Origin of the sequence: Providencia sp. PROV175, assembly GCF_032707045.1 — a bacterium.
Lineage (GTDB): Bacteria > Pseudomonadota > Gammaproteobacteria > Enterobacterales > Enterobacteriaceae > Providencia > Providencia hangzhouensis.
Window position 1 is genome coordinate 115,343 of record NZ_CP120533.1, and the last position, 57,671, is coordinate 173,013.

General features: G+C 37.2%; 47 protein-coding genes, 1 tRNA gene and 7 pseudogenes (2 of these 55 running past the window's edge). 31 read left to right on the plus strand and 24 right to left on the minus strand.

The genetic code is table 11. The annotated features are described in order from the left end of the window. Window positions 1-4: the beginning of an AAA family ATPase gene (locus P3L44_RS00485; protein WP_140171906.1), read on the minus strand. 1,358 nt of this gene lie to the left of the window's left edge; 4 of the gene's 1,362 nt are visible here — the first part of the coding sequence; its start codon is at window positions 2-4; its stop codon lies beyond the left edge, outside the window. A gap of 403 nt (window positions 5-407) precedes the next feature. Continuing rightward, window positions 408-1,610, minus strand: a complete 1,203-nt coding sequence (locus P3L44_RS00490; protein ID WP_140171907.1) for an NAD(P)/FAD-dependent oxidoreductase — start codon at window positions 1,608-1,610, stop codon at window positions 408-410. 375 nt (window positions 1,611-1,985) lie between these two features. Here P3L44_RS00490 and pitA point away from each other — a divergent pair. Further along, window positions 1,986-3,476: pseudogene (gene pitA, locus P3L44_RS00495) on the plus strand (inorganic phosphate transporter PitA). A 131-nt stretch (window positions 3,477-3,607) separates the two neighbouring features. Here pitA and uspB read toward each other — a convergent pair. Continuing rightward, window positions 3,608-3,943 carry a universal stress protein UspB gene (uspB, locus tag P3L44_RS00500; RefSeq protein ID WP_004906561.1) on the minus strand — a complete coding sequence of 112 codons (336 nt, stop codon included), beginning with the start codon at window positions 3,941-3,943 and terminating at the stop codon, window positions 3,608-3,610. A gap of 450 nt (window positions 3,944-4,393) precedes the next feature. Here uspB and uspA point away from each other — a divergent pair, with 450 nt between their 5' ends. Both uspA and gdhA read left to right on the plus strand, forming a co-directional pair. Then, entirely contained in the window at window positions 4,394-4,828 is a 435-nt protein-coding gene (uspA, locus tag P3L44_RS00505) for a universal stress protein UspA (RefSeq protein WP_004263149.1), read from the plus strand. Window positions 4,829-5,094: 266 nt separating this feature from the next. Beyond that, window positions 5,095-6,429, plus strand: a complete 1,335-nt coding sequence (gdhA, locus tag P3L44_RS00510) for an NADP-specific glutamate dehydrogenase (RefSeq protein ID WP_272662745.1) — start codon at window positions 5,095-5,097, stop codon at window positions 6,427-6,429. Between the two features lie 83 nt (window positions 6,430-6,512). Here the strand turns inward: gdhA and rsmJ are convergent, their stop codons facing one another. Together rsmJ and prlC are read right to left on the minus strand one after the other, a co-directional pair. After that, the gene (gene rsmJ, locus P3L44_RS00515) at window positions 6,513-7,283 is read right to left on the minus strand and encodes a 16S rRNA (guanine(1516)-N(2))-methyltransferase RsmJ (protein ID WP_272662743.1); all 771 of its coding nucleotides are present in this window, start codon (window positions 7,281-7,283) and stop codon (window positions 6,513-6,515) included. Then, window positions 7,276-9,318 (minus strand): oligopeptidase A, encoded by a 2,043-nt coding sequence (prlC, locus tag P3L44_RS00520; protein WP_215954337.1) that lies wholly within the window; start codon window positions 9,316-9,318, stop codon window positions 7,276-7,278. Before prlC ends, rsmJ begins: the two co-directional genes overlap by 8 nt. A 316-nt stretch (window positions 9,319-9,634) precedes the next feature. Between prlC and P3L44_RS00525 the strand changes: the two genes are divergently transcribed. The 3 genes and pseudogenes from P3L44_RS00525 to P3L44_RS00535 all read left to right on the plus strand — a co-directional run bounded on the left by P3L44_RS00525 (window position 9,635) and on the right by P3L44_RS00535 (window position 11,884). Next, window positions 9,635-9,729, plus strand: a tRNA-Sec gene (locus P3L44_RS00525). A 322-nt stretch (window positions 9,730-10,051) separates the two neighbouring features. After that, window positions 10,052-10,957: pseudogene (locus P3L44_RS00530) on the plus strand (tyrosine-type recombinase/integrase); the annotation flags it as partial. Between the two features lie 342 nt (window positions 10,958-11,299). Next, a complete protein-coding gene (locus P3L44_RS00535) occupies window positions 11,300-11,884 on the plus strand; it encodes an antirestriction protein ArdA (RefSeq protein WP_215954338.1) in 585 nt (194 codons plus the stop codon). Between the two features lie 682 nt (window positions 11,885-12,566). Here P3L44_RS00535 and P3L44_RS00540 read toward each other — a convergent pair. The 7 genes and pseudogenes from P3L44_RS00540 to P3L44_RS00570 all read right to left on the minus strand — a co-directional run. Then, complete coding sequence (locus P3L44_RS00540; protein WP_215954339.1) at window positions 12,567-13,478, minus strand: hypothetical protein; 912 nt, start codon at window positions 13,476-13,478, stop codon at window positions 12,567-12,569. Further along, entirely contained in the window at window positions 13,447-15,063 is a 1,617-nt protein-coding gene (locus P3L44_RS00545) for a hypothetical protein (RefSeq protein WP_272670042.1), read from the minus strand. The genes P3L44_RS00540 and P3L44_RS00545 overlap by 32 nt, the downstream gene beginning before the upstream one ends. A 238-nt stretch (window positions 15,064-15,301) precedes the next feature. Next, window positions 15,302-15,571, minus strand: a complete 270-nt coding sequence (locus P3L44_RS00550) for a type VI secretion system PAAR protein (RefSeq protein WP_215954341.1) — start codon at window positions 15,569-15,571, stop codon at window positions 15,302-15,304. 129 nt (window positions 15,572-15,700) lie between these two features. Beyond that, the gene (locus P3L44_RS00555; RefSeq protein WP_215954342.1) at window positions 15,701-16,648 is read right to left on the minus strand and encodes a DUF4123 domain-containing protein; all 948 of its coding nucleotides are present in this window, start codon (window positions 16,646-16,648) and stop codon (window positions 15,701-15,703) included. Then, window positions 16,641-18,748: pseudogene (locus P3L44_RS00560) on the minus strand (type VI secretion system Vgr family protein). The gene P3L44_RS00555 and the pseudogene P3L44_RS00560 overlap by 8 nt, the downstream one beginning before the upstream one ends. A gap of 69 nt (window positions 18,749-18,817) precedes the next feature. Further along, complete coding sequence (locus tag P3L44_RS00565) at window positions 18,818-19,336, minus strand: Hcp family type VI secretion system effector (RefSeq protein ID WP_004246976.1); 519 nt, start codon at window positions 19,334-19,336, stop codon at window positions 18,818-18,820. 1,058 nt (window positions 19,337-20,394) lie between these two features. Beyond that, window positions 20,395-22,722 (minus strand): annotated as a pseudogene (locus P3L44_RS00570) (type I restriction endonuclease subunit R, EcoR124 family); the annotation flags it as partial. Window positions 22,723-23,051: 329 nt separating this feature from the next. Here P3L44_RS00570 and P3L44_RS00575 point away from each other — a divergent pair. Then, window positions 23,052-23,720 (plus strand): annotated as a pseudogene (locus tag P3L44_RS00575) (tyrosine-type recombinase/integrase); the annotation flags it as partial. An 80-nt stretch (window positions 23,721-23,800) separates the two neighbouring features. Here P3L44_RS00575 and P3L44_RS22075 read toward each other — a convergent pair. Next, window positions 23,801-23,925, minus strand: a pseudogene (locus P3L44_RS22075) (IS110 family transposase); the annotation flags it as partial. Window positions 23,926-24,650: 725 nt separating this feature from the next. On the opposite strand from P3L44_RS22075, the pseudogene P3L44_RS22080 reads away from it, so the two are divergent. The 10 genes and pseudogenes from P3L44_RS22080 to P3L44_RS00625 form a co-directional block, all read left to right on the plus strand. After that, window positions 24,651-24,905, plus strand: a pseudogene (locus tag P3L44_RS22080) (IS1 family transposase); the annotation flags it as partial. A 459-nt stretch (window positions 24,906-25,364) separates the two neighbouring features. Then, window positions 25,365-25,628: a helix-turn-helix domain-containing protein gene (locus P3L44_RS00585; protein WP_042848586.1), complete on the plus strand. Its 264-nt coding sequence runs from the start codon at window positions 25,365-25,367 to the stop codon at window positions 25,626-25,628. Window positions 25,629-26,113: 485 nt separating this feature from the next. Continuing rightward, entirely contained in the window at window positions 26,114-26,665 is a 552-nt protein-coding gene (locus tag P3L44_RS00590) for a fimbrial protein (protein WP_042848585.1), read from the plus strand. A 58-nt stretch (window positions 26,666-26,723) separates the two neighbouring features. After that, window positions 26,724-27,302 carry a fimbrial protein gene (locus P3L44_RS00595; protein ID WP_410480042.1) on the plus strand — a complete coding sequence of 193 codons (579 nt, stop codon included), beginning with the start codon at window positions 26,724-26,726 and terminating at the stop codon, window positions 27,300-27,302. Between the two features lie 70 nt (window positions 27,303-27,372). Next, window positions 27,373-29,880, plus strand: coding sequence for a fimbria/pilus outer membrane usher protein (locus P3L44_RS00600; RefSeq protein WP_048605557.1), 2,508 nt, complete (start codon window positions 27,373-27,375; stop codon window positions 29,878-29,880). Between the two features lie 66 nt (window positions 29,881-29,946). Then, entirely contained in the window at window positions 29,947-30,684 is a 738-nt protein-coding gene (locus P3L44_RS00605) for a molecular chaperone (protein ID WP_048605555.1), read from the plus strand. Between the two features lie 39 nt (window positions 30,685-30,723). Next, entirely contained in the window at window positions 30,724-31,125 is a 402-nt protein-coding gene (locus P3L44_RS00610; RefSeq protein WP_048605554.1) for a hypothetical protein, read from the plus strand. Further along, window positions 31,118-31,651: a fimbrial protein gene (locus P3L44_RS00615; RefSeq protein ID WP_042848582.1), complete on the plus strand. Its 534-nt coding sequence runs from the start codon at window positions 31,118-31,120 to the stop codon at window positions 31,649-31,651. Before P3L44_RS00610 ends, P3L44_RS00615 begins: the two co-directional genes overlap by 8 nt. Beyond that, on the plus strand, window positions 31,651-32,193 hold the full coding sequence (locus tag P3L44_RS00620; protein ID WP_140171910.1) for a fimbrial protein: 543 nt from the start codon (window positions 31,651-31,653) through the stop codon (window positions 32,191-32,193). Before P3L44_RS00615 ends, P3L44_RS00620 begins: the two co-directional genes overlap by 1 nt. A gap of 18 nt (window positions 32,194-32,211) precedes the next feature. Then, window positions 32,212-33,225 (plus strand): hypothetical protein, encoded by a 1,014-nt coding sequence (locus P3L44_RS00625; RefSeq protein WP_272661803.1) that lies wholly within the window; start codon window positions 32,212-32,214, stop codon window positions 33,223-33,225. Between the two features lie 963 nt (window positions 33,226-34,188). Here the strand turns inward: P3L44_RS00625 and P3L44_RS00630 are convergent. The 10 genes from P3L44_RS00630 to P3L44_RS00675 form a co-directional block, all read right to left on the minus strand. Further along, window positions 34,189-35,214, minus strand: coding sequence for a hypothetical protein (locus P3L44_RS00630; RefSeq protein ID WP_048605551.1), 1,026 nt, complete (start codon window positions 35,212-35,214; stop codon window positions 34,189-34,191). Window positions 35,215-35,229: 15 nt separating this feature from the next. Then, complete coding sequence (locus P3L44_RS00635; protein WP_208292499.1) at window positions 35,230-35,760, minus strand: fimbrial protein; 531 nt, start codon at window positions 35,758-35,760, stop codon at window positions 35,230-35,232. Window positions 35,761-35,777: 17 nt separating this feature from the next. Next, the gene (locus P3L44_RS00640; protein WP_140171912.1) at window positions 35,778-36,278 is read right to left on the minus strand and encodes a fimbrial protein; all 501 of its coding nucleotides are present in this window, start codon (window positions 36,276-36,278) and stop codon (window positions 35,778-35,780) included. Further along, entirely contained in the window at window positions 36,271-36,681 is a 411-nt protein-coding gene (locus P3L44_RS00645; protein ID WP_042848574.1) for a hypothetical protein, read from the minus strand. The genes P3L44_RS00640 and P3L44_RS00645 overlap by 8 nt, the downstream gene beginning before the upstream one ends. Window positions 36,682-36,703: 22 nt before the next feature. Next, the gene (locus P3L44_RS00650) at window positions 36,704-37,414 is read right to left on the minus strand and encodes a molecular chaperone (RefSeq protein ID WP_042848572.1); all 711 of its coding nucleotides are present in this window, start codon (window positions 37,412-37,414) and stop codon (window positions 36,704-36,706) included. Window positions 37,415-37,422: 8 nt separating this feature from the next. Beyond that, the gene (locus P3L44_RS00655) at window positions 37,423-39,894 is read right to left on the minus strand and encodes a fimbria/pilus outer membrane usher protein (protein ID WP_227528868.1); all 2,472 of its coding nucleotides are present in this window, start codon (window positions 39,892-39,894) and stop codon (window positions 37,423-37,425) included. Window positions 39,895-39,911: 17 nt separating this feature from the next. Beyond that, window positions 39,912-40,454 (minus strand): fimbrial protein, encoded by a 543-nt coding sequence (locus tag P3L44_RS00660; protein ID WP_048605548.1) that lies wholly within the window; start codon window positions 40,452-40,454, stop codon window positions 39,912-39,914. A 60-nt stretch (window positions 40,455-40,514) separates the two neighbouring features. After that, window positions 40,515-41,057: a fimbrial protein gene (locus P3L44_RS00665; protein WP_042848569.1), complete on the minus strand. Its 543-nt coding sequence runs from the start codon at window positions 41,055-41,057 to the stop codon at window positions 40,515-40,517. A gap of 203 nt (window positions 41,058-41,260) precedes the next feature. After that, window positions 41,261-41,512: a helix-turn-helix domain-containing protein gene (locus P3L44_RS00670; RefSeq protein WP_042848568.1), complete on the minus strand. Its 252-nt coding sequence runs from the start codon at window positions 41,510-41,512 to the stop codon at window positions 41,261-41,263. A 935-nt stretch (window positions 41,513-42,447) separates the two neighbouring features. Further along, window positions 42,448-42,810, minus strand: coding sequence for a YibL family ribosome-associated protein (locus P3L44_RS00675; protein ID WP_140171913.1), 363 nt, complete (start codon window positions 42,808-42,810; stop codon window positions 42,448-42,450). A gap of 338 nt (window positions 42,811-43,148) precedes the next feature. On the opposite strand from P3L44_RS00675, the gene P3L44_RS00680 reads away from it, so the two are divergent. From P3L44_RS00680 to P3L44_RS00725, 10 genes are all read left to right on the plus strand, one after another. Beyond that, window positions 43,149-43,706 carry a tyrosine-type DNA invertase gene (locus tag P3L44_RS00680; RefSeq protein WP_004263124.1) on the plus strand — a complete coding sequence of 186 codons (558 nt, stop codon included), beginning with the start codon at window positions 43,149-43,151 and terminating at the stop codon, window positions 43,704-43,706. A 936-nt stretch (window positions 43,707-44,642) separates the two neighbouring features. Then, complete coding sequence (locus P3L44_RS00685; protein WP_004263121.1) at window positions 44,643-45,032, plus strand: helix-turn-helix domain-containing protein; 390 nt, start codon at window positions 44,643-44,645, stop codon at window positions 45,030-45,032. Window positions 45,033-45,114: 82 nt separating this feature from the next. Further along, window positions 45,115-45,678 (plus strand): fimbrial protein, encoded by a 564-nt coding sequence (locus tag P3L44_RS00690; protein WP_094960889.1) that lies wholly within the window; start codon window positions 45,115-45,117, stop codon window positions 45,676-45,678. Between the two features lie 66 nt (window positions 45,679-45,744). Then, the gene (locus P3L44_RS00695) at window positions 45,745-46,290 is read left to right on the plus strand and encodes a fimbrial protein (RefSeq protein ID WP_232062925.1); all 546 of its coding nucleotides are present in this window, start codon (window positions 45,745-45,747) and stop codon (window positions 46,288-46,290) included. A gap of 29 nt (window positions 46,291-46,319) precedes the next feature. Further along, the gene (locus P3L44_RS00700) at window positions 46,320-48,851 is read left to right on the plus strand and encodes an outer membrane usher protein (RefSeq protein ID WP_200129232.1); all 2,532 of its coding nucleotides are present in this window, start codon (window positions 46,320-46,322) and stop codon (window positions 48,849-48,851) included. A gap of 13 nt (window positions 48,852-48,864) precedes the next feature. After that, the gene (locus tag P3L44_RS00705; protein WP_215954347.1) at window positions 48,865-49,614 is read left to right on the plus strand and encodes a fimbria/pilus periplasmic chaperone; all 750 of its coding nucleotides are present in this window, start codon (window positions 48,865-48,867) and stop codon (window positions 49,612-49,614) included. Window positions 49,615-49,622: 8 nt separating this feature from the next. Continuing rightward, window positions 49,623-50,240, plus strand: a complete 618-nt coding sequence (locus P3L44_RS00710; protein ID WP_109912303.1) for a fimbrial protein — start codon at window positions 49,623-49,625, stop codon at window positions 50,238-50,240. Between the two features lie 39 nt (window positions 50,241-50,279). Next, complete coding sequence (locus P3L44_RS00715) at window positions 50,280-50,846, plus strand: fimbrial protein (RefSeq protein ID WP_140171916.1); 567 nt, start codon at window positions 50,280-50,282, stop codon at window positions 50,844-50,846. A 13-nt stretch (window positions 50,847-50,859) separates the two neighbouring features. Beyond that, complete coding sequence (locus P3L44_RS00720; RefSeq protein ID WP_004266213.1) at window positions 50,860-51,861, plus strand: fimbrial protein; 1,002 nt, start codon at window positions 50,860-50,862, stop codon at window positions 51,859-51,861. Window positions 51,862-52,155: 294 nt separating this feature from the next. Beyond that, the gene (locus P3L44_RS00725; protein ID WP_004266212.1) at window positions 52,156-52,695 is read left to right on the plus strand and encodes a DUF2058 domain-containing protein; all 540 of its coding nucleotides are present in this window, start codon (window positions 52,156-52,158) and stop codon (window positions 52,693-52,695) included. A 32-nt stretch (window positions 52,696-52,727) separates the two neighbouring features. Here the strand turns inward: P3L44_RS00725 and P3L44_RS00730 are convergent, their stop codons facing one another. Then, window positions 52,728-53,426 (minus strand): RluA family pseudouridine synthase, encoded by a 699-nt coding sequence (locus P3L44_RS00730; protein ID WP_140171918.1) that lies wholly within the window; start codon window positions 53,424-53,426, stop codon window positions 52,728-52,730. Between the two features lie 182 nt (window positions 53,427-53,608). Here P3L44_RS00730 and P3L44_RS00735 point away from each other — a divergent pair, with 182 nt between their 5' ends. The 4 genes from P3L44_RS00735 to P3L44_RS00750 form a co-directional block, all read left to right on the plus strand. Further along, window positions 53,609-54,091 carry a cold-shock protein gene (locus P3L44_RS00735; RefSeq protein WP_004263097.1) on the plus strand — a complete coding sequence of 161 codons (483 nt, stop codon included), beginning with the start codon at window positions 53,609-53,611 and terminating at the stop codon, window positions 54,089-54,091. 110 nt (window positions 54,092-54,201) lie between these two features. Continuing rightward, window positions 54,202-54,942 carry a MurR/RpiR family transcriptional regulator gene (locus P3L44_RS00740; protein WP_094960882.1) on the plus strand — a complete coding sequence of 247 codons (741 nt, stop codon included), beginning with the start codon at window positions 54,202-54,204 and terminating at the stop codon, window positions 54,940-54,942. A 193-nt stretch (window positions 54,943-55,135) separates the two neighbouring features. Continuing rightward, window positions 55,136-56,692 (plus strand): PTS transporter subunit EIIC, encoded by a 1,557-nt coding sequence (locus tag P3L44_RS00745; protein WP_004263090.1) that lies wholly within the window; start codon window positions 55,136-55,138, stop codon window positions 56,690-56,692. A 14-nt stretch (window positions 56,693-56,706) separates the two neighbouring features. Continuing rightward, window positions 56,707-57,671, plus strand: partial view of an adenylosuccinate lyase family protein gene (locus tag P3L44_RS00750; RefSeq protein WP_136134151.1) — the 5' portion only. Its footprint extends 406 nt past the window's final position; 965 of the gene's 1,371 nt are visible here — the first part of the coding sequence; it begins with the start codon at window positions 56,707-56,709; its stop codon lies off the right edge, out of view.

Genomic DNA, 57,671 nt, shown 5'->3' on the forward strand with positions numbered 1-57,671 from the left:
TCATATTTATGCCTTAATATATTTATTAGGTTCATTTTGTACTCTATGGGAGTAAATTTCAAATGTCTAAATCACAACTGAGATTCACCGCTTATTAGATACTTGGAATATTTAACATTAGATAATTTTAGTGTTTTTAATAGAAGAGTGATGATAGGAAACAGAGGAAATTGTTTTTGAATATTAATTAATGAATCGAAATATTCAGATCAATAAAAAAACAAATTTCTTATTCAGGTATCGTATGATTGCTTTGACCTGATTTGATTCCGTCAATCTTGCCACTATGTTATTAGAGTGAACATCTTGTTCTCTCTTATTATCGGCCCCTTCAACTAAACTATATTTTGCTATGATATATGCGTATCCAAATTTGATTGGCTATATTATAGCCTAGAGTCTAAATTTTATTCTCCTGAAACTATCGGCAGGCTTTCTGCGCATGCAGCTGCGGAGCTCCATGCCCATTGGAAATTGTAACCTCCTAGCCAGCCGGTCACATCCATCACTTCACCAATAAAATACAGGTCTGGTACTTTAAGTGATTGCATGGTTTTAGACGATATTTCGTGAGTATCAACGCCACCTAATGTTACTTCAGCTGTGCGGTACCCTTCCGTTCCATTAGGTTGTACCTGCCATTGGTGTAAGGTGGTGTGTAATGCTTCAATTTGAGGATGATTAAGCTGTTTTAGAGCACACTCAGGGATTTGTCCTTGGGCTTGTAATACCTCAATTAGCCGTTTTGGTAATAATTTAGCTAAGGTATTTTTCAATGATTGATTTGGGTGCTGTTGTTTCTCTGAAACGATAAAATCATTGACGGAGATATCTGGAAGTAAGTTAATACTCACGTACTCGCCAGGGTTCCAGTAGCTGGATATTTGCAAAATAGCTGGACCAGAAAGTCCCCGATGGGTGAATAAAATATTTTCTTTAAATACGGTGCCGTTTGCCGCTGTTACCGTTGCAGGGACAGAGATACCTGAAAGTACCTGTAAGGTTTCTAAAAGGGGTTTATGTAAGGTGAAGGGCACCAGTGCTGCTCGTGTTGGAATAATAGTATGCCCAAACTGTTCCGCAAGACGATAGCCAAAAGGGGTCGCACCTAAACCTGGCATAGATAGGCCGCCTGTTGCAATGACAAGTGAGTGGGTACTTACTTGAGAGCCGTTGATCGTGACTAAAAAACCATCATCTGCTTTGTCAACGGCAGTCACCTCACTGCGTAACTTGATAGTGATATTCGGTAGATTACACTCACTTTGCAGCATATCGACGATATCTTGTGCACTATTATCACAAAAAAGCTGCCCTAAGGTTTTTTCATGATAGGGAATATTATATTTGGCCACTAAGGCAATAAAATCCCACTGTGTATAGCGAGCAAGTGCTGACTTACAAAAGTGTGGGTTTGTTGAAATGTAATTGCTGTGTTCTGCATACATATTAGTGAAATTGCAGCGCCCGCCACCGGACATCAATATTTTTCTGCCTAATTTTTTCCCGTTATCAACCACTAGCGTCTTCAAACCGCGTTTGCCAGAGTGTGAGGCACAGAATAAACCCGCTGCACCAGCACCTAAAATAATAACGTCGAAATTTTTCACAATAAGTGTCTCTATATATGTTTGATTTTAAGCGTAATTACATTGATAACCGGGATATTTTACGTCATCTCACCGGGATTGTAATGTAAAGCTTTGAGGAAGAACTGATGAAAACTATACAGGACGTATTATAATTAGAAAAATTCGTCTAAAAAAAGCAAACAACGATTATTTTCTGGAAATATCGTTAAAAAGTTTCAAAAATTCAGAATAAGTTTGATTGCTTTAATGTATTGAAAAATATGGGGTAATTGCTATGAGGTGCTTTTTTGATGGGTAGTTAAATCAAAAAAAGGTTAGATTTTGCTTCCACCGCCAGCGTTTGTCACTGATAATGCGCCGCGTTCATGTCCAACATATAATGGCTTAACGTCTATGCTACATCTTTTTACAGGTTTAGAATTTCATACAGGTCTATTATTAGTTCTGGCACTGTTATTTGTGCTGATCTATGAGGCTATAAATGGCTTCCATGACACCGCTAACGCGGTAGCAACGGTTATTTATACCAGAGCAATGCGGGCTCAGTTCGCAGTTGTCATGGCAGGGGTTTTTAACTTTTTTGGTGTCTTGCTGGGAGGGTTGAGCGTTGCATATGCCATTGTCCATCTCTTACCAACAGACCTCTTGCTTAATGTGAGCTCAGCTCACGGCCTTGCAATGGTTTTTTCATTGCTCTTGGCTGCAATTATTTGGAACCTTGGAACTTGGTATTTCGGTATCCCTGCTTCCAGTTCACACACACTGATCGGGGCAATAATCGGGGTGGGTTTAACCAACGCGATTGTGACTGATTCGTCTGTTGTTGATGCCTTGAATATACCGAAAATGATCAGTATTTTCATGTCATTAATTTTGTCTCCCGCTATCGGTTTCGTGATTGCCGGTTTGATGATTTTCTTTTTGCGCCGTTATTGGAGTGGCACAAAGAAACGTCGTCGTATTCACTTAACACCTGCGGAACGTGAGAAAAAAGATGGTAAGCGTAAGCCACCATTCTGGACCCGTACTGCATTGATTTTGTCAGCAGTTGGGGTGAGTTTCTCCCATGGTGCGAACGATGGTCAGAAAGGCATTGGTCTTATCATGCTGGTGCTAATTGGTGTTGCTCCAGCAGGTTTCGTTATGAATATGAATTCTAACGGTTATGACATCGCAAAAACACATGATGCGGTTGTCCACCTGCAATAATACTATGAAACACATAAACCAGCGTTAAACCATGCAATAGAAAATGCCCCGACCGTTGCAGAAAGTAGTGATGAACCCGGTGGTGAATTCCATTGTGATAGCACACGTACTGGCGCTATTTTAAATCAAGCGCAAACGATGCTTGATGGCATTCAAAGCTATGAAGAGCTGACGCCAGACCAACGTAACCACGCACGCCGTTTGCTGATGTGTATCTCTGATACTGCGAATGCGGTTGCAAAATTACCAGAAACCAGTTCCAAAGATGCCAGCTTACTGAAAAAACTCAGTAATGATTTGCTGTATACCGTTGAATATGCACCATTGTGGATCATTATTGCGGTTGCTTTAGCATTATCATTAGGCACCATGTTTGGTTGGCAGCGTGTTGCTGTGACCATTGGTGAGAAAATTGGTAAGAAAGGTATGACTTATGCGCAAGGTGTATCTGCTCAGGTAACTGCGGCAGTCTCTATCGGTGTGGCAAGTTATACTGGTATGCCAGTTTCAACAACGCAGGTTTTATCTTCTGCAGTGGCGGGTACGATGGTTGTCGATGGTGGTGGTGTACAAACAAAAACCATTAAAAGCATTGCGCTAGCATGGTTATTAACTTTACCGGTGTCCATTGTGTTATCCGGCGGTTTATACTGGCTATCGCTGCTGTTTATCTAGTCGCGCTAATTTTGGCTTCATACATGAGTATGGAGCCTTTAACAGTTACATGAACACAGTAATCTACATATACAAAATAGTGATGATCGAAAGGCCATCACTATTTTTTCATTAGAAAGTTACGATCACAGTTAACCTGTTATCAATAAATACGCTAAACTCACGATAACAAGTATGCTGAGCCTGCTTATCATCATGAATTGCTTACGGATTCGCTCACAACGCAAAATAACTTCTGGGTCGTAATGTTCCAGATATTGTTTATTATTTATGTATCGAACTAACCGCAGTTGTTTGTTCAGTTGGCCGTGTGTAGTAAAAAAACCATTACCATCAACGGATTGATAAAGCAGGGGATCTGAATCCCTTAGAATAGACAATAAAACACGAACGGAAGAAAAGTACCGCATCATATTTAAGATACACAAAATGCATAATGCCCAAAACAATGCAATCATACTGAACATAATCCTCTCCTTAGAACCTAGCTCAAGCTCACAGCAATTGTCGCAAAGGAAATACAGCAGAAAAATTATACTTATACTCAGTTATTTTATTGTAGGATAAATTATTGTTTAAAAAAAGTGCAATTAGCGCAAATTTGTGATGACCTTTTGTTTATATTGAAGAAAATAAACCTGAGTTACTGAACTTTAATATCACAGTTTGCTGGGCAACTTTGTTGTTTTACTAAGCTAAAGAGTCTCCATAACTCGAATTTTTTAGGGCAATATATTAATATTGAATGAATGATGTTATTGTTTTATAAAATGTTATATGAAGTGATGATTTTAAGGTTAATCTGCTTAGATGTGATCAAAGCAACACTTAATAATCACAATTAGCAGGTATAGTATTCATAAAGATGTGGTGAAGGCATAACCACCAGATAATCAGCATTCGGAAGGAGTTTACTTATGGCTTACAAACATATTCTCGTTGCGGTAGATTTATCACCTGAAAGTAAAGTATTACTGGATAAGGCTGTCTCTATGGCAAAACCTTACGGGGCCAAAGTATCTATGATCCATGTTGATGTTAACTATTCAGACCTCTATACCGGTCTTATTGATGTCAATCTTGGTGACATGCAGCAACGTATTACTGATGAAACGCGTAATGCTCTGAAAGATTTGTCTGCAGGTGCAGGTTATGAAATTCAAGAAACACTCAGCGGTAGTGGTGATCTAGGCCAAGTACTTGTGGACGCGATTAAGAAATACAATATGGATTTAGTGGTCTGTGGGCATCACCAAGATTTCTGGAGCAAGCTGATGTCATCTGCTCGCCAGTTAATCAATACTGTTCATGTGGATATGTTGATTGTGCCACTAAATGATGATGAAGAATAATCCATATCACTCAATTTGAAATATTATTCACTGAAAACGCTTGCTTATGCAGGCGTTTTTTTTGTTTCAAAATATGTATTTTGAGGGAGTTATTGGCAGGTCAAGCAATTTATTTTGCTATAGAGTGAAAAAAAACCTTGAATTTAGAATACAAACTAATGATATATTCAATAGGCAAACACAAATCAACCTCACATTTCCTAAAAATAATGATAAGAAAGAGTGAGGCACATCACAACAACTACATGTTAAAAAGGAAGACATAGATGACACAATCACTATCTTCGTTCTTGGAGTCTGTCCAAAAAAGAGACCCTTCTCAACCTGAATTTCTACAAGCCGTGCGTGAAGTATTCACTTCCCTTTGGCCGTTCTTAGAGCAAAATGCTAAGTATCGTGACCAAGCATTACTTGAACGTTTTGTTGAACCTGAGCGTGTAATTCAATTTCGAGTATGTTGGGTAGACGACCAAGGTAAAGTTCAAGTTAACCGTGCATGGCGTGTGCAATTTAGCTCTGCAATCGGCCCATTCAAAGGTGGTATGCGTTTTCACCCATCTGTGAATTTATCTATCCTGAAATTCTTAGGCTTCGAACAAACACTGAAAAATGCTTTGACCACATTGCCAATGGGTGGTGGTAAAGGTGGCTCTGACTTTGATCCTAAAGGTAAAAGTCATGGTGAAGTGATGCGTTTCTGCCAAGCATTGATGACAGAACTCTATCGCCATATTGGTTCAAATACTGACGTCCCAGCAGGGGATATTGGTGTTGGTGGCCGTGAAGTGGGCTTTATGACAGGTATGATGAAAAAGCTGTCTAATGACACTTCTTGTGTATTTACCGGTAAAGGATTGTCTTTTGGTGGTAGTTTAATTCGCCCTGAAGCAACCGGTTACGGTTTGGTTTACTTCACAAATGCGATGCTAAAACGTCATGGCCTAGGCTTTGAAGGGATGCGTGTCGCGGTTTCTGGTTCTGGTAACGTTGCGCAGTACACCATTGAAAAATGTATGGAGCTAGGTGCCAAAGTGGTTACAGCTTCCGATTCAAGCGGTACTGTAGTTGATGAAGACGGCTTTACAACAGAAAAACTCGCACGTTTGGAAGAAATCAAAAACAACTATGGTCGTATTGAAGAATATGCAAAAGAGTTTGGCTTAACTTACTTAGCGGGTCAGCAACCATGGAATGTTCCTGTCGATATCGCTCTGCCATGTGCAACACAAAATGAGCTGGATGTTGATGCAGCAAAAGTGTTAATCAAAAACGGCGTTAAAGCGGTCGCTGAAGGGGCTAATATGCCAACGACTATTCCTGCAACTGAGCTGTTCCTTGAAGCAGGAGTGCTGTTTGCGCCAGGTAAAGCGGCTAACGCAGGTGGTGTGGCAACCTCAGGTCTTGAGATGGCTCAAAATGCGGTTCGTCTAGGTTGGAAAGCAGAGAAAGTTGACGCCCGTCTGCATCACATCATGTTGGATATCCACCAGCACTGTGTGGAGTTCGGTGGTGAAGAGAAACAAACTAACTATGTTCAAGGCGCTAACATCGCGGGCTTCGTAAAAGTCGCAGATGCAATGCTTGGGCAGGGTGTGTTGTAATCTTCTGACCTCAAAACGTACGCGAAAGGGCGGCTGTATCATACTGATAAATTCACCTGTACATACGCCCTTCGCCGTTACGTTTATTCGCTATTTTTAATGCATGGATAGATATCAAACCGATGGTTTTTAGTGGTAACCGCTGATGGCGCTTTTTGTCCCGCAAGGGGCTCCGCGTAGTCAGGGCGCTTAACAACCACTCTACGTTTAGCCAAAGCAATCGCAGGGGCTAATAATGAATCTGCATCATCATCTGCTCCTACCAATGACTGAAATACTCGCATTTCTTTCTTCACTAAAGCACTTTTTTGCCGATGAGGGTACATCGGATCAAGATAGATAACATCAGGGGCATGGGTTATCTCACTCAGTGCTGTAATACTGGATGCATGAATCAATGACATTCGCTCTTGTAACCATGGGCCAATTTCTGCATCTTGGTAGCCTCGTTGTAAACCATCATCCAATAGAGCAGCAACCACAGGGTGGCGCTCCAACATACGGACATGGCAACCGAGAGCGGCTAGAACAAAGGCATCACGCCCTAGGCCAGCAGTGGCATCAACCACATCGGGAATATAATCTTTTTTGATTCCCACAGCTTTGGCGACCGCTTCACCGCGACCTCCACCAAATTTGCGACGATGGGCCATCGCCCCAGAGACGAAATTAACAAAAATCCCACCTAATTTAGGCTCATCTAGTTTGCGCAGTTGTAAGTTTTCAGGCGTAAGTACAACCGCCATAATGGCATCAGGGGTATGAGAAAGTTGCCATTTTTCAGAAAGTTGAGAAAGAGTGCCGGGATCGGCACCCTCTTCGCAGATCAATTGGATCTCAATACGATTAGCCATGAATACCATAGCTCTTCAACATGGCATCTAATTCTGGTTTGCGACCACGGAAGCGTTCAAACAGCGCCATTGGCTCTTCTGAGCCACCACGACTTAAGATATTGTCGAGGAAAGACTGACCTGTTTGACGGTTAAAGATGCCTTCTTCACTGAAACGTGAGTATGCATCTGCCGCAAGCACATCTGCCCATAAGTAGCTGTAATAGCCAGCTGCATAGCCACCTGCGAAAATATGGCTAAAAGCATGTGGAAAGCGCGACCATTTTGGTGAAGGAACCACAGCGACTTTATCTTTAATCGCATATAGCGTTGGCATGACTTGCGCACCTTTGGCTGGGTCATACTCAGCATGTAAGGTGAAATCAAACAGGCCAAACTCTAACTGGCGTAGAACAAACATAGCTGATTGGTAGTTCTTCGCCGCTAACATACTATTGAGCATTTCTGTTGGTAATGGCTCGCCTGTTTCATAATGGCCGGAAATAAATTCGAGGGCTTCAGGCTCCCAGCACCAGTTTTCCATAAACTGACTTGGTAACTCGACAGCATCCCATGGTACACCGTTAATCCCTGCGACATCTGCAACATCAATTTGCGTTAACATATGATGTAAGCCGTGACCAAATTCGTGGAATAAGGTAGTGACTTCATTATGAGTAAACAGTGCGGGTTTATCGCCAAGTGGTTTATTGAAGTTACAGGTTAAATAGGCTACAGGATTTTGTAATGAGCCGTCTTTATGCACCATACGGCCAACACAATCGTCCATCCAAGCTCCACCGCGTTTATGTTCGCGAGCATAGAGGTCTAGGTAGAAGCTGCCGCGTAAGGTATTGGTTTCATCATAGAGTTCAAAGAAACGCACATCTTTATGCCATGTTTCTACATCATTGCGTTCTTTGGCAGTTAAACCATAAATGCGATGAACAACTTCGAACAAGCCATTCAGGACGCGTTGTTCAGGGAAATATGGGCGCAATTGTTCATCATTTAATGAGAATTTATGCTGTTTTTGTTTTTCGCTGTAATAGGCTAAATCCCAAGATTCAAGCGTATCGACACCATAATGTTCTTTAGCAAAAGCCGTCAGTTCAGCCAGTTCATTTTCCCCTTGCTGATGAGCACGGTCAGCTAAATCATTGAGGAAATTCAGCACTTGCTCTGGCGATTCGGCCATTTTGGTCGCTAGGGATTTTTCTGCGTAGTTTTTAAAACCTAATAATTGCGCTAGCTCGTGGCGTAAAGCCATCAGTTCATCAATTAATTCGCTGTTATCCCATTTACCCGCATTTGGGCCTTGGTCAGACGCACGGGTGCTATATGCATGGCTCATCTCACGACGTAATTCTGCGTTATCAGCATAGGTCATAACAGGTAAATAGCTTGGCATATCGAGAGTGAGTAAGTAGCCTTCTTCACCTTTTGATTCAGCCATGGCTTTTGCTGCAGCAATGGCGCTTTCTGGCATACCCGCTAATTCTTTTTCGTCTTTAATGAGCTTACTCCACCCCATGGTCGCATCAAGCACGTTATTGCCAAACTTAGACGCTATCTCCGACAAACGTGCCACAATTTCACCATAACGTTGCTGTTTTTCAGCAGGTAAGCCAATGCCGGATAACTCAAAATCGCGTAAGGTATTTTCGATGGATTTACGTTGAGCTTGGCTAAGGGAATTAAATTCAGCCCCTTCTTTTAATGACTTATATGCTTGATATAAAGGCTCATGTTGCCCCATCCAAGTACTGAATTCAGACAGTAACGGCAAGCATTTTTCATACTCTTCGCGCAGTTCTGGGCTGTTTTTCACGGAGTGTAAATGACTCACTGGTGACCAAACACGAGACAGCTTATCACTGGCTTCTTCTAAAGGTTGGCACAGGTTGCCCCAAGTGTATTGATCCGTTGCACTCAGCAGGTTTTCTACTGTTTGGCGATATTCATTGAGTACGTGTTGGACCGCGGGAAAAATATCCGCAGGCTCTATAGTAGAAAAACGGGGTAGTGCGGAATCGGCTAATAATGAATTTGTCATAAAACATCCTGTGATTGCAGGCTTGTGCTCGTAGGCCAAGGCTTACTGTATTGACAATAAAAGTTAAATGGCGAACTTATACCCAAATAGGGTTAATGTTATGGATCATATAACCAGTACGCCATAGCGAATATAAGAAAGTATATGGGGGCAGATGTACAAACCTCAATATCAATCTAACGTTTTTTCTTATTAACACTTATCAATAAATGGGTTTTTTGTTGGCTTTTATCAATAAAGGTGATAGTTGCAGTTTCAATGCTTTAGAAAATAATGGATTCAGTCTATAATCATGCTCCAATCTATAGGTTATAGAGGAAGATCGTCGTCTCCGGTGAGGCGGCTGGATTTCAAATCCAGTTGGGGCTGCCAGCAGTCCCGGGCAGGTTCGACTCCTGTGATCTTCCGCCAAACGCAGTTTCTGAACTTCTTCCAAAAGCCATATCTTCTTTGAAAATCAATAAGATTAACCACCTCAAAGTCTGTCTGATTCTCCCCTTGTTTACTGGTTTCTACCCCTGTTTGGGGGCAAAATTGGGGGCATAATTTTCCCCTATTTTTGGATGCCCCCACAATGAAGCTTTACGCCTGCCAGGTAGCGGCCTCAAGGCCAATGGTAACCCCCTATAAAATGACCTATGGAGGGGGGACACACTAGTTTCATTAGCTGATGCACGAAAAAATTGCTGGTTCAAAATAAAGTTCAAGTAAATAAAAACATTTAGCCTCTGAAAGTACCTTTGAAGCAGTTGCTCGTGAATGGCACACCTCTAAAGCAGATCGTTGGTCACTACGTTATCGTGATGAAATTATTGATACCTTTGAAAAGGATATCTTTCCTTATATTGGTAAGCGTCCGATCGCAGAGATTAAGCTCCTAGAGCTACTTGAAACCTTGCGTAAGATGGAAAAACGCGGAGCCTTAGAGAAGATGCGCAAAGTCCGCCAGCGCTGCGGTGAGGTCTTTCGCTATGCAATTATTACTGGTCGAGCGCAATATAACCCAGCTCCTGATCTGGCTTCTGCTCTAACTCCACCGAAGAAACAACACTTTCCATTTTTAACCGCTGAAGAGTTACCTTATTTTCTAAAGGATTTAGCAGGGTATACAGGCAGTGTGATCACCAAAACGGCAACTAAAATTATTCTCCTGACAGCTGTACGTACACAAGAGCTCCGCTTTGCGCGTTGGCAGGATATTGATCTAGAAAAAGGGATTTGGGAAATTCCTGCTGAAGTGATGAAAATGAAGCGACCACATGTAGTGCCATTATCTAAACAGGTGATTGAGCTGTTTAATTCACTCAAACCACTATCAGGGCATTATGAGCTTGTGTTTATAGGCCGTAATGACCATAGAAAACCGATTAGTAAGGAAAGCGTAAATCAGGTTATTGAGTTGTTGGGGTATAAAGGAAGACTAACAGGGCATGGCTTCCGCCACACGATGAGCACGATCTTGCATGAGAAAGGATTTAATTCAGCATGGATTGAAACCCAGCTCGCGCATATCGATAAGAATGCGATCCGTGGTACGTATAACCATGCTCAGTATATGGATGGGCGCAGGGAAATGATGCAGTGGTATGCTGACTACATGGATTCTCTGGAAAGCCAAAGTAAAGCAATTTTAGAATAGATTACGACTAAAACTATAATCACGGATGCCTTTTGATTCTAAACATCTTATTTCTTAATACTTATCCCACCAAAAGTAAGAGCCTCTGTCCTGATGGACAGGAGCTTTTTTCGTTTTAACTAACGTAAAAGTAAATCATGGTAGAAAACATAACGCATTATCGGATCTGTGGGTCTGCTCATCATCTTGATCTAAAACGATATTAATCACGTTTTAAAGCAGATTGTCTGTTTTCAGCTGATGGGGATTTTATATCAACATCGTCTTCTAAAGGGAAATAGATCTCTTTCTCAAAATATCTCCATTAATTAAAACACAATACACCAATAATAGGACATTAATATGCACATGACGGAAACGGCTTCCCAATGCCTAAAATCAGGGGTTATTTCTGTTTTCATCACGAATTTAGGAAAATATAACGAAGGCGAACTAGTTGGTGAGTGGCTTGAGCTTCCAGCAACCTCAAAAGAGATCGAACACTGTTTAGTGCGGATTGGCATTGATGGTATTCACTATGAAGAGTATTTCTTGACCGACTATGAATCCTCAATTGATGGCCTTTCGTCCTACATTTCAGAATACAGCCTTTTAGATGAGTTGAACGAGTTAGCTACGCAATTAGCTATGTTATCGCCTGATGAAATTGACCTTTATCAGGCGGCAATTGAAATCGGTTCTTCAGTGAGTTCAATTCATGATTTAATTCATTTAGCGGATAACTTGGATTCTTTCCGGCAATTAGCGGGGGTCAATAATGAATATGATTTAGGTTATTACTGGATAGAAGAAAGTGGTTGTTATGATTTAGCACAACTTGGTCACTTATCACACTACTTTGACTATGAACGCTATGGACGTGATGTTTGTCTTGAACAAGGAGGAATTTTTCACAGTGGAGGATATGTTTATCATACGAGTGGGTAGATAGGATAACAGAATGAGAATCAAACCGCTTTCATCCCTTAAGGCGGGAAATAAAGAATGCTGTGGTATCACAATGACATCCATAAAGATGGCTATTTGTGGTATTCTTTTTTTATTTAATTCAAACTATTAAATGAATACTTATCTTCCTATGCTGACAAGCACAAATCAAGATGAACTTAAGCGCTTATTCATGGCTATTCCAATGCGTCATCGGGTACATCAACAACATCACTTAAGAGATCATCGGCTTGGGCGGAAATAAACTGTTTTAAAAACTGTTCAATACGCATATTTAGCTTAAACGGAGGAAATGCCGTATCATCTGGTTTTTCAAAGTAAGCCTTGGCACCTTCTTTATTTATTGTATTTTATAATGCGTCGAAACGACCAAAGTTGTTAAGGTTTTTCTCGATTATGTTATCAGACATTAATGCAATAAATAGCCCTTTATCGATCTACATATTGAATACATGACTAAATAAAGGAAAATATTTTCATCGGATGATTTAATAAAAAATTATTTGTTTAACTATTATAAATGCATCACAAAAGTGGACCATGTCGCTACAAAATTGACATTCAGCAATGAACTGGTTTATGACCCACTTTGATGGTCTGGTCAATGGCCACCTATAAATAGCACATTGATAAATTACACAAAATCATTCACAGGCTCAGTTTATTTAATAACGGTTACCTTACCATTGATTATAGATAAATAAGGTGTCAGTGAAAAAATATCCTCATCATCATTTTCTATGATCAGCGGCGATATCCTATCATACTCTGTTTCAAATCGAAAAATACGTCCATTCATATATGAATTAAGTTTATAAACGTCCCAATTAATAGGAATTGCTTTGTAACCATCATTAAAAAAACGCTTAAATGGCATAGATTCCCACATTTTTTGTGGTGTACTACCTTGTTCTATTGCTAATGAATGCCACATTCCTTCTGTTTTTTGGTATATGATGTTCAAATTTTGATTTTTAAAATCATTTTGCAATGAGACATAAAATTCTTTTATGGCAGGAATATCTTTTTCCGTCATAGGCCTTGCAGTTGTCCATGCCCAATCAGGTAGATTAGAAGCATAAAAAGATTGAGTAACTTCAATCATACCTTTCTCTTCATCATCCGCTCTTGGACTATCACCAAAATAAGCTATCTTCCTTGGGTTAAAATTAGGATCAACCGAAATTTTACCGTCTTCAACTATAAGTTTAACACCTGAAACTGGAGATTTTTCGTTTGCTTCGGTCACAATTGCTGAGCACCACATATTGCTAGTTACTTTATGATCACCTTTTAATGAATCATTTAACATCGTAATACTAAGTGTATTATCACCATTTTGCAGATATGAGCTAATAGTTTTTCCGCTAGTAAAGTTATTTTCAGTCATTCCTACATTATCCATAACTAACATGTCATTGATCTTAACAAAGCATAATGCATCATTAGTATTAAAATTAACGATATAATTTTTTTTAATTTTTTCTTCTGCATTTAAATTATTCATAATACCCACCATCCCCACAAAAAAAAATACAATTTTAACCCAATACAAAACGCCAGTCTGATTCATCTTTATTCAGCTCCTCGTAAATAATCCATTCTTTATAACCACCAGTTGTGTTAGTGCTAGTTAGGGAACTATTTCTCCTTCTATTTTTCCCGACTCCATATTTAGTATAAACCTTCGCTTTAATGCCTTCGTGATAAATAACAACTGTTAAATCGTCCCCTTTTTCTTTGTCAAAAGCGATATTTAGTTTAGCCGCAATTTCAGCGCCAGCTTCAAAAAAGCCTTGTATTCCCCAATAGTTAATGCCTGCTTCCAAGTGCGCATTACCGATTAATTCACCTTGAATTTCAATATCTCGTCCGTCAGACTCAAACTCACCTTCATCGTCAGTTTTAAATTTAAAATTACCATGTAATCCGCAGCTAAACGTGAGTTCAAGCACCATTTTGGCATAAGCACCTTCGTTGCCTTCCTTAACAGCTTCTTCATTTTTCTCGAGGAATTCTCGTGCATTGTTAACAACAAAATCAACATGTGCATAGGTAGCAAAAGCGGTTAATAGGTCTACAGTAATTTGAAAACCAAATAGAGGCGCAAAACCAACCGAAACATTCCCTTGAGTAATAACACCATAATTTGAAGATTGATGTGTTTTTATTCCGCCTTCTATTTTTAGTACTGGATAGCAGAATTCAGTTGAAACCAAGGGATATTGCACTCTATTTCCTGAGCTTAATACAGAATTGATTTTATTAAATGCAGTATCAATACTATTTGTTAAGTTGAGCTTATTCTTATTTGTAAGAAACTCTTTTTTAAGCTCTGTGTTAAAGGCGACTGTTTCATCACCTATAATACTAGTGATCTCACCTTTAATACCTAATCCAGTTTTAATACCGTATTTTTTTGTGTGCTTAGTCCAGCCACTGTGCGTTGGTCTGTATCCTCTCGCTACATTATTTGCTGTTTGTTCAGCTTTTCGAGCTTCGTTACTCTTTTCCTCTAATGCAGATTCAAGGCCGATCTCAACACTAACTTTAAATTCACGGTATAAAATAAGATCAAATTGAGCGGATGCTAGATGCTTTTTTCCTTCTTTAAAAAGTAAAGCAGTACCATGAGTCATTGGGTTAAGTGTCACTTGGAGTAATTTTATGGCATTGGGAACGGTCAGAAATGGCGCCGCTCCACATTCTGATAATCTCATACCATACCTTTGACGATAACGAGGGTCATCAGTGAAACCTTTTCGATAAATAAAACTATCAAGCATAGATATTGGATTGTTTTCCCCGAAAGAAAACTCAGATGTTCTTTTGGTATAAACAAGGACATCATCAAATACTTTCTGTGGGGAAAAATCCCCATAGAGCGAACCATTTTCATTAAATACGTTCCCAATAGGGCAGTTAGGATTATGCGAAATACAACCTTTTGGTGTAGCCATTAACTTTAATGGAACCGTTTTACCTTTTTTAGGTTCTATTAGATAAGTAAATCGCCTAAAAAAATGTTGTTCTTGACGGTATATTTCAGTTTTCCCATCAAAATTTATTGTGGCTTCTAAAGTACAGTTTGTGGGGATATTGCATGATTGGCAAATATTCGCAAATACACTTGACTGTTGATTTTCAGATGAAGACATCATAATCCCTTACTTAGCTTTAGGTATTACAAGGTAGACTGTAAATACATAAGTTAAATATTAGTTTTAACTTAACATAAGAGTGCTTAGGCAAGCTTCCGCAGTAGCCCCAGTTTAGAAATGTCACGTTTCGGTATTGTAAAAAAATAAACCTCTGCCGAGATAAAGACATTAAAAATGTTGGTGACTATGCTAGATAAAAAATTAAATCCCTGAAGGTTATATTCGTTTCTATCAATTAACTAATCGTTACCGACGAGTTACCCATTAATACACCACCGCAGCTTACCGGATCGCCAGTTCGAGCCGCAGGCTTACCATCAATAAATACACTACTCGAACCACCAACGATAGTTCTTGAATGCCCACCGTGAGGCGCTAACGCATCTCCTTGCCGAGCAACCGCTTTACCATCGACTTTTACTGTTGGAGAACCTGTAATCACTTGGGTTGGGCCATGTTTTCCATGGCCTGTATCAGAATCACCAATAAGGATAATGTTTGGCATAAATTAATTCCTTATCGAACAATCGTCACTTATCCATTAATAATGGATAAGTAGAGATAGTAGTGAAATATGAGTCCCTCAGGACTAACTAGTTTTATTGGTAATAGCCGGTTAGGCACTACAATCTCCTTACGCACTGTACTGCCGATAAAAATCTGGAATGGTATTTATTAACATCATCGATAACTTTTCAATTTTATAAAAGTCCATTGCATCCGTTATTGATAAAATCACACGCCATTCCGAAGGAAGAGAATCCACATCATATATTTCGTAATAGACAAGAAGATAACAAAATAGACTTATTGATTTTTCGTGATTGATATCGTGTTCATAACAAATATCTACGATCCTTTTTGCATACTCAAAGTAAAATGCCCATGTTTTTTCATGACACAAATCTGACGTAAAATATTTTAATGAACGTATTTTGGGATTACAGATAGTTTGCAAGATTAAACTTTCAATCGTTTCATGTTCTTTTTGGGTCTGATATTTTTCAGTTGCTCGAACAAAAAAAAGTGCCATTTTCGCTGTTAGTAACGCTATTTTTTGTTGAGATAATAATTTCATTTCTGCATCAGTAAAACGCATCAGCTTGCCCCCGAGCTTCGCATTATCCGGAAATCCGCGGCGCTCACGCTCAAAGCGGGAAGCGGTTTCCTCTCCCCATAACAACGTCTTCAGCTGCGTGATAGGACCTAAAAATACATGCAATCGCCAGTTATCAAAGGTTCCAAGCACATCCCACACATTGCGAGGGTCATAAAAACGCCAAAAGACCGGCTTTTCTTGTCCCGGTATCATCACCATCAAGTATTTGCGCAGATGCTGACGTAACTCACGCATGGTTGCGTGCGTATAAACATAAATTCCCCAAGGCGTCTCTCGCGTACTTAACCAGCGTTGCACCTCTTCGGTCACTTCCACTAAATAGGGCGCTAATGACACAATTTCAGGTTGAATCGGTTCGCTGTATAAGCAACTCGCCGGCGGTTCGTGCTCGGCGAACAAATTAAAGACATCGGGCTCGGAAGCTGCATCGATAATGGCATAGCACGTTTCAGGTTTAACCATTTTCCGCCTCCTCTTGCCCTTCCTTCATGGGACAATGCGCCACAAAGGCCGCGCCACTGCTCGCAGCGGCTTTAAGTACCGCAGGGTTAGTTGCTTGCAGGATATCCCCAGGGCTTCCCCCTGAATTTAAGTTTATCGCCGGTCCTTTAATATCCACGCCACCGCTGTGAACAACGACAAAGCTTCCGCCCACTTTTAACGTGATTTTACTGCTGCTTTGTAAGGTGATATCCCCTTGTGCATTCACGCTGACCACACCTTGTATTGCCTTAACCAAATCCCCCTCAACCGAAAGGTGGTGGTCTCCTTCCACTTTATCTTGGTAGTTACCGGTTGTTTTGTGCGCTTGATTACCTTCAACCGTCACGGTCCGATTACTGGCAACAACCAGTTCATCGTTATGACCAATACTGGTTGTCCGGTCGTAATTAATCCGTTCACCCCGTGAGTTCAGCACATTGATGGCCAAATTCTTTTGCGCATGCAGATAGATTTCTTCTTGGCCTGCTTCATCTTCAAAACGCAACTCATTAAAGCCATCCCCTTTGTGGGTTTTGGTGCGAAACGTCGTGCGCGTTTTGTGTTTCGGTAAATCAATAGGGGGACGATTACGGCCATTATAGGTACAGCCTGTAATAATCGGTTTATCTATATCATTGTTAAGGTAAGAAATAATCACTTCTTGCCCAATTCTGGGGATGGACATAAACCCAAAGCCATCGCCGTTCCAACCGTGGGCGACTCGCACCCAACAAGACGCGCTATGGTCAGGTTTGCCGCGCCTGTCCCAATGGAAATAGACGGTCACGGCACCCTGCGCATTGGTATAAATTTCTTCACCCGGTGGCCCGACGACGGTAGCCAGCTCATCCCCATCCGCTGTGGGTTTATACCGATAGGGCGGTCGCCATTCTTGAGTGCTAGGCACAAAGGACAGCTGGTTACTCAATTGAGTCCCTTCACCGCCACTGTTATCAGCAAGAGGTTGCACACCGTGATGGGATACGCTAATCACTTGCCACGTCGTATTCATTCGAGGGCTAGGATGGTTAGACAAGGTAAAAATACGCCCCGGTGCTAACTCAATGCAGTTCGTCGTAGCCGTTCCTACTTGACGCTGGTTTTGCGATTGCTCGTAACGAATTTGGTTTAAGGGTTTACCTTCTGCATCTTCTTGAAAGCGACCGTAACTTTCAAACACTTCATGTTGCTGATGGACTTCGCCGGTGACTTTATGGCTCAGTGGGTAAGAGGGCCTGAGTTGATTGTAGTCTTTATCCACGCGAATATCGCTGCACAACTGCTCGGCATAGCGCCATGTGGTGGCGGTGCTGTCGGTGATATCCGTTTCAGATTGCGGATTATAGGTGAGCGATATCCCCGCTTTCATGCCTAAATGACGGTCACTGTAAAACAGTTGTGGGCCTTCTTCGAACCAGTAATTAATTCCCTCTTCGGCAGCAAGCCGACACCAGAATTCATACAGGGTTTCACGCTTTTGAGTGATGTACTCGCGTTTCAGATGCTCTTCGGGTGATAAAGCTGTTTATCAAATTTGATATGAGACTCGCTCAATAGCGTCTCAAGAATGTTCGGCACCGTCATATTTTGGAAAATGCGGCTGTCTTGCTTAAGCGTCATCACCCACATTTCAGGGCGTATCACAAAGTGATACCAGGTTTTAACCCCATCGGTATTCCCTTGTTCAGCCCCCGCTAAAATCCCTTGTACCGTGCGAAGAATTTTTCCATCTCGTTTTACGGTCAGCGAGGAGGCCACACCCAATACTGTTTGAAAATCAATCTCGGGTAACGGGCTGACCGCCTGAATCGACAGTGAAAAGAGTTGGGAAAGCCCTTCTTGTAAATCAAATTGCGTGACTTGAAAGGTATTTTCAGGTAGCCCACCAATCGTACAAGTGAATACTAATCCTGTCCCCATTTCGCCATTCATAATACGCTCTAGCAGTTGCCCATGGGCTTCTTGCAAGGCTTGGTCTTGTGCATAGGTTCTGCCACCCGCATACCCACCACCGTGAATAAGTGGGTTATTTTCGGGGCTGCCAAGTCGTTTGTTTTTATTGGGGTCTTTCCAAGACATGGGAGTTTCCTCTACAGGAGAAAAAGCTAAAAACGCAAACGAGCCTCGAAAGGCTCGCTAAATTCGAACTTACGCTTCGAGCGGCGCACGCCAGTCATCGGCACCGGATGTGCCTGCAACGGTGTGTTCCCAATCGATTTTGCGGTAAGACAGAGAGACTTCGATTAACTGCGTGAAATCCGCTTTTGCGGGGTCTTGGCAGTGCGGCATTTGGCAATCGATATTCACGATAGTCGCATCCGTTAATGTGGTGGTGAAGAAATGCTCTTGCTTGCCTTCAACCGATGTGCGGTACCATTTGAGTTCCACTTTCGGCAGCATTTCACCCGAGGCTAATGCGTTATACAGCAGCGGAACGGCTTTATTTAACGCCACGGTGAAACGGAACGGCTTGTGCGCACGTTGGCCTGAAGGCTGGCCGGATTGTGGGTCTGTCGGTACAGTCACAACGTGAGAAAACTCTTGCACTAACATTTGGTCTTCATGACCTTGCACATAGATGTTACCCACTGAATCGGCAGTAAATGCACCGGCAGTGATGTTGCCTTGGGTTTTTCCTTCAATGGAAATATAACATGGAGTTGGCATAGCGATATCCTTTATCCAGAATGACAAATTGGGTTAAGTCGAAATAATTATCGATTAATTTCCGTCATCTCAGCCAGTGCGCACGGTAAGATTTGAGTTAAGGATAATAAAAGCTTATGAATGGACTGTAAACCGGAGGGCCAGTTTGTATCTCTCTAGGATAAGTGACTTAGCGTAAACGGGTTGAAATATCGCTATATAATTCCAGAAAAACACCAAAAACGAATCATAACAAAACAATCATCGAGCAAAAAATAGACCAAACTGCGATAAGCCCAGTAAGTTCTAATGTACATAGAAATAAACTATGTAACCAAATATTTCACACAGAAGAATCCGTGCAACCTACTGATTTTTATCAAATAATATTGTATCACCATCCAGTTTCCACTTTCAGTGAAATGATGACCAAAAATTGGCAGTGAATTTATCTGCTATTTACCAATTAATAGCTATTAATTTTATTGATGATATAACAGATAGCCTTTATCGCTAAATTGATAACGTGACGAAGGATAATGGGAGGGCATTTAATCTTATTTGTATCATCTATTTAGTGCAAGGCTAAGCAATCTCAATCTAAATACATAAATAAGAAAGGAGGCAGAAAAGCCGCGACAGACAAAACAAAGGCGTCATTGCGGCTAGATGCATTTTTCAGGACACACTGACGAATTAATTATGTCCATTTGGTGGGATAACAAACAAAGTAATGGGTTAAAAAAGTAAAATATTAGGGCTTAACGGTCCAATCCCCTTGATTGGTTTTAATGACAATTTCGATAATGTCATATTTGTAATTAGCCCTATTCATACCGTTATAAATCATATAACGGTATGTTTGTGTTTTACCAAATGGTAATGAATGTTCTACGCAACACTTCTTTAACTGATTATATTTAAAACAAAAAAACTCAAAATTGGATTGCTTTCTAATCATCACCGTATAATGAATAGACGTAGCAGATTATTAATCGGCTTTGATACCCACAAACCGTCACAATAGAAATCACCCACGTTTGCTGGTATTTAGCTCTAATTATAAATTGAGACTCAATTTATAATTGACCACCAATCCCTTTAAACTTATCGATAAAAGCAGCTATCTTTTGAAAAACACTGTGTTTTTTGGTCTTATACTGCGGATTTAAAGGACTGAGTTTCAGTAAGGCTTCGTTAAGTTCTGTGCCATTTTCGGTTGCATATTCACGTCTTAGCGATGTTTGAATATATCGCTTTGCGGCGGCTTCATTAAGATTTTCCTCTTGGATGATCTTCTCTGCCTCACGTTTTTGTTCTTGCTGAGCAAAAGTAAAGAAAGCCTCGATGATGCTAGTTTTATCCTGCATGTCATCAAGTTCGGTTCGCTCAATAAAGTTAATGACAAGGTCCTCCTTCGCACGATGCCCAAAGCTTGAACGAATTAAACGCCTCACTTCATCGGTAATCGACTGTTTATCTTTTCTCTGCTGATGATGTTCAAAAATCAGTTCGAGGATATAATCCAAGTTAATTTCTTGTGATTTCAACAAGTCGACTTCAAATACCACATCATCCCAATCGACCATTGACGCAGCCGTTTCATTGGCTTGTCTCTCGCGCCGTTGCCAATCACGAATATCATTATACGTTGAGCGATAATCTTGAATCTGCCGCTCTGCGGGTAAATGTATTGCTGAAATTGCCGAAAACTGTTCATCATCAAGATAATGTATGGCTTTAAACTGTTCAATAGCAACCGGATCTGCCGTATCTAAAGATTGTCTTGCTTTCAGTGCAACGAACTCATCGTAATTTTGTAAGATATTTTCTACCCGTAAATATTCGCTAAATAACTTAACAAACGCCTTTTTTTCTTTTTCAGAAGCGATATCCGTAGAACATGGGAAACGTTGTTCAAGTTCGCTGACAATATCAATAAAGCCTCGGCGCGTTTCTCCCGTCACGCTATCCGTAAATCCGACCATATAGTCATGATAGCTTTTTTCCATCACCACATTTTTCGTGTTGCTTTTACCAAATAACGTAATTGCGTCGACAGTGGCTTGTTCTAAATCTCTGAAAGTCACGATATTACCAAACGTCTTCGTCGCATCATAAATACGATTCGTGCGTGAAAATGCTTGGAGCAAACCGTGATATCGTAAGTTTTTATCCACAAATAGGGTATTTAAGGTGGGGGCATCGAAGCCCGTTAAAAACATCCCGACCACAATAAGTAAATCAACCTCTTGATTTTTCACTCGTTGTGCAAGATCTCGGTAGTAGTTTTGAAAACCATTCCCCTCGGTATTGAAATTGGTTTTAAACTGCTTGTTATAATCCGTAATGGCTGAATCCAGAAACTCTCTGGAACTGAGATTTAACGCACTTACATCAAAGCTTTCATCGTTAATATCGCCAACCGCATCTTGAGTTTCATTTGCAGCAAACGAAAAAATCGTCGCAACGGTTAATTTCTGGTAGCGATTATCAGCATCATAAGCTGCCTGTTGGTGGTATTTAAATGCCTCATAATAGCATTTTGCTGCATCAACGCTGCTCACAGCAAACATTGCATTAAATCCTTTTGCTCCCATAAATACGCGGTGCGTTTTTTGTCGAAAGTTTTTAAGAATGTACTGCGTGATTTCGGCGATCCGTAATGGGTGCAACAAGACGTGTTTATTTTCAGCTGCACTGAGCTTCTTCTCATCCGTTTCCATTTCTATGGCTTTAAAGTGTGGACGGACATCATTATAATCCACCTTAAATTTTAGAACTTTTTCATCTCGGATAGCATCCGTAATAATGTAAGCATGTAATTCTTGACCGAATACGCTACCGGTTGTTTCTGCCCCTAAGGCATTGTCACTAAAAATGGGGGTTCCCGTAAAACCAAACTGATAGAAACGCTTAAATTTTCTTCTGAGATTTTTCTGAGCTTCACCAAACTGACTTCGATGACACTCATCAAAAATAAACACTACCTGTTGCTGATAAACTGGCAGTTTTTCATCTCCTTTAATGAGGTTGTTGAGCTTTTGAATGGTCGTCACAATGATTTTATTATCATCCTTATCCAGATTACGCCGTAATCCAGCGGTACTGTCTGAGCCATTCACGCTGTCAGGGGAAAAACGTTGATACTCTTTCATTGTCTGATAATCGAGATCTTTACGGTCAACCACAAAGAAAACTTTATCAATAAAGTCGAGCTCAGTGGCTAAACGTGCCGCTTTAAAGCTCGTCAGGGTTTTCCCCGATCCGGTGGTATGCCAAATAAATCCACCGCCATCCGGAGTGCTCCACTTTTTCGCTCGGTAAGCGCTGTGAATTTTCCATAAAATACGCTCTGTGGCAGCAATTTGATAAGGGCGCATTATCAGTAAATGATTGCTGTGATCTCCGCCAAACGCAGTTTCTGAACTTCTTCCAAAAGCCATATCTTCTTTGAAAATCAATAAGATTAACCACCTCAAAGTCTGTCTGATTCTCCCCTTGTTTACTGGTTTCTACCCCTGTTTGGGGGCAAAATTGGGGGCATAATTTTCCCCTGTTTTTGGATGCCCCCACAATGAAGCTTTACGCCTGCCAGGTAGCGGCCTCAAGGCCAATGGTAACCCCCTATAAAATGACCGATGGAGGGGGGACACACTAGTTTCATTAGCTGATGCACGAAAAAATTGCTGGTTCAAAATAAAGTTCAAGTAAATAAAAACATTTAGCCTCTGAAAGTACCTTTGAAGCAGTAGCTCGTGAGTGGCACACCTCTAAAGCGGATCGCTGGTCACTGCGTTATCGTGATGAAATTATTGATACCTTTGAAAAGGATATCTTTCCTTATATTGGTAAGCGTCCGATCGCAGAGATTAAGCTCCTAGAGCTACTTGAAACCTTGCGTAAGATGGAAAAACGCGGAGCCTTAGAGAAGATGCGCAAAGTCCGCCAGCGCTGCGGTGAGGTCTTTCGCTATGCCATTATTACGGGTCGAGCGCAATATAACCCAGCTCCTGATCTGGCTTCTGCTCTAACTCCACCTAAAAAGCAACACTTCCCATTCTTAACAAATCAAGAACTGCCATATTTCCTAAAAGATTTAGCTGGTTACACTGGCAGTATCATCACCAAAACAGCGACTGAAATTATTTTGCTAACGGCTGTTAGAACGCAAGAACTCCGCTTTGCTCGTTGGCAGGATATTGATTTAGAAAAAGGGGTTTGGGAGATACCAGCTGAAGTAATGAAAATAAAGCGACCGCATGTTGTACCGTTATCAAAGCAGGTTATCGAGCCATTTAATTCACTCAAACTACTATCAGAGTGTTATGAGCTTGTGTTTATAGGCCGTAATGACCATAGAAAACCAATCAGTAAGGAAAGCGTAAATCAGGTTATTGAGTTGCGGATTTTGTTAATGACACACAACTGAACTTTCGTTTGAGGATAGATACAGTTAATAGCATCAGGGAAGCTGGTTAGCCCATCAGTACCGATAAGGCTAGGCTTATGATTGCTAAAGTATTCCAACAGGGTACCGTGCTTTATTTATCGATAACTTCACCTATATGTTCTTCAATGAAGTGAACCTGTATAAGATGTTTTGCGATATCGGCGACAACGGGGGGATTTCATGTTGTGGGCCCTCTAGTCATTAGGGAGCTTTATTCATTTCGTACTGGGCACAATGATGTCAGAAGTGTGTGAGGATCTTCACCTCATCAGCCGAACCCTTCACCGCTCTCAAATAGTTGGGATGCGTTCATCTCATTTTTCAAGAACTAGCCTAAAAACGAGTATTAAGATTATCAATAAGTCAAATGACACCAACTGTCTGGAGATTTAAGGGGGCGGTTTAGTTAGATGAAATTATTAACACGCGTAACAAGTGTAAGTAATTGCAAAAAAGTAATGGTTGATGTATGTGAAAGAAATGTTGTTAAGTATGAATTAATAACACATCATTTGTAACCTATTGATTTTTATCGGGTAAAAATAATTGTAGTATGAATAAATATGACAAGAAATAACTGACTATTAAACTTGGTATATTCGATAGATTTCTCCTGCTTTACAGCCTATGTGAGTAATTATAGTATTTATGTGAGCTAGAGTTCAAAAGACAAAAAGATTTAATTACCGTATTCATAAATATATAGTGGTTTTATCTAGGTAAATTTAGCTATAGTTCGTATCTAAAATTTAATTCTATTGTTATTAATATTTAATCACAGGGCTTCTTTTTAATTTTTTCTTTAAATTACGACTTAGTTGAGGATTTACCCAGTGAAATTAAATAAAACTCTTATGGCTATTGTAGTAGCGACAACGATGGTTATGGTATGTCTGGTCACTTCAGTTAAAACATATAGTGGCGCATGTCTTGGGCTCAAGGAGCCGTAAGAGCCAGCAAAAATTATTAAGGTGGCTTTCTAAGTTTGATATTCAGTTTTGGTGTACCGATAATTACCTAGCATACCAGTTATTACCAAGGGAAACTCACTCGATTGGTAAACGATTTACACAGGGAATAAAACATCAAAATTTGAACTTAAGAAACAAGATAAAAAGGCTGAACAGAAAAACATAGAGGTATTCAAGAACTGTTGAAATGATTGACAAAATCATTGGTACTTTCATTGAAAGAGAACATTACATTTAACCAAATTAATACATTGAATACTCGCCCCAAAACTAGAAAAAGTGGTGGCTACATTTAAATAATCACTAAATAACTAGCCATATAGCGACTTATTTTTATTGGAGTTACAATTCCTTACAATATTTAGCGTAAGTAAAGCCTGAGGGTTTTATTAACAAAAATTTAACACGGTTATTTGTATATTGTTGTTTGATAATTGTTTTTTTATACCTTTTTATTTTTAACAACCTTAATTAGTAAAAAAATACCTATTAACTTTGTAGCTAATTTTTTTAAATAATTAATTTATTTTTTTGTTTTGGTTTAACTCAGATTTTTTGTATCCTATATTAAGTTAAACGATTGGTGTCTTATTTCATTTAATACGTCAACGTCAATGGTGCTTTAATGAGAAATGAAATTTTCAATTCACTTTCTATTCTAAGTGATAGAGATAACATAGTTAATGTCGTATCAAAAAACATTGGAAAAAAAATAAAAAAACTTAGATTGAAATATAACTTAAGTGGCTCTAATTTAGCTAAGGTTATTGGCATATCGCAACAACAATTATCTCGGTATGAGAATGGTCAAAGTGATATATCAACATCAAAAATAATGATTATTTCAATTTATTTTAATGTTGATGTTAGCTATTTTTTTGATGAATAAAAATCATACAACACCATGTGTTAAAGCTTAATGAATTGGAGCCTATTACAATGAAAATTAAAGGCTATTTACGAAAAGATATTGGTTCGTTTTTAAGGTATACCCGTAAAAAATCATTATTCTTCAATCAAGTTGGTTATCTAGTTCATTTAAGTTAGCAGCAGGTTTCTCTCTATGAACTTGGTATTACAATAATTAGTTTAGAGATGTTGAAATTTTTTAATTGCATTAGATAGAAATTGGTCGGAATTACTTTCAAGGTAATGGCTGACCGTTCTGATTAAATAAGAAAAATTAAAAATAAGTTACCATTAGAAACAATTTTAATTAAAAAATTTAAATTAGAAGGTTAGCCTTCTATTTATTAGTCGCCTTTTCTTTAAGTCTAGGCAAGGGAAACCTTTCCCATTTTATGAGTGACTTTGTCATTTGATATTAGTAAGCGTTCAATATATTAAATCTATTTACATATTAAGGAAATAATAATGAAATTATCTCAATTAGCTGTTGCTACTGTATTTGCCGCATCTGTTATTCCATTTAGCTCAATGGCTGATAACACAGGAACAATTGATTTTGTTGGTTCAGTTGTGAATACACCATGTAACATCCAACAATCATCATTAAAACAAACTGTTGATTTCGGTCAATTATCTCGCAAAGCCTTACAAAGCGGTAAAGCGGCAGAAGCAAACTTTGATATTAAATTAACTGGTTGTGATTTCGCTAATTTCGGCGAAGTTGATAGCGAAAGCGGTAATGCTGCTGGTGTTAAAACCATGGACTTAGTATTTACTGGCCAAAACTATGTGAATGGCGGTGAAATGCTTTCTACATCAACAGGTAACGCAAATAACTTAGGTATCGTGATTGATGGCTTCAAATTTGGTGTTGCAAAAGATGTATTACCTACCGGTAACACTGATGGCGATGTGACTTTATCTTTCAAAGCATTAGCTAAAGCAATTGATAAAACTAAAGATGTTGCAGAAGGTAAATTTACCGCTGTTTCAAACTTCCGTATTACTTATCAGTAAGCACTTTGAATAGCCGCCAATTTTTGGCGGCTACTTAATGCATATAAAGGAAAACAAAGTGCTTAATTATCTATTTGATATTCGAAAATTTGTGCCTGTTCTACTCATCTATTTTTGTGGATGCTTCACCGTATTTGCAGAAAAGGACATAGGGGTACGACATGAAGGAACGACTCAGATGATTGGCAGCGTTATAGCGACACCTTGTTCGATTATGATGAAAGATCGTTTTCAAACGGTAAATTTTTCATCATTAGCATTGAATTTATTATCAACAAAGGTATCCCGAGAAGAACGCAACCAGCTTTTTGAGATTGAATTAAGTAATTGCGGTAGCCTGTTTTCCTCTCTTGATAGCAAAACATGGGTAATACGTTTTGATGGCCATCGTGCAAACCAGATGAATGCTTTTGTCTTACAAGGCCCCTCTGAAGGACTAGGCGTTTCTGTTCTTGACAGCACAATGCAAGCCTTAATCCCTGGGGAAAGCTATTCACTATTCGGCAGCGTATTAAGACAAGGTAAGGCAGGACAATCACTTGTGCTTCGCTATTTTTTACAACTTGAGCTAACGGGAAAGCCTCTCCAAGCAGGCCGTTATCAAGGGTTAATTCGTTTTTTCATCGATTATCAATAAAACAAAGATAAAAACAGTCAATCCTATTGCATTGGCTAGTATTTCTTGTTGTTCTCGGAGTGGTATAAGCATGAAGTTCACATATTGTAAAGTTGGGCTGGCCATCTTAGTGGCATTAAACTTTAGCACGTTGACTGCTTATGCCTCAGAGTTTAATACGGATGTATTAGATGCTGAAGATCTCCAAAACGTCGATATGAGCCAATTTGCTGTCGCGGGGTATGTCCCCCCAGATAATTATGTCCTAACTATTTTTGTTAATGGGCAGCGTTTAGGCGCACCTCGGGATATTACGGTTTTTGAACAAAGCACCCCCGAGCAAACCTTGCTACAAACAACGTGTCTACCTGCTGATTTGCTTGATCTCATTGGGCTAAAAGAGACAGCAAAAGAAAAAGTCCATCTTTCGAATAATGACCAGTGCTTGAATTTATCAGCCCTAACAGGAGTCCAACTAAAAATTGAACTCGCAACATTATCCTTAAAAATGACAATCCCTCAGTTTTGGATGGAATATCGTGATCCTGACTGGGTGCCACCTGCATTATGGGAAGAGGGTGTTAATGGTGCCTTAATCGACTACAGTGCAAACATTTCTGTCACAAAAGAAAATACAGGAAGCAAACGCACTTATGCTTCGACGAGTGGAACCGCTGGCATAAATTTAGGCGCTTGGCGTTTTCGCGGTGATTATAATGGCACTTACCAGAAGCAGCAAGGAAATCGCCAATCATCACAAGAAACAAAGCAATTTGATTTTAGTCGCTTGTATGCATTTACTTCTATTAAGTCTTTATCGGCTATTTTGACGTTAGGTGAAAACTATTTTTATTCTAACGTCTTTGAGTCTTGGCAATACACCGGACTTTCATTAGAAAGTGATGACCGTATGCTACCCCCGAAACTGGTGGGATACGCCCCAGAAATTATTGGGGTTGCAAATACCAATGCAACAGTTATTGTTCGCAGCAAAGAACGTGTTCTGTTAGAAACAACCGTACCACCTGGGCCATTCCGTATCCAAACACTGGATAGTGGAGTTCGTGGGGTTTTGGATATCACCGTCCGTGAAGAAAACGGTGAAGAAAAGAAATTCAGTTTAAATACGGCCTCACTACCTTATTTAACCCGTCCAGGGCGACTCATTTATAAATTTGTTGCAGGTAAAACGCGACTTAGCGGTCATCAGCTAACAGGAAACCCTGTTGCAGGTGGGGAATTATCATATGGTTTATCAAATGAATGGTCACTTTATGGTGGCTCCCAACTTAATACTGATTACCAAACCGCTGCTATTGGTATTGGGCGAGACCTATTCGCGTTTGGGGCACTGTCATTCGATGTGACACAGTCAGTTGCACGCTTTACTCAAGAAACCCTGCAAGGCCGCTCATATAGGTTAAATTACTCAAAATCTTTTGATGCATTACGCACAGATATTACCTTTGCGGGTTATCGCTTCGCAGATAAAAACTACCGAACACTCAGCCAATTTATGGATGAAGTCAGTTCAGGTTATGTCTCTCGTGCACCAAAAGAAAATTATCAAATCTATTTGAATAAATATTTCGATAATTTTAATTTTTCACTGAATTATCAATATAGCACGTATTGGCATGACAAATCACAAATGCAATATGGCTTATATGCAAGTACCAATATCAGTCTTCCTGCACTTTCCCAGCAAGATGCGACGATATCGTTATCTGCAATTCGCACTGAGCGAGACAGTGGCTATAAAGATGATGCAGTGAACCTTTATTTAAGTATTCCACTTTATAACGGTCACAGTGTGTCATTGTCTGAATCTTATACTAAGACGGGAGAGTATAACCAACATAACCATAGCGCTAGTTATAGCGGCTATAACGATCGTGATAGCTACAATGTCACTGTGGGTTATAACCATGGGCAATTATATGATAGCGAATCGAGCATCAGTGGTTATTACTCCCGAGATCTCTCCCAAGCTAATATTTCAGCAAATGCAAGCTATGTCCCTCAACAATATCGCAGTGTTGGTCTGTCTATTAATAGTGGGATAACCGCGACTTCACATGGTGCTGCACTGCACCGAGGTTCAAGTGGAGATACTCGATTAATGATTGAAACTCCCGGTGTTGGTGATGTGCCACTCGATAATGGCACGATAAAAACGAATCGATTCGGTTTAGCTGTTATCCCTAATGTTAGCAGTTACCGTAAAGCTAACGCATCAATTAATACCAGTAAATTGCCCGATAATTTAGAAACGTTGGGGGCATCAACGGACATCACTCTCACAAAAGGTGCGATTGGCTACCGGAGTTTATCCGTAATGAAAGGAGAAAAACTCTTCGCTATTTTATCATTGGGCAATGATAAAACGCCGCCATTTGGTGCCAGTGTTCGCAACCACAATAACCTTGAATTAGGCATTGTCGGGGAAGATGGTGTGACTTGGTTAGTGGGAATATCGCCTAAGGAAAATTTACTTGTTTATTGGGGAGGGCAAGCACAGTGCCAATTGTCACTTCCTGAAAGTTTAGATACATCAACCAATATGTTGTTACTGCCCTGTGTATCAATAAAGAAATAACTATTCGAATCTATTTAAAACCATTCGGATTAGCTGCACACATTTAATTTATTTATGAGGTTTATTATGTTGAGTTTGTTTTTACGTTCGTGGGTATTTCCCTTTTTTCTGCTTACGACAGTATTTTTATCCGTTAGCGCACACAGCGCTGTGACATTGGATAGGACACGAATTATTTTTCCTGCATCCGATAAATCAATTAATGTCACTATTACAAATGATAATCCAGAAGAAGCTTATCTTGCACAAAGCTGGATTGAAGATATTGAAGGGAATAAATTGACTAAAGGCGCAATTTTAGCGACACCGCCATTACAGCGCATTGAGCCGACGAGTAACAGTTTGGTCCGTTTAAGCACCACGCCTGAGCTGAGCAAATTACCGCAAGATAGAGAATCTGTTTTTTATTTTAACTTACGCGAAGTGCCACCTAAATCGAATGACGGAAATATATTGCAAATCGCATTGCAATCCCGAGTGAAATTATTTTATCGCCCAAAAAGCATTTTATCGGAATCAGAAACTAAGTGGGCACATAAAGTCACTTTAACAAAAATCGCTAATGGCTATCGTCTCAATAATACCACCCCATTCAACTTAACTGTGATTGGCTTTGGCAATAGCAAAAATCAAGCAGAAAAAAATGCGTTTAATGTTGTCATGGTGCCACCAAAATCTGACCACGACATTATATCACCATCATTATCAACGCCTTATCTAACTTATATTAATGATTATGGTGGTAAACCTACGCTCGTATTTCAATGCCAAGGTTCAATCTGTACTGTTTCTGGAGAGGAGTAACATTGAGTGAAAGCTAGCATATTAATAAGGAAAACAAACATGAGCAGCCCGCGAAAAACACCTCTAGGACTGTTTATTATCATGATAGTACTGTGTTTTCTTTCTAGCATAAAACATGTCGCTGCTAGCTTGCCAACTAACTCAATCAGTTACGGCCAGATTCAAGTATACGCGCAATTGATGAATACAGCTTGTAACCTAAGTATACGCGGTGCAAAAGAGGTCACGCTGACAAATTGTGGTGCTGGTAGTGCATTTGATGATCTTAATTTAATCAATTCAGCTGTACATACCCCTGTCACCTTACAATTTTACGATACCGAAAAATCGTTATTTTACCCAAGCTATCTCACTTATTTAACAAACGGTGATAATAAAATAGCCTTACCACAGCAAATTGATTACCACAATACCTTAAGATTTGAGGTGAGCTATGAATAGAAAAAGCCGATTGAATTGGGTATTTTATCTCTTGTTATTCACTTTCCCTGCATTAGCTTATAGCGAGGAAGGACTTGATATGGAGTTTCGCGGTGAGCTTGTCAATACAGCTTGTCAAGTTACAACCGAATCTTTAAATCAAAAAATAAAAATTTATAACCTACGCTTAAAGACAATTAATGAAGGAATACCGAGCGCAACAGAACCTTTTTCAATTTTTATTGAAAAATGCAGCGAAACAGATTTAAAAAAAATAATCAAGTTAACATGGAAAAGTAATAAATTAACCAATATTGATGGTGATTCTTTTTTAAATACGCAGGGTGATAGCGGTGTTTTATTGGGGATAACAGATAAAGATGATTCTTTAATTGTTTGGAATCAACAAATTAACTTTGGTATCGTGCCTGAAGTAGGAAATACACAAGAACTTAATTTTGGTGTTTTTGTTCGTAAGCCTAAATCCGGAGATGCAAAGACAGGTGATTTTTTAGCCTCAGTAACCTTTACTGTGGAGTATGAATAATGGATATCATTAAAAAATATTTTAAATTCTGGGTTGGTATACTTTATTTCTTCACCTTCTCTTCCCTTGCTGTTGATGTTCCAATAAAAATATCAGGTACTGTCAAAGTACCACCTTGTATTATTAATAAGAATGAAAAAATTATTTTTAACTTTAAAACCGTACAAATAGATAAAGTTAATAACCATGATAACTCAATCACTAAAGAAATATCTATTGATTGCCAATATTACCAAGGAAAGCCTTATATCAATGTTGTCGGTGATAAATTAGCGAATGCGCCTAATAATGTATTAAATACTAAAGGAAATACAGGGTTAGGGATTGCTTTATATCAAGGAAATTCAGTTAATAATACTTACCCGCTTATTATTGGAAACAATATAAACAGCCTAGGAAATGAAATTATTAATGGATTAAGTGGAAAAGGTCAAAAAAATGGGATCTTTTCTATAACTGCAGTTCCCTATGCATTAAATACTAGTAATTTAGCACCGGGTAAATTTGAATCTACTGCAAAAATAGTCATCACCTACAATTAATAATGACTTGGAATTGACATGATACTTAAACCTCATTTTTTTATCTTAATTTTATTAAACATATTATTTTTCCCTGTCACCAGTATTGCTGGGGATTATCGCCATTTTATTTGGACAATGACAAGTCCAGTAAAAACAAACGATATGTTGATTAATTATAATGATATGACTACCTCTGCATCATCAATAATGTCTGGTGGGCTGAATGGCCTTTATAATGCAAGAAGTGTCTATACAAGATGTAAAGGAACTAATGACAAATTAAGTGCAACCCAAGAAAAAACCGCTTGGCTTATTATGCAAAATAGAGTGTACGTAAATAATGTCCCTATTTCATTGAATATCGACCCTTATAACAGTTGGACCTATCCAGCACAGTCGCAAATTTCAGGATATATTTCCAAGATAAACCAAATTTCAGTTAAGACCGATGTCGGGGGCTGTTGGACTCTTGGCTCAATGATACCTGTAGACTTTCATTGGCGTAGTGCAAGAATAACAGCAACCTTATCGCAAGGTAACCTCGCTCCAGGGATCTATAGGGTTCCCGTGGCCTATTACTATGCGTTTGAAGAAAATAAATTTACAACTCCTGAAGAGAAAGGCCCCTCAGCAGATGTGCCCAATTTAATCGTAGGAGGCCTTGGCCGACGTGATTCATTTACATTAATTATTGATGTAAAATCTAAGTGGGATTTCAACAGTAACCAACTGCAATTAACTCATGATATTACATTAGGGGATGAGTCTAGCTATAAAAGTAACGTAACAAATTACAGTATCTCTTGCAGTGCATCAACGCCAGTAAAAATGGAATTAATTGGGACAAATAAACCCACAGGGAAAAGTGCTAACTTCACTAAATGTGGTGAAGGAGATTGTGAGTTACAATTTAGCGATGGAAAAACAATCAGTGAGGAGAAAGTCACAGGGAAAAAAGACTACCTTATTAATTCAACATTTCACCCTGACGATAAAACCAAAACAGGCTCATTTCAAGGAGCAGGAATTTTAAGAGTCACAATACAATAAAAAATAAGGTTAAATACCAAAAAGTTCTATTTTGTTGAACTTCCTAGTGCTTACTTTCCTATTTATAAGTAGTTGTTAGGTACTATCATGGATTGGTATTGGCAATTTTTTTAGGATAATATTCCTATCGCGCCATGAAAATCTTGAGAAAAGTATAGAGAGTTATTATAACCAACTGGCCATGTATGTTTTCATAAGCAAGCGCCTCGTCTGAGCGAGGCGATAACCTTAATAGGCTTCGTTTAAAGAGCGAATGAAATAACCGAAATACTATTAAGAGAAAAATAGTGAGTATGCAGGTAGATTATATGATTTTTTGAAACGTATAATCTACTGTGTATTATGATGGATTATGATTACTAGATGTGAGTTAGTTAAAAATATTGTTTTTGTATAATAACCATACCCACAACCCACTCATTAACCTCTTAATCAGATTATGAATTTAGGTATGATTTTTGTCTTGGGGGCATTAATGAGGGCAATGCTATTTATCCAACTAAGTAAACCCATTTAATATCAACGTCATTACCTATTAAATACGACTCCTGTAATAGCCATTCAAGTTCAATATACCTCCATTGAAGGCAATTAAATCCTTTAAATTCAATGCAGATTTAGATATATTTGATAAATAATATTAAATATAAACACACAAAATAGAGGGGCTTATAACTAACACCGCCCTAATTTAAGAACCCTGTTTTATTAACTTATCGATATACGTAAAGAAATTTATACTACGAACATGATAGAATTATTAAATATCGTTGTTCGTTACCCGATTAAAAAATTATCGGGTAATTTTTTTTGGGGTATTTAACAGGCATGAATTTACCATAAAAGTGAACTATGCTGATATAAAATTATCTACAGGTTCGATTTTTATCTAAAACACTTGTATTATATACTTCTGCATATTTTTAATTATTTAAAAATTAAAGTATGTTAAATAAGTTAATATTAAATATACTCAAAAATTAAGACCCCACCACCACTGATGTTGCCAAAAGATACATTGGATCTACTTTTTCCTAATGTAATTCCTATATCTAGTGTTTTATTAGTAATACTTTGAAGTGTCGTGATTAATTGCTTTTTACCATCAACTGCCAACTCACCGTACCAACCAGATGACACATTTCCTAAATCTAAACTTGTACGAGTTGGATTTGCACTATCAATAGGTTTTGAGGGCTGGTAAGTTACTTTAATATTTCCAGGATAAGTACAGCTAACGGTTACACTTTTAGTTAGATTTACTCCATCAGCTATTGATTGTGGTAAAGAACCAAAATTAAAATCTAGTTGAGTCTTATCTACACGACAAGTATTAATAACGGTTACATTAAAAGTAAGTACAGCTGAGTTTTTAGGTTGGATAAGCGCAACAGAACTTAACCATTTAGCTGGTATATTTGGGTTTCTGACACCAAATAAAGTCGTGTTTACTTTAATAATATGCGGTGTATTTCTAATTGGGAGATTAGTATTACTGATTAATGTAATAGGAGTTTCTCCACTAAATGATTGTGGCGTATAAGGGGTTCGCGAACAGGTTGCACGGCCAACATTACCTGAGCTTTGCCCTATCTGTGCATATTGTGTATTTGGATATCCATTGATTGTACCTAATGATTGGGGTAATAAAATTCTAAAAGTAAATTTTTCATTGGTAATAGGATCTACATAATCCACTGTATTTGGTGCAATCACATATTGCATATTAGTTGAATTAGGTGAATTCCCGTATGGAGGACATGCACGAGATCCCCATGCATACTCAGTCATTTTTCCTCCCATACTACTTAGCTTAGCTCTTAACGTTAAATTGACACCATTAAAGTTAGCGCCCGTCCAAGTTGTATCAGCTGTAAATTGAGTACCACTATACCCCATGACTGTCCAGTCATCTGGATCACCAGCATTGCTAATACTAGAAATAGCCAGTAGTGAAGCAGGTAACAAATAAAAAACGGTTTTCATCATAAAATATAATCCAAATTATAAATAACTCATTAGGATAGCAACAGTACTATCGAAGCTACCTTCCGTTAATAGTAATTTATTGGGGGTAATTAACGAAGCTCGAAGGATAAATGAGCCTTGTAGCTCATTACTACCAAAAGGAATCCATTTATTTAAATCAAGATTAGCATTACTCTTGGTTAAAGAGATTCCCAGTCCATTCTTTGATGTTCGTAATACGTTGTTACCAACTTGTGTATAGACACCATATTTAGTTGGATATAGATACAAGTTCATAACTTTATTAGCTGGAACTGAACTTCCTGTACAGTTATATTTTAACTGAATATCCTTATAGGCTGTTCCATTTTCAACTTCAGAGAAGTCAACATTATCAAAATTTATAAATAATGGTGATTCATTATTTTCACCTAAAATAGTACAAACAGGAGCAACTATAGTTGCTGTAATATTAATTTTTACATCAGCACGGCCATTATTAAAATCAGCAGCAGTTACTACTCTAGAAAAAAGTAATAATAATAAGAGCGACTTTCTTATTTTCATTATATAACTTCCTATTATTAGTTATAATTAACCATAATGCTTGCAGTTCCATGTACGGTTCCTGGTCTAGCAAAGTTACCTTTTTTTAGATATGTATTCAGTACTAACTCTGCTTTATTTTCTGAACTCACTCTAACCTCAAGTGGTTGATTAAACGAAATTAGTTCGCCATCAAGGCTCTCAAGACCAACGATTAGACCTGTTCCTCCTTGTGTTGTTAAATAATCAATTCCATTTTGTTTATATATATTTGTAGAAGATAATGAAATTTTTATTATTTTATCCATCATAGTAGGCGTACAGTTTTCAAATTCAATTTTTAATGGTTTTTTATCTGAAATATTGCCATTAACCTCAATATAACCTAGTGAATAAGGAATGAATTGAATGGTTATCTCTGACTGTTTAATTTCACATTTTTTATCAATTAGATTTCCATTGAAATTAATAAGCAAATCACTCGAAAAAGCAATAGGAGTCATAGTAATAATTAATATGGAAAATATGAATTTAATCATAATTTAACTCCATGATAGCTGAGCTGCCTTTAGTATTTTTATTTTGTATATAAAGTATGTTTTTACCAGAATAAAGTGGATGATAAATATCATATACTGTAGTTGTTATGTTGTTTTTTTCGATCAATTTAGCCTTGGCTTGTAAAGGTATTTTAATATTTTGATTATTTACTAAACATTGTTCTAGTTCAATAAAAAAAATATCGTTATTATATTCATCATCCAAAATAACGCACGGAGAGTACATTAATCCTACTTTAAAATGCAGTTTTCCACTTAAACTATCCATTTTAATAGCCGATGTTACATCATGTGATGGAAAAGAACGATTTTCATCATATTGACTAGCTACACTGCTTAATGAAATAAAAAGTGAGAAAAATACTACAGAAAAATATTTCATTGTACCCTCATTTTATAACTGGCTATTGTTGACTATCAGCTTTGCATACTGATGATTTGCAGTTAAAGGAAACAGTTGGTCTACCACCGTAATCATTTATGTAGGTTAAGTACGGTTTCTGGAAATGTGTACTTTTAACTTGATGACTTCCAAAAGGGTCAATCATAAATGAATCAAATGCGCCATTTTCAGATTTGTTTTTGTCACCCGCTAACCCAATGACCGTTAAATAAAATGGAGAGGTATTTTTAATAATATACCCATCATTTACTGTATTCAGCTCTAGATCTAAGGCCCAATCAGTTTTTGCTTTATCTAAAATAGGCTCTGGGCGATAAAATAATTTAATTCTTGATTGTAATGCAACTTGCATTACGTTTGGCTTATCGCTTTTCGGTGGTATCTCTCTTAAATTAAAATAATAAATAGACTCTCTATCTTTAGGTAATTTAGATACATCCGTAGTTGAAATTCTAATCATGCTTTTTATATTCGGTTCTAAGCGCTGAACTAACGGTGTCGCAATTAATGGTCCTGTTGTAATTTTATTTCCATCTTTATCGTCAATCCAAGCTTGAGCTAAATACGGCAAGGTGTCACTCTGGTTTTCGATATTAATAATTACAGGGGTAGAATCACCTTCTACTATTGCTCTGGTTCTATCAAGAGATACTGCCGCTATGCTATTTTGTGCTACCAATAATAGCGGAAGTAATAAAAATTTATTTTTCATAAAATTCTCTACTTTTTGCAAATTAAAATAATTTGGTTTGCATTATCTAAATTGGGTAATGTTGTATTACACTGATTTTTATTAGACCAATTGATATTTAGCCTTTCTTCAGATTGAACAGCTGTTAACCATACTAATCCGTTATCGCTAATTATCCCGACTTCTCTACCTTTTTCATTTAGTACTTGAGCACCAAATGGAGGAGAACCTGAATTATCTGCCATTTTAATAGTTGCAAATAATTTGAATCCCTTATCTGCACTTATTTTTCTGTATCCAATTGCACCTTCTGTTAATGCAATATCATATATCGTATTTGATGACTCAATATTATCTGGTAATTTACTCATATCAACATTATAGCTATTTTTGTAATAGCTGGTCATATTCGGAATAACTCCGATCCCTATTCCATTTGTTACTGTTGAACCATTATTTAAAGGAACATCAGCGATATTATTTGTATCTATCATTAACCTAGCTGCAGATGAATATGATGAGCTATGTAAAGCAATACCATGCTGTGTTAATGTTACACCACCATTTAACCCCATACCTAAGCTAGAATCACCTTTATCTGAGATTGAAATATTACTATTTAAAGACGCATAACGAGTTGATAAATCATACATACCAGCTAGCGTACTTTGTTTTTTAGCATCCTTACCATAACTTGTTGATGCGCTTAAGTTATAGTAATCATTATCCTCAGTTAAGGTAGATACAGAAACACGCGAATTATAGGTGTCATTATATTTCATTGTGTCAAAAGTGTAGAACTGCTTGCCAAATGGAACTGAAAGCATCAAGCTAATTTGGTCATCATATTTATTTTGGTAATAACTTCTATTTGCTGATAGCGTTATACTTCCTCCTTGTAAATTTAAATAAGGAATATTAACGCTTTTACCTATATTTAGGCCGTATTGATGAGTTTGACCTCGATCCCAATACTGTTGTAATTGATAATTTAAATTTATATTAAATTCACCTAGACGCTTTGAAAGACTTATTTGATAGCGTTCTTTTTCATTATCAATAAATTTATTATTTCTTAAATCTAAATATTGAGACATAGTATAAAATTTTCTATCAGTAAAACGATACCCCGCAAAAGTTAGATCCATATCGTAATCATCAAAAGTTTTAGAGTAATTAATACTATATGAGTTACCTGATGGACTATCATGATCTAACTGCGAAAAAGAGCGAGCTATATTTACAGATAAAGCACCAAACTGATTCATAAATCGGCCAAAGCCTAATGAAACTTGTTGATAACCTTGGCTTATATCTGAGGCTGCATTTAATGACCAATTATTATTTAAACCATGTGAGACTTCTCCTCTGAAGAAAAAAACGCCTCTATATACTGAATGGTCTCGTTTAATTGGTTGCCCTGCAGTTACATTATATCGAGTAGTTCCAGGACGAGTTAAATAAGGCACATTGGAACTATTAACAATAAACTGTTGTTCAGATCCATCTTGCTCAATAATTTTTACGTGTAATTCACCACGAGTACCATTATTCAATGATTGAATTTTAAATGGACCAGCAGGTACATTGCCATCATATATTACCCTTCCTAATTGAGTAATAACAACGCGAGAATTAGTTTTAGCTATTCCTGTAATTTCAGGAGCATATCCTCTTAGTCTAGGAGGTAACATTGAATCGTTTGTAAATAAAGATAATCCTGTAAATCTAAAAGGTTCTAGTATCTGTGATGGTGTTGTACTTTCACCCACGACTAATTTAGCATCTAATGCTTTAATATTTCTATATAAATAAATTGCATTAAATAAAAAATTACGAATTGTTGATGTTTGGCTATTTGACTCTTGTCTTTGATAATTACCATAATATTCACTTCGTAAACGCCAAGCACCCATATTAGCACCAAGATATCCACTGATCGATGCAATTTGATTTTTTAAACTGTCATTATCGCTATATTGATAGTTGGCATTGTAATCTAATAATAACCCGCTGATCCCTTCATCCCAAAGGGTTTTGGGTAACCAGTTTACATCCATATACTCTAAATATAATTGAGGTATATTTATGATTACCGTTCCCTCAGGTAAATTAGGAGTAACACTAACACCCTTCAAAGCCAAGAAATTAATACATTCCCCGTTATTCCAATAGGTCAGTTCTTTCACATATTTTTCTTTAAGGCCTAAACTATTAATATAGTCTTTATCAATACATATATCACTCACAGAATCATCATTATCATTAGCTATAATTTTAATAGGAGAGGCCGATTGAGTTAATTGAGTACTATTAATAATTATATTAAAAAAATAAGTTCCAGGAAGAATAAAATTTGGATTTTGAAACCTTGATACGTCAATATTCGCTTTATCTGTGCTATCAAGTATATCTGTATTGAACTCTACAGAATAGGATACTTTGTTAAAAAAAAGCATCGACACCATTAAAATGGTCATTTTTTCTTTTATTGATAACATCGTAAATACTCATTAAATTAATAGTAATCAATATCAAATGTAATGATACTTGAAAATTCTCCTACTTGTGGCCTAAGCCCATCATCAACAACAATTTCAGATAAAAAGTTTAATTGTTGTTCATTGACTGATTTCGTTTTGCCTGCAACTCTTTTTAAATCATAAATGGGATAATATTCATTAGGCTTGACAATGTTATTTCCGTTTAATATATAAATAGCCAAACCATCGGCATCATTAAATTTAAATCCATTAAAGTTGCTTGTTACTGAACCTGAAAATTTTATTCTTATAGGTGATTTCTCATCCTCAAAATAAGAATTTGATAGCTGACAGTTTTTTAATATTATTTTAAATGGTTTGATTATCTTTTTATCTTTAATTCTACTTAAAGGGTAATCACCAAATTGAATAATTTGATCTTTACTTGTTAGTTGCATTGAACAACCCGAGGCTAATATTTCACCTTTAACTGTTGCTTGTCCCCAATTCATTGCTGCAAATGCTGGAATGCTAAAAAAATGAGCAAAAAAAGTGGCAATAATTAACAAGTTTTTCATAATAATATTCTTTTTCAGGTAATATACTCCTCCACATAATAGTGAAGGAGTGTATATAACTTACTGGTATGCGATTTCGAAAGTAGAAATAGTTGTGAAATCGCCCGCTGTTACAGCAGCAGCACCTGCTTTTTTAACAAAAGCAGAGTAAGTTAATGTATTGTCACCATCGCGCAAATTTAAGTTAGCAGGAGTACCAAAAGTAATATCTTTAATACCTACAGCAACGTTTGCAGCACTGCCTGTAGTTGCTAAAAGATTTTGACCTGCAATTTTACTTACACCATCAAAAGTAATAGTTGCTGTTTTAGTTACTGTAGTTGGATTTTGTGGATCGCTGTTATCAATTGATGTTAATTTACAGCCTTTCAGATTTAAATCGAAGTTTTTATACTTTGAATCTCCATCATTTAATTGACTTAATGATAGTTGGCCAAAATCAACAATTGTAGCAGTACCACCTTGTCCTGCATCTAAGTTACAAGGCGTATCGCGAACTTCACCTTTGAAAGTAACAGTACCAGTATTAGTATCTGCAATTGAAGCAAATGACGTTGTTAACATTGCTGCTACTAATACAGACATATATTTGTTATGTTTCATACTATTTCCTAATATCATTGTTAAGATGTTAATATTTATGTTTTTGAGAATGGAATTATATTAATTTCATTGACTAACACAGATAAGTATATCTGTATAAGAAAGAGTTTTTGCTATATAAATTTCTTTATTATACAGGAATATGAATAATGTATTATTATTTGATAATGTAGTGTTTACTCATTACTAAAATTTTATTTCTCTCATTTTAAATAGGATGAGTATGAAACAAAATCTGAAAATGATGCATTCATAATTGATAAAATAAATATCAAATCTGGTAATGATAGGCCATTTGAACCTCGTTCATATCGTGATATTTGCTGTTGACTTACTCCTACTAATTTACCTAATTGTGCACCAGTTAATCCATTTTTAAGTCTGGTTTTTCTTATAAAATCACCAATTTCTAGGTTTATATTTTTTACAATGAAATTTTTTTGGGTGCTAATCATAATAAATTCCTCAATAATTTATTTAATTAAACTAGTGAAGTTATAATTTCTTACTGATTTAATTGTCATTTAATCTAGCTTTTATTTTTATTTTTATTTATTTAAAGATGTTTATATCGATCGATTAGTTAATTTTGATAGGTTAACTCTATCAAAATGATGTTATTGATCGGTTATTCGGATCAAAATGTGACTTTAACTACTATTTAAAGAACATAACAATATGATTTTATGGTTTTTTTTTGATTCGATATTATGTTGTTAATTTCGAGCAGAACTATAATTTATTTATTTACATTACAACTTACGTATTAAATAAAAAACATTTTATTACATATAAGTACGTATTTATTATAATTTGTTTCATAATAATATTGTTATATTTTAAATTAATTACAGTAAAAACTATAACGTTAGGGTTATTTTGATTTTATATTAGGGTAAGATTATTCTTAGTATCGTTTGTCTTTTTAACTAACATAATAGTATATACATTCTACATTTTAGAGTGTTAAATAGAATGAAAGAGTTATAGATGTTTTTAGAATTAATGTAGTCCTCTATAACATAAAGCTTAGATTTCATATGAGTTTTATTCGGGTTTAATAGTTTCTCTATTTAAATCCTCTTCTTTTCATTTTTCGTAGAGTATGATAATTGCCGTTACTACTAGCTATGATGAATTTTGCTATAGCGGTTAACTATTAGAGTTTACATTGTTTACTCGATTATCAATGAAGTTACATGACATGTATATTCGCCCAATGATAATACTTAAGCTTATTTAGGGTGATTTTAACGACTGAGTCATTGACTTCAATTGATATCTTTAGCATGAAAATGGAGTTTATCTACTGCTGTATTACGTTCAGAGTTAGAGTGCTTAGGCAGTAAATCATAAATTGGCAAAGTATGTTAAAGAGGGGCTTCTCTCACTAGAAGTCAGTCTTAGAAAAACCAGTCATACCATCCAGCCCCATTTCACGACCTAATGCCGTCATGGGATGGACAATGGTCAAGCCTCGCACGGATTTTTTCAGCTTGCCAAGGTCGGCTTGTTCTTTCTTAGTGATGGGACGCTTGAACGGCATATCTACTAGTTTTTGCGCTTCTTTGCTTAGTTTTTTGTTACGCTCCGCCTTCAGACGAGCGATTTCAATTTCCAGTGTCGCTTTTTCTTTCTCTAGTTCTGCGTGTTTTTCTACTTCACTCGTCAGTTGCATACTTGCCATCTGGCGACGAATAAGATCTAAACGGTCGCTAAGAAGCTTAATTTGTGCTTTTTCGATTTCTTTCATTATATTAATTAACCGTGAATAAATTTCTTGCCGGCAAGTATACACTATTCTAGATAAGGGGGGAAAAGGGATACAGGCTAATACCCATGTGAGGCCACCTTTATTGTTCATCATTCATGGAATGAAAACAACATAATTACCTTATAAATCAATTTCCATTCAACTATTCATCATATTTCGTCTTTTGTATCCTAGTAACATCATGATTAAGTTGTTGCATTTCGGTATCATCACTGACCTTTCTGACATATTATATTTAATTTTTTGAAAAATTATTATTTTTAGTTGATTTATCGTTGGTATATAGCGAAATATAATGAGGTATAGATGAGATCATAATGACTAAACGTAAATTTATTACACGTACAGAAGTTAATTCTTTATTGGATGCTACAAAGCAAGGTCGCTATCCTAATCGCGACTATTGTTTGTTATTAATGAGCTTTTTGCATGGGCTAAGAGTGAGTGAGCTCACTCATATCACAATGTCTGATATTGATTTGGTGCAGAAAGTGATATTTATTAGGAGACTAAAAGGAGGGCTGTCTACCGTACAGCCTATAATTCCCGAAGAGTTTAATGCGATTGAAAAATGGTTAGTTGAAAGAGATTCTTGGAAAACAGCAGGGTCAGATTGTTTATTTATTTCACAAAAGGGAAGCCAAATTTCTCGTTATCAAATTTATCGCTTATTTGAGCAGTATGGCAAAATAGCAGGGCTTCCTGTAAAGCTTCATCCTCATATGCTAAGGCATGCATGCGGTTATGCTTTAGCTGATTTGGGTAGGGACACTCGATTAATCCAAGACTATTTAGGGCATCGAAATATCGCCCATACTGTAATTTATACTGCTAGTAATGAAAAAAGATTTAGTGGTATTTGGTCGAATCAATAAGTAATTTAATGAGTTGTGTCAATATAAAGCTAGCACTAAACATAATAATATGAACTAAACACCAAGAATACCTCAGTTATTTAGGTAATTGATTTTATAAAACTGAGGTATTCTTATGCATATTAAGGGTAGTAATTATTTTTAAAGCCATAAACAACATACTCAAGTAATTTATTTTCCAGCCCTTAAAAATAAGATTAGTTTATAATTTTATTTATTCTTTTTTTTTGAATCATCATAATTTAATTACTCTAATTGCGAGTATAGGTGGTTCGCTTTCTCAGTTAACTAATTATTATCATATTTCAATCATTTTTTTTACAGTAATAGTCTATTTTTGACTATCAAATAAAGTTATTCTGTGAAAGGTCACCATATAAGTGAAATCATTTAGATGATAAGTTCATATTTTTGGTTTTTGTGAGTTGAAAACATCTTATTGATGATTTAAAACACATTAATTTAATATACAATAAAAAAATTAATTATCAATAATAATCAATCGGATAAAATAAAATATCTATAAAAATCAATTCGTAACGCAACATAATAAATCAAAATGTTCAAATTACCTAATAAGTATAATTATCAGACTAACTAAAATCAAATAGCATAAAACTCTGTTGCGGCAATGCATTTTAGAGGTAATTATCAATTAATGTAAAAATTTGTCATTAACAACAAAAAGTTATCTTTCATGATTTTTTTTGTAATAAAATTCGCCAGTTAAATCATCTGACTTTTCTAGTTTAAGGTATAAATTAAAGATTTTAATTCTGATGATTCTTATATATAAAACAATTTACCTAAAACTCATTTAACGCAACATTTTGATTTATTTTGTTGCGTTTTTTTGCATTTCAAAAAATAAATTGTTCACTTTATGAGTGGTTCTGATTGTTTTGCCTCATTACACAAGGCTTTAATTGGTGAGATATGAAAAGTAATAAATTAAAGACCAGTATAGATAGCTTTCAGAAAATACTAACTGAACAAATTGGCATGGAATTATCGCATCTTAGAAAAGAGAAAGGACTTAGTGGTAGTGATCTAGCTAAAAAATTAAAGATATCACAACAACAAATATCTCGTTATGAAAGAGGAATATGTAGCATTAACTGTGGAATGCTATTTTCAATTTTATTTTATCTAGAAATTAGCCCGAGTGCATTTTTTGAAAGTGTATCATTGAAAATAAATGAAAAAAATCCTAGTGCTAATTCATTTATTCATAATAGTGAATGTTTATCCGATGAAAAGGATAACTACCATTATATTTTTAATCGACAAACAGAAATTATTTTAAATTCTTTATACAGCAAATAGTTATTTTAAAAATAATAAATTCTAACTATGCCCTACATCATGTTGGGTAATCATCACGTTGTTATATATAAATGAGGTTCAAATGAAAAAAGTATTTTTAGCCGCACTAGTTTCTGCCGCTATTGCATCTCCAGCACTTGCTGATCAAGGGCATGGTAAAGTCACATTTAAAGGTGAAATCATCGATGCACCTTGCTCAATTAGTTCAGATTCTATTGACCAAACAGTATGGTTAGGCCAAATCGCTAACTCTGTTTTAGCGAATGGCGGTACTTCTAGCGCGAAGCAATTCAATATTGAATTGGAAGACTGTGTATTCCCGAAAGATGCAGATGATAAAGTGTACAACGATAAAGTGAGTATCACATTCTCTGGTTCTAGCGCTGCTTTCAATTCTAAATTACTCGGTGTAACAGGCTTAGATGCAACAGACCCAACTATTGCTGGCAACGTGGGTATTCAATTAACGGATACTAATGGCGCAGCGTTAGATATGGGAGTTGCAACAGCTCAAGAACATCAATTACAAGCGGGTGATAATACATTACGTTATAGCGCTTATGTACAAGGTGCAAACGTTGCGGTTGATAAAATTCCATTAGGTAAATTCGAAGGCGTAACTAACTTTACCTTAACTTATAACTAATTGATTAGTTTAAGAGGAATACCTTTGTGTTCCTCTATTAATCACCAAATTAAGTCAGAGGTTAAAGTGAAAGGATTTATCTATTTGCGAAGCAAAGTATCTTCCCTATTTCTTCTAACATTATTTCTTTCGCCACAAATGGCTGCATCATCTCATGGGTGGGGTAAAGTCACGATGAATGGCGAAATAGTCGATACTGCCTGCGCAATAGATATTGGGTCTAGGGATCAGACCATTAATATGGGGGTACTTCCAACAAGCTATATTCGTGAAGTTGGGAAAGGCCCCATAAAAGAATTCAATATTAAGCTCATTGATTGTCGTTGGGAAAAATATTCGAAAGATAATAACGAATGGAATTCACTCGAAGTCACTTTTGATGGTCCATCAGAAGGTGATTTTTTCACACTCTCGGGTGAAGCAAAAGGAGTGCAATTGGCATTGCATGATATATCGGGATATTCCATTACACCAGGAAAGCCATTACCTGCATTAGGAATTACGCCAGGGACAATGATCCTTAAATATCAAATGCAATTAGTCACCAATTATCATCCTGTTAAAGCGGGTAATTACCAAACCTTATTAAGGTTCAAGGTCGATTATTATTAATTCTAAGAAATTATATTGGTGTTTTAGGGATGTTTTTTATGTTTTTTAAACAACACAAAATAAATATAATAACGACAACGATAATGATTACATTTGGGTCATTATCCGCTCAGTTATATGCTGCCGATACCATACAATTTAATACGGCATTATTTGATTTAGAAGACAAAAAAAACATTGATGTTAAGCAATTCTCACGTGCAGGCTATATTATGCCTGGTATTTATCCCCTCAAAGTACAAGTAAATAAAGAAACTTTACCTGAGCAACGGTTTTCATTCTATGCGCCAGAAAACGACCCTGAAGATAGCCTCGTTTGTATCACACCAGAACAAGTCCAGCAGCTAGGACTAACAGCTAGTTCGTTGAAGCAAATTACGTGGTGGCATAATAATGAGTGTCTTGATTTACGCAGTTTGCCTGGCTTTCAAGCTCGAGGGGATTTATCTGACTCTACGTTGTATCTGAGTATACCTCAAGCCTACCTTGAATATAGAACAGCTAACTGGGATCCGCCTTCTTTGTGGGATGAAGGAATTTCAGGGGCTATTTTAGACTACAATATAAACGCAAGAGCGAATAAGCCTCATGATAACAATAGCAACTATAATGTGACAGCAAATGGTGTCGCAGGTGTGAACCTTGGTGCATGGCGCTTTAGGGGAGATTGGCAGGGGCGTGCTCAACGAGAAACTGGCTCGAATAGTAAAAATGAGCATGACTTTCAATGGAGCCGACTATACGCCTATAAAGCGTTAACCAGTATTAAAGCGAAATTGACCTTGGGTGAGGACTATTTTAACACCGATTTATTCGATAGTTTTCGATTTACAGGTGTTGGCTTACGCTCTGATATCTTAATGTTACCACCTAATTTACGTGGGTATGCACCTGAAATAACAGGTGTTGCGACGACAAATGCGACGGTGATTGTTAGCCAACAAGGGCGAATTATTTATCAAGAACAAGTCGCCGCGGGTCCTTTCCGTATTCAAAATTTAAGTGATGCGACGACGGGAAAACTGGATGTTCGAATCGAAGAGCAGGATGGTTCGGTTCAAGAATATCAGGTTGAAACAGCCAATATCCCTTATTTAACTCGACCAGGTAGTATTCGATATAAACTAGCGATGGGTCGCCCAACGGATATGGATCATCATGTCAATGGAGATACATTTGCGAGTGGTGAAATGTCGTGGGGTGTCACTAATGGTTGGTCATTGCTTGCTGGTTCATTAAATAGCCAAGACTATAATGCATTCAACGTGGGTGTCGGTCGTGACTTATTGGCATTTGGTGCCTTATCTTTCGATATTACGCATTCTATTGCAAATATTCCTAATGATAAAAAACTCACAGGTAATTCTTATCGAATAAACTATTCAAAACGTTTTGATGACTATGATAGCCAAGTTCAGTTCGCAGGTTACCGATTCTCAGAACGCAGTTTTATGACTGTAACCGATTTTTTAACGGCTAAAGATTCAGGTGAGCGTCAAGGTAGTAATAAAGAAATGTATGTGATCTCTTTAAATAAAAACTTTAGAGAATCGAGAATTACAGCTTATTTAAACTACTCGCACCAAACCTATTGGGATAAGCCAGAAAGTAATCGCTACAATTTAATGGTGACAAAAACCTTAGATTGGGGAAGCCTGAAGAATATTAATATTTCGTTATCGGCCTATCGTAATAAATATAACGAAACAAATGATGATGGCCTGTATATCTCAGCTTCAATGCCTTGGGGAAATGGTGCAAATATTGGTTATTCATTACAAGCAACACGGGATGATACTGTTAATCGAGCAACCTATTATGACAAATTGTCAGATAGAACCAATTATCAAGTCAGTGCAGGTTCGACCAACAAAGGTGGAACCGCAAGCACCTATATTACCCATTATGGTGATAATACTAAGTTAACTGCGAATGCCAGCTATATTCATAATAATTACACATCATTTGGGGTAGGGGCACAAGGCGGATTTACCATGACTTTAAATGGTGCGGATGCTCATCGAGTCTCAAATATTGGCGGAACTCGTTTGCTCATTGACACTGATGGTGTGGCTAAAATTCCCGTATCAGACCGAGGGATACCTATTGCATCAAATGCATTTGGTAAAGTGGTTGTCCCTGATTTAAATAGCTACTACCGCAGTAAAGTTAAAGTCGATTTAAATGCATTACCGAATAATGCCGAGGTAACGGATTCTATTGTTCAAGTGACATTAACAGAAGGCGCGATTGGCTATCGCAAATTTAATGTGTTGTCTGGTGAAAAGATGATGCTTTCAATGCGTATGTCTGACGGTTCTGCACCGCCATTTGGCGCTCAGATCACGAATTTGAAAGGAAAAGAAACGGGAATAGTTACTGATAATGGATATGCCTATGTTAGTGGTATCAACCCAAATGAAGTCATGATTATTCATTGGGGTGGGGAAGCACAATGTGAAATTAATTTTCCTGAAAACTTAGAAACAATTAACCAAGGATTATTCATTCCTTGTAAACCATTATCAAATAAACGTAATGAAGCAGATAATAATCTGTAAATGAGTGATTGCTATGAAAAAATTAACTAATTTATATATCAGTACTATTTTATTAAGCAGTTTAGTTAGCGGAAGCGCATTCTCGGCAATTGCTTTAGATAGAACCCGAGTTATTTTTAATGGCGATCAAAAAAGCGTTTCAATTACTATTACTAATAAAAATAACCAGCTACCTTATTTGGCTCAAGGGTGGATTGAAAATATTCAAGGGGTAAAAATCACTTCACCGTTTGCTGTATTACCGCCGGTACAGCGAGTTGAACCCGAAAAATCAAGCCAAGTCCGTATTGAGGCGCTTCCTGAAATTAGTCAGTTACCGCAGGATAGAGAAAGTGTTTATTACTTTAATTTAAGGGAGATCCCGCCAAAAAGTGATAAACCGAATGTTTTGCAATTAGCGTTACAGAGCAAAATTAAATTATTTTATCGTCCTAAAAGTATCATGCTAAGCGAAACAGAAATGCTGAATAACCCTTGGCAAGAAAAAACACAGCTTATTAAGCAAGGTGACCAATATATCATTAAAAACCCAACTCCCTTTTATATCACGATTATTGGTGCGGCTGAGCGAAAAAATTCACCGGTAAATCAGAATTTTAAGGCAGTTATGGTTGCACCATTTAGTGAAGAAAAATTAGGAGTTTCAAGTTCTACTTTGGGGGCAAATCCGGTATTGACCTATATAAATGACTATGGTGGCCGGCCAAAACTTCAATTTAAATGTCAAGCAAATACATGTCAGGTTGTTCCTGAAAGTAAATAGAGAGGAAAATGATGATTAATCAAAAAAGCTTTTCCTTACTCTTTGGATTATCTCTCATATTTCATTCAGCTGTGATATATGCGGCCTCAAATAATGCCTTTTATAACACAACAGGCAATTGGGATGTTGAAGGTGCAAATGGTAAAATTTTCGTTTATGGCTCATTAACGGAGAGTGCATGCCATTTATCGATGGATTCTGCATTTCAATCCGTTGATTTAGGAAATATTGAAACTGCATCATTAAAAACAATTGGCGCCCAAGGCCACAAGACGCCGGTAAACATCGAGTTATTGGATTGCATCGAAACCCCAACGGTTTTGAGAAACAATAAATCCGGTAATGTTACATGGAGTCTTTCTCAGCCAGGTATGAAAATTAGGTTTATCACGCCAGTTGTCCCTTTTAGGCCGAACATAGCGAGAGTTGAAGGTGTTAATGGGCTTGGATTACAGATAACTAATCCTAAAGGAAAAGAAATTGCTTTTGGTGAGTACAGTGAACCTGAGCTTATTTCTCCGGGGCAAAATATTTTAACTTATTATGTAGCTCCCGTAAGAATCGCAGAAAAATTACAGGCTGGAGCTTATCGAAGTGTTATTTCTTTTCAAATAACGTATGAATAATCTTAATAGATTTTCTGATATAGCATTGAAGGTATTTATATGAATAACTTAAATTTCAATTTTTATAAATTTAAAAAAATAATACTCTCGATGCTATTAAGTTTGTTATTTTTTCCGTTACCGAGTCAGGCAAAAAATGGTCAAATCGGTGAAATTAAGATACGAGGACAACTTGTCGCAGAAGCTTGTACAGTAAGACCTGGTGATGAAAATATCATTGTGGACTTTGGTACTATTGTTAATAAATACCTCTATATTAACCAAAAAACACCACTTGAAAATTTTAATATTCATTTAGATGACTGTGATAATAGTATCTTTAGAACGGTGACCGTTAAGTTTACAGGAAGCGAAAATACCCATTTACCAGGCCTTCTTGCATTAGATTCTGGCAGCATGGCTTCGGGTATCGGAATTGAAATCTTAGAATTTAGTGGTAAAAAAATTCCTATTAATAGTATGACGCCTGCATACAATTTAGAGAATGGCACGAATATTTTAAGTTTTAATGCGAATGTGCAAGGGGAACCTGATGCAATAAAAAATAAAAGTATTGCGTTTGGCCATTTTACTGCAACCGCTATTTTTAGTTTAATTTATGATTAAGGTATCAGTAACAATGAAGATGTTAATATTACTTCTCGCAACCTTATTATTTTCCCCGACTATTTTTGCTTTCCAGTGTAAAACTAATGGAGGACAAGAAGTTGGTGGGGGAACACAAAGTATTTATGATGTTCCTCTAGATAATGATATTTTTGCTGTACCTAATCGTATAAATGAATTTGCGGATGTGAGTGATTTTATGACCTGCCGTAATGAAGCCCCTAGTGCTTATGTTGATTATTTAAATGTGACTGGTGCTGACCTTGGTCCCACATTTAAGAATAACCCAGAATTAAAAGCGGGAGTGGTCGTGCGTGGTGCTTACTATTTAGCACCATTTAGCGGTAAAGAAATTCAAGTATTTCGTTTAACCACAGCAAGTGAACCTTTACAAATTAAATTATATTTACAGGTAAATGTTAAACCAACGCCATCAGTTTTGGTAAGAAAAGGCGATTTGCTGATGACGTTAGATCTCCATAAATATGCGACATTTGTAAATAGTAATCAGCATATTGACCATGCTTATTTTAAATGGAATTTCTATGCAGGTAATGATGTAGTTGTTGGAACGGGTACGTGTGATATCAATGATAACCAAATCATCATTGTTGATTTTGAAACAGTAAATGCATCGGGTATTTCAACAGTGGGAAGTGCAAGCCGTTTTCAACGTAACGCAGAAATCACTTATAGTTGTGAAGATAATAACCTGACAGCGCCAATAAAGATGATTATTAGCGGAGAAACTTCGACTTTTTCATCTGACGCTTTACTTGTTAGAACTGGAGATATTGGTAGTCAAGGTCCTATTATGCCGGGATTAGGTGTTGAGATTTATCATCAAGGGCAAAGAGTTTCCCCTATGAATGGGCATTTCGATTCAAAAATAGAAAATGGGCATGGTAGAGACACACTAATGTTTACGCTAGTTAAAAAACCTAATTTATCGCCAAATGAATTGATAGAAGGCCAGTTTAGTTCAGCAGCTACCATTATTATGTCCACTCCGTAGTTATTGAAATAGAGAGGTTTTTATGTGGATGAAAGCCTCTATTTTTTCTCATCAGCTCTCTATGGTTACTGAGTAAATCGTGCCTATAAAAAATCACAATATATTGATGGTTTTTTATAAACACATTTTAGATTAGACAAAATAAGTTAAACACGCCGAATTTTGAATTATCCTCGTTAGCATATTTTCTTAAATAACATCACATAATTTCTCTATCAATGAAGCTCAAAGCCTATCAGGTCTCAGCGGCTAAAGGTATAATCACATAATTATCTGATAGATTTAGAGGCGAAGATGGCAAAACTCACCTTACAAGAGCAAATGCTAAAAGCAGGATTAGTCACCAGTAAGAAGATGGCTAAAGTGCAAAGAACGGCTAAAAAATCACGCGTTCAAGCGCGTGAAGCAAGGGAAGCCGTAGAAGAGAATAAAAAAGCACAGCTTGAACGTGATAAGCAATTAAGCGAACAGCATAAGCAAATGGTGCAATCCAAAGAGTTTAAAGCGCAAGTTAAACAACTTATTGAGATGAATAAAGTTGATATTTCAAAGGGAGATATTAGTTTTAATTTCACCGATAACAATGTGATCAAGCAAGTTGTTGTAGATAAAATAACACAAACACAATTGATCAGCGGTCGTCTGGCGATTGCCCGTTTAGCGATTGAGAATAGTGATAACAATGAGTATGTGATTATCCCTGCAAGTGTAGCGGATAAAATAACCCAAAGGGATGCGGATAGTATCGTACTCAATAATGCGCTCAGCCAAGAAGAACAAGATGAAGATGACCCGTACGCGGACTTTAAGATCCCTGACGACTTGATGTGGTAATACTCGTCAAATTTTAAGTCGTAGCTTTGGCGTTAAAACGGGCTGGCGCTAAACATTTTAACGTTCTTCTGACTCGCAGGGTGAACAAAATGCAATTCACTAGCGTGCAAAAGTAAACGTGGAGTTTGCTCAGTTCCTTGTAATAATCGCCCACCATATAGGTCGCAGCCTAATATAGGGTAACCTAATTTTTGGCAATGGATGCGTAGCTGGTGGGTACGCCCTGTTTCAGGTATTAATTGGACTCGGGTTACTGGGAGCAATGTGCCATTATCTAATGGGTGATACAGATGCTCAATCACTTGATAGTGGGAGCGGGCAGGTTTGCCATTCACCTCGCAAAGCGACATGCGGGGAAACTGTGCAGGGTCTTTTGCTATTGCCGCATCAATGACACCCTCATCATTAGCTAAGTGGCCACAAAGTAGAGCTTGGTATATCTTAATGACGGAGCGTTGGCTAAATTGCTGGCTCAGAGCTGCATTGATGGCTTTATTGCGAGCAACCACCATCAACCCAGATGTGCCAAAATCGAGACGGTGAACAAGAGTACAGTCTGGGAATATTTTTACTAATCGGTGATGGACGGAGTCTAAGTTTTGTGGGTTTTTTCCAGAAAGGCTGAGTAGGCCACTTGGCTTATTAATAAGAACCAGATGCTCATCCTGATAGATAATTTCTATCTCATCGTGACAGGGCGGAGCAATAAAGGTGTCGATGATTTCAGTCATTAGCCTTTCCAGCAAAAAATGGTTGTTGATAATAACCAATTTTTAGTAAGTAGGCGAACGCTGTCACTTGCATCACGTAAATTTATCACTCAGACTAAAAGCAAAGCCGTAGTCTGCACACGCATTGTGCTCTATACTGCGCGTTGTAAAAACTGAGTCAATAAAAGATTAATTAGGCGGTAATGGCAATGAATGGAACGATCACAACATGGTTCGAAGATAAAGGTTTTGGATTTATCAAAGATGAGAATGGCGATAACCGTTATTTTCATGTGGTTAAGGTTGCCAACCCAGATTTGATTAAAAAAAATGCTGCAGTCACTTTCGAACCGACGACAAATAATAAAGGGTTATCTGCTTTTGCGGTCAAAGTCATACCTGAAAGTAAATATATTTATATCGCAGGAGAACGGATTAAGATTACATCAATTAAATCCTATCGTGTTTATTCAGTAGAAGTACCTGCAGATACGCGTATCGATAAAGAAAATACCGTGTTATCAATTGGCGCATTAATGAATAGTATCAAACCAAAATCAGATAAACCTGGTCAAATGCGTTCATTGAAAAAATTAGAAATTAGTACGTTACATGGGACATCATTAACATTTTCGGAAGATGAAATTGATATCGATGAGGCTGTGAAACAACTTAAGTTTAAGTGATTTCTTGTCAGGTAAACAGCACCACTCTTGAGTGCTGTTTACTTGTTTATTACTTTATTCTTATACAATAGAGTCATTTGAAAGCTAGCTAGGCTTATCGGAGAGGGGATATGTTAGATTTCTTAAAAAATTACGATAATTTAACCATTAGCGAAAAAAAAGTCTTAAAATACCTGACTGATAATATTACAGATATCCCTTACTTAAATATTAATGAACTAGTTGCTAAAACCTTTGTTTCTAAAACAGTTATTATTAATTTGTCGCAAAAATTAGGGTTTAGTGGATTTAAAGAACTTAAGTTTCAGATTAATAATTATATTTTAACAAAAAATAAAACTGAAAAAATCACACCTTCGTCTTATAAAAAACAACTCGAAAAAAATATTAATAAAAGTTTTACATTAATTAACGAAGAGCAAATTAGCGATTGCGCTAAAATACTACATAAATCGAGAAATATTTTTATTGTTGCCAGAGGGACAAGTAAAGCTGTTGGCTATTATCTTGAACACTTACTATTTGCGTTAGGTTTACACTGTTTTTTTATTAATGACTACAATTTATCTGATTCTTTCACTCGATTAGTTAGCAAAGATGACACGGTCATTTTTATCTCACTATCAGGGGGAACCAAAAAAATTATTGAAACAGCAAAAATTGTGCAATTAAAAGGGGCAAATATCATTAGTATGACCGCTTTTAATACTAATGAACTAACCACTTATACTGATAACACTTTGTTTTGTTTTGCCGATAATTTTGATACTAAAAGAGATGACACAAAATCCAGAATTGGCTTTTTTATTTTAGTTGATTTACTTATCAATGAATTAGAAAATCTACTTTAAATTTTCTTTTTTATTTTCTAAGAAAACTTCACTCGTCTTTCATTCTTGTCTTTGGTAGATAGTTTTTATTAATATGACCTAGGTCATTAGTTGTGACCTAAGATAACTTTTAAAACCGTGACATCATTTCTTTTATAATCCCTCCAAGCTAGTATGCCTTTAATTCTAATAATAGAAGTCATAAGGAAACAGTATGGCCAGAAAAAAGTTTGGTGAATCTATTCAACGCTTTGGGAGAACATTACTCCTTCCAATAGGTGTTTTAGCACCTATTGGTATGATATTGGGTATCAGTGGTGCATTAGTGCAAACTTATATGATTGCACGTTTTCCTTTTCTCGGAAATGAAACGGTTAATGCATTACTTGTCAGCATTCGTTCAATCGCGGGTGTTATTTTTGATAATATTCCCCTATTGTTTGCTATGGGAGTGGCCTATGGTATGAGCCATCGAGATAAGGGGATCGCCGTCTTTGCATCGGTTGTCGGCTACTTATCGCTGATCATCACCATGAATATTTGGCTAGTGCTTACTGGTAAGCTTGCAGACCCTGCAATGATGGGGCAAGTAGGGCAAATTAAAGTTCTTGGTATACAAACTTTAAATATCAGTGCCGCAGGAGGGATTATTACTGGTTTGATTGCCGCTTGGGCGACTGATAAGTTCTATAACCTTGAATTGCCAACCGCATTTGCTTTCTTTTCTGGTAAAAAATCCGTTTCTATTATTATGATCGGTTTAATGATTGGAGTGGGTGCGTTATTACCGTTTATTTGGGAAGTATTAGTCCAAGGTTTGATGAAACTCTCTGCGGTATTTTTAAGTCCTGTAGGGCCATTTTTTACCGCGGGTGGTGAACGTTTATTTATTCCATTTGGTTTACACCATGTATGGAACGTTTTATTTAGATTTACTGAGGCGGGTGGTACTTATGTTATTGACGGACAAACCTTTGTTGGTGTTGTTCCTGCATTAACTGAGGTGTTATTTAACCAAGGCCCAGATAGTGAATATTGGTCGATGATGCCAAGTTTGACTCGCTTTATGGCGCAGCAACAAATGCTAGTCACACTATTCCTATTCCCTGCAATTGCTCTTGCTATTTACAAAACATCGAAGAAAGAAAACCGCGCAGAAGTGAAATCCATGCTGGTTACTATGGTATTAACAGCCATGCTTGGTAACGTCACGGAGCCACTCGAATTTACCTTCGTATTTATTGCGCCATTATTGTACTTAATTTACGCCATTATTGTCGGTATCGGTGCGGTGTTGCTTTCATTGGCTGAGGTCGGTATCGGTTATATTCGTGGAACCGTTTTTGATTTTACTATCTTTGGTCTGCTGTACGAGCACACTAACTGGATCTTCCTTGTTATTATCGGTAGCTGTTTAGCCGTCGTCACTTATTTTATTTTCTACTGGGCCATTATTAAGTTTGATATAAAAACACCAGGTCGCGAAGAATCGAGTAATCTGAAAAATACCTTAATTAAAGAAAAACGTTATGGCGAAATTGCAGAAATTTTAATTCAAGCGTTAGGTGGCAAACAAAATATTCGTAACGTAGATAACTGTATTACCCGTATGCGTATTGATGTTGGAGAAGTGAACCAAATTGATAAAGATTTAATGTTGGAATCAGGATGTACCGCATTCTTCTTTCCATCGGCAAACCACGTCCATGTTGTATATGGACCAAAGGTTGAGTTTGTTCGCAATGCTGTTGATGAAGCAATGAAGAAATAAAGAAGGGATACGAAATGAGAGCATTATACGATTCTAAAAGTAAAACTATTGATGACCGTGGAATTAAAGACTTATTGTCTGATGAAGCAAAATATTCTACTTGGTTAATGTTTGAATCCATGCTGGCCCAAGCTCAAGCGGAACTGGGATTTATTCCACAATCAGCGGCAGATGAAATTAAAGAAAAGGCTGTTATCGAAAATATCGATTTTGAAGAAATGAGCCGTATTTACCAAAAAATAGGCCATGGCTTTGTACCTTTCTTGAAAGTTTTAGTGAATGCTTGCTCTGAGGAAAGTGGTAAATATATCCATTATGGAATTACCACGCAAAATATTCAGCAAAGTTCACAGCTCTATATGATGAAAACCGTACATCATAAATTTATGTTGTTACTCGGTGAAATCATCGAAAACTTAGCCGATTTGGCCGAAAGAACCAAACATATGGTGATGCCGGGAAGAACTCATGGGCGTCATGCAATCCCCATCACCTACGGCTACAAAGTTTCGGTATGGATCAGCGATTTTATTGATTGCTATCAACGTATGAAAGAGTGTGAAAAACGGGTTTTCACTATCATGATGGGTGGCGCTGTTGGTGCATTTAACTCAATGCCTGGTGTTGGTATGGCGGTACAAAAACGTGTCGCTGAGCTGGTGGGTATGGAAGCCATGGAAGTACCATCCAGAAACTTAAGTACGCATAAGCTTGAATATATGGCAAATTTAGCGTTAATGGCCAATATTTGTCATAAAATCGGTGAAGAAGTTTATAGCACAACGTTAGAAGAAATTGCAGAGGTTTCAGAAGGCTTTACTAAAGGAACAGTGGGCAGTAGTACTATGCCGCATAAAATAAACCCAAAACTTGCTAAGGGAATTATTGCTAACTCACAGAAATTATATTCTTTACCGAGTGTTGGTATGTATTCTGCGGTAAGGCCTTATGAAGGTGATAGTAGCTCTTATATGTTATT

Bases quoted from the DNA above. Each gene is read 5' to 3' on its own strand.
- P3L44_RS00745 (WP_004263090.1), top strand. From the start codon at position 55,136: ATGGCCAGAAAAAAGTTTGGTGAATCTATTCAACGCTTTGGGAGAACA.
- P3L44_RS00610 (WP_048605554.1), top strand. From the start codon at position 30,724: ATGAGCAGCCCGCGAAAAACACCTCTAGGACTGTTTATTATCATGATA.
- P3L44_RS00670 (WP_042848568.1), bottom strand. From the start codon at position 41,512: ATGATTAGCACCCAAAAAAATTTCATTGTAAAAAATATAAACCTAGAA.
- gdhA (WP_272662745.1), top strand. From the start codon at position 5,095: ATGACACAATCACTATCTTCGTTCTTGGAGTCTGTCCAAAAAAGAGAC.
- P3L44_RS00630 (WP_048605551.1), bottom strand. From the start codon at position 35,214: ATGATGAAAACCGTTTTTTATTTGTTACCTGCTTCACTACTGGCTATT.
- P3L44_RS00550 (WP_215954341.1), bottom strand. From the start codon at position 15,571: ATGCCAAACATTATCCTTATTGGTGATTCTGATACAGGCCATGGAAAA.
- P3L44_RS00735 (WP_004263097.1), top strand. From the start codon at position 53,609: ATGGCAATGAATGGAACGATCACAACATGGTTCGAAGATAAAGGTTTT.
- P3L44_RS00535 (WP_215954338.1), top strand. From the start codon at position 11,300: ATGCACATGACGGAAACGGCTTCCCAATGCCTAAAATCAGGGGTTATT.
- P3L44_RS00585 (WP_042848586.1), top strand. From the start codon at position 25,365: ATGAGAAATGAAATTTTCAATTCACTTTCTATTCTAAGTGATAGAGAT.
- P3L44_RS00660 (WP_048605548.1), bottom strand. From the start codon at position 40,454: ATGAAAAACTTGTTAATTATTGCCACTTTTTTTGCTCATTTTTTTAGC.
- P3L44_RS00615 (WP_042848582.1), top strand. From the start codon at position 31,118: ATGAATAGAAAAAGCCGATTGAATTGGGTATTTTATCTCTTGTTATTC.
- P3L44_RS00710 (WP_109912303.1), top strand. From the start codon at position 49,623: ATGATGATTAATCAAAAAAGCTTTTCCTTACTCTTTGGATTATCTCTC.
- P3L44_RS00680 (WP_004263124.1), top strand. From the start codon at position 43,149: ATGACTAAACGTAAATTTATTACACGTACAGAAGTTAATTCTTTATTG.
- P3L44_RS00730 (WP_140171918.1), bottom strand. From the start codon at position 53,426: ATGACTGAAATCATCGACACCTTTATTGCTCCGCCCTGTCACGATGAG.
- P3L44_RS00625 (WP_272661803.1), top strand. From the start codon at position 32,212: ATGATACTTAAACCTCATTTTTTTATCTTAATTTTATTAAACATATTA.
- P3L44_RS00685 (WP_004263121.1), top strand. From the start codon at position 44,643: ATGAAAAGTAATAAATTAAAGACCAGTATAGATAGCTTTCAGAAAATA.
- P3L44_RS00540 (WP_215954339.1), bottom strand. From the start codon at position 13,478: ATGAATCAGACTGGCGTTTTGTATTGGGTTAAAATTGTATTTTTTTTT.
- uspB (WP_004906561.1), bottom strand. From the start codon at position 3,943: ATGTTCAGTATGATTGCATTGTTTTGGGCATTATGCATTTTGTGTATC.
- P3L44_RS00590 (WP_042848585.1), top strand. From the start codon at position 26,114: ATGAAATTATCTCAATTAGCTGTTGCTACTGTATTTGCCGCATCTGTT.
- P3L44_RS00690 (WP_094960889.1), top strand. From the start codon at position 45,115: ATGAAAAAAGTATTTTTAGCCGCACTAGTTTCTGCCGCTATTGCATCT.
- P3L44_RS00605 (WP_048605555.1), top strand. From the start codon at position 29,947: ATGTTGAGTTTGTTTTTACGTTCGTGGGTATTTCCCTTTTTTCTGCTT.
- P3L44_RS00705 (WP_215954347.1), top strand. From the start codon at position 48,865: ATGAAAAAATTAACTAATTTATATATCAGTACTATTTTATTAAGCAGT.
- P3L44_RS00635 (WP_208292499.1), bottom strand. From the start codon at position 35,760: ATGAAAATAAGAAAGTCGCTCTTATTATTATTACTTTTTTCTAGAGTA.
- P3L44_RS00725 (WP_004266212.1), top strand. From the start codon at position 52,156: ATGGCAAAACTCACCTTACAAGAGCAAATGCTAAAAGCAGGATTAGTC.
- P3L44_RS00655 (WP_227528868.1), bottom strand. From the start codon at position 39,894: ATGTTATCAATAAAAGAAAAAATGACCATTTTAATGGTGTCGATGCTT.
- P3L44_RS00720 (WP_004266213.1), top strand. From the start codon at position 50,860: ATGAAGATGTTAATATTACTTCTCGCAACCTTATTATTTTCCCCGACT.
- P3L44_RS00740 (WP_094960882.1), top strand. From the start codon at position 54,202: ATGTTAGATTTCTTAAAAAATTACGATAATTTAACCATTAGCGAAAAA.
- P3L44_RS00715 (WP_140171916.1), top strand. From the start codon at position 50,280: ATGAATAACTTAAATTTCAATTTTTATAAATTTAAAAAAATAATACTC.
- P3L44_RS00665 (WP_042848569.1), bottom strand. From the start codon at position 41,057: ATGAAACATAACAAATATATGTCTGTATTAGTAGCAGCAATGTTAACA.
- P3L44_RS00555 (WP_215954342.1), bottom strand. From the start codon at position 16,648: ATGGTTAAACCTGAAACGTGCTATGCCATTATCGATGCAGCTTCCGAG.
- P3L44_RS00620 (WP_140171910.1), top strand. From the start codon at position 31,651: ATGGATATCATTAAAAAATATTTTAAATTCTGGGTTGGTATACTTTAT.
- P3L44_RS00600 (WP_048605557.1), top strand. From the start codon at position 27,373: ATGAAGTTCACATATTGTAAAGTTGGGCTGGCCATCTTAGTGGCATTA.
- P3L44_RS00545 (WP_272670042.1), bottom strand. From the start codon at position 15,063: ATGTCTTCATCTGAAAATCAACAGTCAAGTGTATTTGCGAATATTTGC.
- rsmJ (WP_272662743.1), bottom strand. From the start codon at position 7,283: ATGGCTAATCGTATTGAGATCCAATTGATCTGCGAAGAGGGTGCCGAT.
- P3L44_RS00645 (WP_042848574.1), bottom strand. From the start codon at position 36,681: ATGAAATATTTTTCTGTAGTATTTTTCTCACTTTTTATTTCATTAAGC.
- P3L44_RS00640 (WP_140171912.1), bottom strand. From the start codon at position 36,278: ATGATTAAATTCATATTTTCCATATTAATTATTACTATGACTCCTATT.
- P3L44_RS00565 (WP_004246976.1), bottom strand. From the start codon at position 19,336: ATGCCAACTCCATGTTATATTTCCATTGAAGGAAAAACCCAAGGCAAC.
- prlC (WP_215954337.1), bottom strand. From the start codon at position 9,318: ATGACAAATTCATTATTAGCCGATTCCGCACTACCCCGTTTTTCTACT.
- P3L44_RS00675 (WP_140171913.1), bottom strand. From the start codon at position 42,810: ATGAAAGAAATCGAAAAAGCACAAATTAAGCTTCTTAGCGACCGTTTA.
- uspA (WP_004263149.1), top strand. From the start codon at position 4,394: ATGGCTTACAAACATATTCTCGTTGCGGTAGATTTATCACCTGAAAGT.
- P3L44_RS00700 (WP_200129232.1), top strand. From the start codon at position 46,320: ATGTTTTTTATGTTTTTTAAACAACACAAAATAAATATAATAACGACA.
- P3L44_RS00650 (WP_042848572.1), bottom strand. From the start codon at position 37,414: ATGAAAAATAAATTTTTATTACTTCCGCTATTATTGGTAGCACAAAAT.